This window comes from Pseudomonas sp. GL-B-26 (assembly GCF_019947405.1).
GTDB lineage: Bacteria > Pseudomonadota > Gammaproteobacteria > Pseudomonadales > Pseudomonadaceae > Aquipseudomonas.
The window spans coordinates 1-57671 of the sequence record NZ_JAGYGJ010000036.1 but is presented as its reverse complement, the minus strand read 5'-3'; the positions used below and the strand labels follow the sequence as shown (position 1 = coordinate 57671).

Annotated in this window: 28 protein-coding genes and 1 pseudogene (1 of these 29 running past the window's edge); 13 read left to right on the top strand and 16 right to left on the bottom strand. The window is 61.4% G+C overall.

All coding sequences use genetic code 11. The features are described 5' to 3' along the window. Positions 1-843, top strand: the 3' portion of a protein-coding gene (locus KGB23_RS21540) for a DHA2 family efflux MFS transporter permease subunit (RefSeq protein WP_223432504.1). The gene continues 750 nt to the left of window position 1, outside the view; 843 of the gene's 1593 nt are visible here — the last part of the coding sequence; the start codon falls outside the window, past its left edge; the stop codon is at positions 841-843. On the opposite strand, the gene KGB23_RS21535 is transcribed toward KGB23_RS21540, so the two are convergent. Continuing rightward, on the bottom strand, positions 844-1284 hold the full coding sequence (locus tag KGB23_RS21535; RefSeq protein WP_223432503.1) for a carboxymuconolactone decarboxylase family protein: 441 nt from the start codon (positions 1282-1284) through the stop codon (positions 844-846). 207 nt (positions 1285-1491) lie between these two features. Between KGB23_RS21535 and KGB23_RS21530 the strand changes: the two genes are divergently transcribed. Beyond that, entirely contained in the window at positions 1492-1917 is a 426-nt protein-coding gene (locus KGB23_RS21530) for a hypothetical protein (protein WP_223432502.1), read from the top strand. On the opposite strand, the gene KGB23_RS21525 is transcribed toward KGB23_RS21530, so the two are convergent. The 4 genes from KGB23_RS21525 to KGB23_RS21510 form a co-directional block, all read right to left on the bottom strand. Then, a complete protein-coding gene (locus KGB23_RS21525; RefSeq protein ID WP_223432501.1) occupies positions 1865-3307 on the bottom strand; it encodes a mechanosensitive ion channel family protein in 1443 nt (480 codons plus the stop codon). The genes KGB23_RS21530 and KGB23_RS21525 overlap by 53 nt on opposite strands. Before the next feature lie 155 nt (positions 3308-3462). Further along, positions 3463-4089 (bottom strand): isochorismate family cysteine hydrolase YcaC, encoded by a 627-nt coding sequence (gene ycaC, locus KGB23_RS21520; protein WP_033061120.1) that lies wholly within the window; start codon positions 4087-4089, stop codon positions 3463-3465. A 56-nt stretch (positions 4090-4145) separates the two neighbouring features. Then, a complete protein-coding gene (locus tag KGB23_RS21515) occupies positions 4146-4829 on the bottom strand; it encodes an isochorismatase family protein (protein ID WP_046048436.1) in 684 nt (227 codons plus the stop codon). Positions 4830-4922: 93 nt separating this feature from the next. Next, entirely contained in the window at positions 4923-5789 is an 867-nt protein-coding gene (locus KGB23_RS21510) for a pirin family protein (RefSeq protein ID WP_223432500.1), read from the bottom strand. A 107-nt stretch (positions 5790-5896) separates the two neighbouring features. Here KGB23_RS21510 and KGB23_RS21505 point away from each other — a divergent pair, with 107 nt between their 5' ends. Both KGB23_RS21505 and dkgB read left to right on the top strand, forming a co-directional pair. Continuing rightward, on the top strand, positions 5897-6802 hold the full coding sequence (locus KGB23_RS21505; protein WP_223432499.1) for a LysR substrate-binding domain-containing protein: 906 nt from the start codon (positions 5897-5899) through the stop codon (positions 6800-6802). Positions 6803-7070: 268 nt separating this feature from the next. Beyond that, a complete protein-coding gene (dkgB, locus tag KGB23_RS21500) occupies positions 7071-7874 on the top strand; it encodes a 2,5-didehydrogluconate reductase DkgB (RefSeq protein ID WP_223432498.1) in 804 nt (267 codons plus the stop codon). A gap of 3 nt (positions 7875-7877) precedes the next feature. Here dkgB and KGB23_RS21495 read toward each other — a convergent pair whose 3' ends face one another. The 6 genes from KGB23_RS21495 to KGB23_RS21470 form a co-directional block, all read right to left on the bottom strand. Further along, positions 7878-11096, bottom strand: coding sequence for a transporter substrate-binding domain-containing protein (locus KGB23_RS21495; protein ID WP_223432497.1), 3219 nt, complete (start codon positions 11094-11096; stop codon positions 7878-7880). 12 nt (positions 11097-11108) lie between these two features. Further along, on the bottom strand, positions 11109-11735 hold the full coding sequence (locus KGB23_RS21490; protein ID WP_223432496.1) for a response regulator transcription factor: 627 nt from the start codon (positions 11733-11735) through the stop codon (positions 11109-11111). A gap of 110 nt (positions 11736-11845) precedes the next feature. Next, positions 11846-12259 carry a response regulator gene (locus KGB23_RS21485; RefSeq protein ID WP_223432495.1) on the bottom strand — a complete coding sequence of 138 codons (414 nt, stop codon included), beginning with the start codon at positions 12257-12259 and terminating at the stop codon, positions 11846-11848. A gap of 94 nt (positions 12260-12353) precedes the next feature. After that, a complete protein-coding gene (gene mgtA / locus KGB23_RS21480) occupies positions 12354-15056 on the bottom strand; it encodes a magnesium-translocating P-type ATPase (RefSeq protein WP_223432494.1) in 2703 nt (900 codons plus the stop codon). Between the two features lie 525 nt (positions 15057-15581). After that, positions 15582-16919, bottom strand: a complete 1338-nt coding sequence (locus KGB23_RS21475; RefSeq protein ID WP_223432493.1) for a lysine N(6)-hydroxylase/L-ornithine N(5)-oxygenase family protein — start codon at positions 16917-16919, stop codon at positions 15582-15584. A 122-nt stretch (positions 16920-17041) separates the two neighbouring features. Further along, entirely contained in the window at positions 17042-17524 is a 483-nt protein-coding gene (locus tag KGB23_RS21470; RefSeq protein WP_283181052.1) for a sigma-70 family RNA polymerase sigma factor, read from the bottom strand. A gap of 320 nt (positions 17525-17844) precedes the next feature. On the opposite strand from KGB23_RS21470, the gene KGB23_RS21465 reads away from it, so the two are divergent. Genes KGB23_RS21465 through KGB23_RS21455 form a run of 3 tightly spaced genes read left to right on the top strand, consistent with a single transcriptional unit; the run spans position 17845 to position 22393 of the window. Continuing rightward, on the top strand, positions 17845-19017 hold the full coding sequence (locus tag KGB23_RS21465; RefSeq protein WP_223432491.1) for an efflux RND transporter periplasmic adaptor subunit: 1173 nt from the start codon (positions 17845-17847) through the stop codon (positions 19015-19017). Beyond that, a complete protein-coding gene (locus KGB23_RS21460; RefSeq protein WP_223432490.1) occupies positions 19018-20991 on the top strand; it encodes a MacB family efflux pump subunit in 1974 nt (657 codons plus the stop codon). It abuts the gene before it with no gap. A 7-nt stretch (positions 20992-20998) separates the two neighbouring features. Continuing rightward, positions 20999-22393, top strand: a complete 1395-nt coding sequence (locus KGB23_RS21455) for an efflux transporter outer membrane subunit (RefSeq protein ID WP_223432489.1) — start codon at positions 20999-21001, stop codon at positions 22391-22393. Between the two features lie 153 nt (positions 22394-22546). Here KGB23_RS21455 and KGB23_RS21450 read toward each other — a convergent pair whose 3' ends face one another. Further along, positions 22547-24166 (bottom strand): PvdJ/PvdD/PvdP-like protein, encoded by a 1620-nt coding sequence (locus tag KGB23_RS21450; RefSeq protein WP_223432488.1) that lies wholly within the window; start codon positions 24164-24166, stop codon positions 22547-22549. A 248-nt stretch (positions 24167-24414) separates the two neighbouring features. Here KGB23_RS21450 and pvdM point away from each other — a divergent pair, with 248 nt between their 5' ends. From pvdM to KGB23_RS21425, 5 genes are all read left to right on the top strand, one after another. Further along, a complete protein-coding gene (gene pvdM, locus KGB23_RS21445; RefSeq protein WP_223432487.1) occupies positions 24415-25764 on the top strand; it encodes a pyoverdine-tailoring dipeptidase-like protein PvdM in 1350 nt (449 codons plus the stop codon). A 30-nt stretch (positions 25765-25794) separates the two neighbouring features. Then, positions 25795-27075, top strand: coding sequence for an aminotransferase class V-fold PLP-dependent enzyme (locus tag KGB23_RS21440; RefSeq protein WP_223432486.1), 1281 nt, complete (start codon positions 25795-25797; stop codon positions 27073-27075). A gap of 137 nt (positions 27076-27212) precedes the next feature. Continuing rightward, positions 27213-28091 (top strand): formylglycine-generating enzyme family protein, encoded by an 879-nt coding sequence (locus KGB23_RS21435; protein ID WP_223432485.1) that lies wholly within the window; start codon positions 27213-27215, stop codon positions 28089-28091. Between the two features lie 143 nt (positions 28092-28234). Beyond that, a complete protein-coding gene (locus tag KGB23_RS21430; protein ID WP_223432484.1) occupies positions 28235-29884 on the top strand; it encodes a cyclic peptide export ABC transporter in 1650 nt (549 codons plus the stop codon). Between the two features lie 284 nt (positions 29885-30168). Beyond that, entirely contained in the window at positions 30169-32646 is a 2478-nt protein-coding gene (locus KGB23_RS21425; RefSeq protein ID WP_223432483.1) for a TonB-dependent siderophore receptor, read from the top strand. Between the two features lie 66 nt (positions 32647-32712). On the opposite strand, the gene KGB23_RS21420 is transcribed toward KGB23_RS21425, so the two are convergent. Then, positions 32713-33669, bottom strand: coding sequence for an alpha/beta hydrolase (locus tag KGB23_RS21420; RefSeq protein WP_223432482.1), 957 nt, complete (start codon positions 33667-33669; stop codon positions 32713-32715). Positions 33670-33735: 66 nt separating this feature from the next. Here KGB23_RS21420 and KGB23_RS30485 point away from each other — a divergent pair. Next, positions 33736-33828 (top strand): annotated as a pseudogene (locus KGB23_RS30485) (N-acetyltransferase); the annotation flags it as partial. Between the two features lie 8 nt (positions 33829-33836). Here KGB23_RS30485 and KGB23_RS21415 read toward each other — a convergent pair. The 3 genes from KGB23_RS21415 to KGB23_RS21405 all read right to left on the bottom strand — a co-directional run bounded on the left by KGB23_RS21415 (position 33837) and on the right by KGB23_RS21405 (position 57561). Then, the gene (locus tag KGB23_RS21415) at positions 33837-45599 is read right to left on the bottom strand and encodes a non-ribosomal peptide synthase/polyketide synthase (RefSeq protein ID WP_223432481.1); all 11763 of its coding nucleotides are present in this window, start codon (positions 45597-45599) and stop codon (positions 33837-33839) included. Then, positions 45599-56572 carry a non-ribosomal peptide synthase/polyketide synthase gene (locus KGB23_RS21410; protein ID WP_223432480.1) on the bottom strand — a complete coding sequence of 3658 codons (10974 nt, stop codon included), beginning with the start codon at positions 56570-56572 and terminating at the stop codon, positions 45599-45601. The genes KGB23_RS21415 and KGB23_RS21410 overlap by 1 nt, the downstream gene beginning before the upstream one ends. 254 nt (positions 56573-56826) lie before the next feature. Beyond that, positions 56827-57561, bottom strand: a complete 735-nt coding sequence (locus KGB23_RS21405) for a thioesterase II family protein (RefSeq protein WP_223432479.1) — start codon at positions 57559-57561, stop codon at positions 56827-56829. Positions 57562-57671: the final 110 nt, after the last annotated feature.

Genomic DNA, 57671 nt, shown 5'->3' with positions numbered 1-57671 from the left:
ATCAGCGGCCTCGCCGGCCTGGCGTTCATCGGCAGAACCCTGCACGTCGCCAACCCGATCGTCGATTTACGCGCCTTGAAAGACCGCAACTTTGCCCTTGGCTGCTTCTTTTCGTTCGTCACCGGGATTGGCCTGTTCGCCACCATTTACCTGACGCCGCTGTTTCTCGGCCGGGTGCGTGGCTACGGTGCGCTGGACATTGGTCTGGCGGTTTTCTCCACCGGGGTGTTCCAGATCATGGCGATTCCGCTGTACGCCTTTCTGGCCAACCGCATTGATTTGCGCTGGATCATGATGATCGGCCTCGGGTTGTTCGCGTTGTCGATGTGGGATTTCAGCCCGATCACCCATGACTGGGGGGCTAAGGAATTGATGTTGCCGCAAGCGCTGCGCGGGATTGCCCAGCAACTGGCGGTGCCGCCAGCGGTGACGTTGACCTTGGGTGGTCTGGCACCGGCGCGGCTCAAACATGCTTCGGGGTTATTCAACCTGATGCGAAACCTGGGTGGCGCCATCGGTATCGCCGCGTGCGCGACCATTCTGAATGACCGCACCAACCTGCACTTCACCCGGTTGGCGGAAAACCTCAACAGCACCAATGAAGCACTGAATCAGTGGCTGTCCCAGGTCGGCAACAACTTCGCCACCCTCGGCCAAAGCGGTGACGCGGGCGTCACCGCCAGCCTGCATCAGCTGTGGCTGCTGACCTACCGCGAAGCGCAGACACAAACCTACGGCGACGCGTTCCTGATGATCATGGTCTGCTTCATCATCGCCACGGCGATGGTGCCCTTGATGCGTAAGGTGCAACCACCGGCCGCTCCCTCAGCAGACGCTCATTGATCAGGCTTGAGGCATTTTGCGAAAGCCAACCGCCAGACGGTTCCACGCGTTGATGGTGGTAATCGCCACGGTCAGGTCGACCAGTTCCTTCGGGCTGAACTCGGACGCCGCCAGTTCGTAGTCTTCATCCGGTGCGTGAGTCTGGCTCAGCAGCGTCAGCGACTCGGTCCACGCCAGCGCCGCACGTTCACGCGGAGTGAAGAACGGCGTTTCACGCCAGGCCGACAGTGTGTACAGACGGCGCTCGTCTTCACCGCCCTTGCGGGCATCGGCGCTGTGCATATCCAGGCAGAAGGCGCAGCCGTTGATTTGCGAGGTACGCAGCTTGACCAGTTCGATCAAGGTCTTTTCCAGCGGCAACTTAGAAACAGCGGTTTCCAGCGCGATCATGGCTTTGAGTGCATCTGGGGAAGCGGTGTAGAAATCAATACGCGGTTGCATGGTGGGCTCCAGTCACAAAGGGTGTGGAGCTAAGTTAATCCCGCACTGACCTGCAGCAAATAGCCAATTACCGGGAAGATGAGGATGCCAATGGGCGGGGTTGAAAATAATCTATATGGGTAATTGCCATCACCGCACCGACACCACTAGAATGCGATTCATTCTTGATAACGCGGCCGGGATGCCGGAAACGAGTACCTCCTGCCCATGTCGTCCTCATCCGAAATGCCTTTGCCACCGGCTATCTCGCCGAATTCCGAATCGCGTTGTTACCTGGAATCCTTGTTGTGGCAAATGCCGGAACAGGCGCGCGAAGCCTTTCTGCTCGCCCAGATTCATGGACATGGCCGCGCCCGGATCGCAGCGCGGCAGTCGGCGCACAAAAAACCGCTGACCCGTCGACAAACCCTGGCTTATCTAGCCTTGCTGTTGATCGCCGGCCCCGTCGGCATGATTTGGCAACATGTGCCGTTCGAGTACTGGAACAGTCATGACCGTACCCTGGTCGGCGCACAGCTTGTTGGCCAGGCGCCTGCTGCCGACTCACTCGACTGCACCCGCGCCCATGACCTTCGAGCCCCTACGCTCGGTTGCGCAGCCACTGCAAAAATCCCTTCTTCTGCACAACCCTAGGCGCTTCCTGGGTCAACGTCTGAGCCTTGTTCAAGCGGAAATCCAGCAACGCCTTCATCGCTTCGCCGATGTCATGCCGCGCATCCAGGCACGGTTTGAGGTATTCCTTCTCTATCCGGTACAAGCTGCAGAACGTCTTGGCGCTGAAGTCCGCCGGTAGCGCCGTATCGGACAAAATCCCACCCTCGCCGATTACCTCACCCGGGCCCATGCGCCCGGATTCGAACTTGACCCCGCCGCGGCTCAGTTCCACCGACACGACGCCGGATTCGATGATGAACAAATGATCGCTGACCTCCCCCGCCGGCAGGATCATTTCACCGGCGCGGAAGTTTTGAAGTTTCATGTTCTGGCTGAAGGTTTCTTTCTCTTCCTGACGCAGGGTCGAGAAGATATTCGACGCATCCAGCAATGCCCGTGGCCGCGACAGGTTGGCAGGTGCATTGGGTTCGACGTTCGACAACAGGCTGACGCCGCTGGCCTGCAAGTGCCGGAACGCCAGGTCGAACAGCAGATTACGGACCATGCGTTTCTGATCCATGGAGACCACAAAACCACTGATTTCGTATTCCACTCCAGTGGCGCTGGAACCTTTCAACGCTACACACGGTGCCGGTTTGATCAACAAATAACGGCATCCTTGCATCGCCCGTTCCAGCGCGTCGATCACCGTTTGCGGACGCGCGTGCGGGCTCAGTTGCAAGCTGATAGAGACGCCGAAAATGTCACTGGGCCGACTGAAGTTGATGATTTTGGCCTTGGCCGCCAGGGAGTTAGGGATCACCGCCATGCTGCCCTGGGCCGTTTGCAGGCGCGTCGCGCGCCAGTCGATGTCGATGACCCGGCCTTCGGTGCCGTCGATGGAGATCCAGTCATCCAGCTGATAGGGCTTGGTGGTGTTGAGGACGATCCCGGAGAACACGTCGCTGAGGGTGCTTTGCAAGGCCAGGCCGACGATGATCGCCAACGCGCCGGAGGTCGCCAGCACACCCTTGACCGGCAGATCGAGTACGTACGCCAACGCCGCGATGATCGCGATCAGGAAAATCACCGCGCCGAGCAAATCCTGGAGCAAGCGCCCGGTGTGCCCGACCCGTTGCATCATCACCGCGCCGATCAGCACCGTCAGCGTGCGCGCGCCGAACAACCACCAGCCGATCTGCAATCCGGTGGCCGCCAGGTGCAGCGGGACGTTGTCGGCCCAGGGCGCCGTTTCCATGGGGTTCAGGCCTTCGTTGAACAGCAGGACACTGAACAACGAAAAAATCACCAGCCGCACGACCATTTTCCATTGGCTGCCATTGGCACTGAGCAGGCGCCATAGCCCAAGATCGATAAGGACCAAAGCCATCGCGCAGATCAATGGGTGATCGGTAAGCAGTGACAGCATCAAGCAACTCCAGCAAGAACCAGTGGCGCGAAGATCTCACAGATTGTAGGAGCTGGCGAAGCCTGCGATCTTTTGGCGATCTAGAAAGATCAAAAGATCGTCCGAACGCGGCCCGAACCTTCGGCAGCTCCTACAAGGGGCGATGTGCGTCGGGGTTACTTGCTGTTGGTCAGCGCGTTGTAGCTGGTAAACAGGTTGCGGTAGTCCGGGATGTGGTTGGAGAACAAGGTGCCCAAGCCTTCCACGTCGTTGCGCCAGTCGCGATGCAGCTCACAGGCCAGGCCGAACCAGGTCATCAACTGCGCGCCGGAGGCCGACATGCGGTCCCAGGCCGATTGACGGGTCAGTTCGTTGAAGGTGCCGGAAGCGTCAGTCACCACGAACACCTCGAAGCCTTCAGCCAGCGCCGACAGCGCCGGGAACGCCACGCACACTTCGGTTACCACGCCGGCGATGATCAGTTGTTTCTTGCCGGTGGCCTTGATCGCCTTGACGAAGTCTTCGTTGTCCCAGGCATTGATCTGGCCAGGACGGGCAATGTACGGCGCGTCCGGGAACAGCGCCTTGAGCTCGGGAACCAGCGGGCCGTTGGGGCCGGTTTCGAAACTGGTGGTGAGGATGGTCGGCAACTTGAAGTACTTGGCCAGGTCAGCCAGGGCCAGCACGTTGTTCTTGAAACGGTCCGGCTCGATGTCGCGCACCAGAGAAAGCAGACCCGCCTGGTGATCAACCAACAGAACGGCGGCGTTATCCTTGTCGAGACGTTTGTAAGAGGTAGTCATGGGAGTAATCCTCGCTTTTTATCGATGCCGAGTGGAAGTCGGCGTGGGGTACCCGGTTAGCGCTGGGAGTCCAGCACTTCGTGTTCGTTCGCCACTTGCTGAGCCTTGAGATAGCTCTCGATCAGCAATTGATAATGCGGCATGGCCTGGGCGTAGACGGCCGCCCACTGCTCGGCGTCCGGACGGTTCCACGAGCCTTGCAGCTCAGAGAGCGTAGCCATGATGTCGATAGGCACCACCCCGGCTTGCGTCAATCGGGCAATTGTCAGATCAGTGGCCAGTTTCGAGTGGTTGCCGGAAGCGTCGACCACCGCAAACACTTTGTAGCCTTCATGCACCGCAGCGATGGACGGGAACGCCAGGCAAACGCTGGTCAGGGTGCCGGCGATCACCAGGGTTTTCTTGCCGGTCGCTTTGACTGCCGCGTGAAACTCAGCATTGTCCCAGGCGTTGATTTCACCTTTGCGTGCCACGTATTGAGCGTGCGGTGCTGCCTCGTGAATCTCCGGAATCAACGGCCCGTTCGGCCCTTGCGGTACGGAGGCGGTGGTGATCACCGGCATCTTCAGCAGGGTCGCGGCTTTGGCCAGGGCAATGGCGTTGGCGCGCAGTTGCGGCACGTCCATGTCCTTGACGATCTGGAACAATCCACTCTGGTGGTCGATCAACAGCATCGCGCTGTCGTTGGGATCGATGGTCGGTTTCTGGCCATTGAAGTTGGCCGCGTTGACGGTACTCATGTGCGTCTCCTCTTTTTTTCAGGCAACAGCCATCCCTGGCCCGGGAACCGGCCTACGCATCCTGTGTAGAGCGGGTTGTTGAACCTGTACGGGTTAACCGTGCATCTGGCCGAACCGACCGGACTGGAAGTCGGCGAAGGCCTGGTGAATCTCTTGCTCGGTGTTCATCACGAACGGACCGTGACCGACGATCGGCTCGTCGATCGGCTCGCCACTGAGCAGCAACACGACGGCATCGTTATTGGCTTCCAGGCTGAGCTGCTGGCCATTGCGTTCGAACAACGCCAACTGCCCTTCGCGCACCAGTTCCACACCGTTGACCTGAACCGTGCCACGCAACACTACAAGTGCCGTGTTACGACCTTCGTGCAGGTCCAGGGTCAGCAACTTGCCGCCGTTGAGGCGCAGGTCCCAGACGTCAATCGGGGTAAACGTGTGTGCCGGGCCGGTGTGGCCGTCGAACTCACCGGCGATCAAGCGCAGGCTGCCGGCCTGGTCCTTGAGCGCGATGCTCGGGATGTCGCCATCGAGAATCGTCTGGTAACCGGCGTCGGCCATCTTGTCCTTGGCCGGCAGGTTGACCCACAACTGAACCATTTCCAGGGTGCCGCCGGTTTTGGCGAAACCTTCTGAGTGGAACTCTTCGTGGAGAATCCCGGAGGCTGCGGTCATCCATTGCACGTCGCCTGGGCCGATCTTGCCGCCGCTGCCGGTGGAGTCGCGGTGTTCCAGTTCGCCCTTATAAACGATAGTCACGGTTTCGAAACCGCGGTGTGGATGCTGACCAACGCCACGACGCTCGGTGGTCGGGGTGAATTCAGCGGGACCGGCGTGATCGAGCAGCAAAAACGGGCTGATATGTTTGCCCAGGTTGTCGTAGGAAAACAGCGTGCGAACCGGAAAACCGTCGCCGACCCAATGGGCCCGTGGGCTGGTGTAGATACCGATGATGTTTTTCATTCTGCCTCCGAATCTGGTGTGTGACGCGATGAACAAAGCTTAAAACTGAACCCTTTGATGCACTAGACTGCAAAAATCAGCCTTAGCGTTCTATCTGGAGAACGATAGTGGAAGACCTCAACACCCTCTACTACTTCACCCAAGTGGTGGAGCATCACGGTTTCGCCCCGGCCGGCCGGGCGCTGGACATGCCCAAGTCGAAGTTGAGCCGGCGCATCGCCGAACTCGAAGAGCGCCTCGGTGTGCGCCTGCTGCACCGCACCAGCCGGCATTGTTCACTGACGGAAATCGGCCAGGCCTATTACCAGCGTTGCCTGGCGATGCGCGTGGAAGCCGAAAGCGCTGCCGAACTGATCGAACGCAACCGCTCCGAACCCCAGGGCCTGGTGCGCATCAGTTGCCCGACCGCACTGCTCAACTCCTGGGTCGGGCCGATGTTGACGCGCTACATGCTCAAGTACCCGCTGGTGGAGTTGTTCATCGAGAGCACCAACCGCCGGGTCGACCTGATCCACGAGGGTTTCGACATCGCCTTGCGCGTGCGCTTTCCGCCGCTGGAAAACACCGACATGGTGATGAAGGTGCTGGGCAACAGCACCCAGTGCCTGGTGGGCAGTCCGGCCTTCATGCCGCGTCTGTCATCACCGGCCTCCCCGGCCGACCTCAGCGGGTTGCCGAGTCTGCACTGGGGCGCGGCGCAGCGTGAATATCAGTGGGAATTGTTTGGGGCGCACGGCGCCAGCGCGGTGATTCGGCATGCGCCACGAATGGTCACCGATGACCTGTTGGCGTTGCGTCACGCCGTGGTGGCCGGGATCGGCATCGCTCACCTGCCCAGCGTGGTGGTGCGCGATGACATTGCCGCGGGCCGACTGGTGGAACTGGTGCCGGGCTGGGCACCCAAATGCGGGATCGTGCATGCCATCTTCCCTTCACGCCGTGGGCTGCTGCCGTCGGTACGCGCATTGATCGACTTTCTGGGCGAGGAATTCAGCCACAGCGATATTGCTTAGAAGCCCGTACACACCCCATGTAGCAGCTGGCGAAGCCTGCGTTCGGCTGCGCAGCAGTCGTAAAACCAGACAACGCGGTGTCTCAGGAAAACTTAAGATCACAAGATCGCAGCCTCGTTTCACTCGACAGCTCCTACAGGGGATTGCGAGGCTGCGATCTTTCGATTCATGACTTGCGGTAAACATTGCTTTGCCGATCCAGCGGTTTTTCTCATGGCTGCAGCCGGGGATACTCGTGCCCATTCCCACTGCAACCCTGGAGTCATTGATGTCTATTCCCGCATTCGGCCTTGGTACTTTTCGCTTGCAAGGCCAGGTGGTCATCGATTCGGTGAGCACCGGCCTGGAACTGGGCTATCGAGTCATCGATACCGCGCAAATCTACGAGAACGAAGCCGAGGTCGGCGAGGCGATTGCCGCCAGTGGCATCGCCCGTGACGAGTTGTTCATCACCAGCAAGATCTGGGTTGCCAACTTCGCCGGGGATCGCCTGATCGACAGCCTCAAGGAAAGCCTGTTAAAGCTGCAAACCGACTACCTGGACCTGACCCTCATCCATTGGCCATCTCCGGAAGATCAGGTGCCGGTCGAGGAATTCATGGGCGCCCTGCTCGAAGCCAAACAACTGGGCCTGACCCGGCAGATCGGTGTGTCCAACTTCACCGTCGACCTGATGAAACAGGCGATCGCCGCGGTCGGTGCCGAACACATCGCGACCAACCAGATCGAATTGCATCCCTACCTGCAAAACCGCAAGGTCGTCGAATTCGCGCAGAGCCAGGGCATCCAGATCACCTCGTACATGACCCTCGCTTACGGCGAAGTGCTGAAAGACCCGGTGATCCAGCAGATCGCCGATCGCCTGCAGGCGACGCCGGCAGATGTCACGTTGGCTTGGGCCATGCAACTGGGTTACGCCGTGATTCCCTCGTCGACCAAACGCACCAACCTGCAAAGTAACCTGCACGCCCGCACACTGGCCTTGAGCGACGCCGACATGGCGCTGATCGCGGGTCTTGATCGTGACCATCGACTGACCAGCCCCAAAGGTCTCGCGCCCCACTGGGATTAAGCGTCAGTCTCGCTTGAGGCTCTGATCAAGGCGTGCCATGGCGTGCTGCAATTGATCGACGGCCTCGTTGATCAACGCCGCGCGCCCCTCGGCGCAGGCACGTTCCAGATGTTCGCAGCACTCGATCAATCGTTTTGCACGAACCATCCGCGCACCACCTTTGATGCGGTGCGCCAGGTCTTGCAGCCGGTGACGATTGCCACTGACGTGCGCTGCCAGCAGATCATCGCGATCGTAGCGATTGGTCTCGGCCAGTTCGCGCAACAACTGATTGATCAGCGTCCGGTCTTCACCGACGTAGAGCTCCAGGCCGGTCAAGTCGATCTCGGACGTTGCTTGCTCTTCAACCGGCGCTGGCAGCTCATTCACAAATCGGGACGCCAGCCAGGCACTCAAATCGGCCAGCCGGATCGGTTTGAACAGACAGTCGTCCATGCCCGCTTCAAGGCAACGGATCTTTTCCTCCGGCTGCGCATTGGCGCTAAACCCAAGAATCAGCGTGGGTGGCAAGCCATTTGCGCGCTCTTCATCGCGTATCGCACCCGCCAATTCATAACCATTGACCACCGGCATGTTGCAATCGGTGATGACCAAATCGAGCTCATGCTCGCGCCACTGCGCAAGACCACGCTCGCCATCCTCAACCTCCAGCACCTGATGCCCCAGGTAGCTCAGCTGCCGTGAGAGCAACAATCGATTGGCCGGGTAATCGTCGACCACCAGAATCCTCAGCAGCCGAGTGGGCACCTGCAGTCCGCTATCGGTCCGCTCGCTGCAGGCCAACGGTTGCAACGCAATCAGATCAAGGCTGATGTCGACCTGCGTACCCAGTCCGAGGACGCTGTCGAGCTGCAATCGGCCGCCCATCATTTCGCACAGAGTGCGGCTGATCACCAGTCCCAGACCGGAACCATTGTGGCCTGACTGCTGGCTGTTACCGGCCTGCACGAACGGGCTGAACAGTCGTTGCTGATCGACCACACTGACACCGATGCCGCTGTCCTCGATACGCACACTGACTGCCAGATGCCCCGACACACCGGGCTCTACTCGCAGTGTCAGACTCACCTCACCTTCACGGGTGAACTTGATCGCGTTGCTCAGCAGATTGGACAGCACCTGCTTGAAGCGCGTGGGGTCGACTAACACGTCACGATCGCTGTGCTCGGGCAATTCGACCCGCCACTGCAAGTTCTTCTGCCGTGCCAGGCCTTCGAAAACCCGGCACACCGACGCCACCAGCGTGCGTAGATTGGCCCGCTCTGGGGTCAGCGACAAATGCCCGGACTCGATGCGGGCGATGTCCAGGATATCGCCGATCAACGCCAGCAATTGCTGCGCGGCATTGGATGCCACTTCGATGGCGGAGCGATCAGTGAAGCCCTCTTCCGCTCGCTTCAGCGCCAGTTCGAGCATGCCGATCAGGGCATTCATCGGTGTGCGGATTTCATGACTCATGGTCGCCAGGAAGGTGGTTTTGGCACGGTTGGCATCGTCGGCGGCGTTCTTGGCATCCTGCAATTGCCCGAGCAGTTGCTGGCGTTGAGTTATCTGCCGACGCTGCCAGGCTATCCAGGCCAGTGCGAGCAACAGCAAAGCGCCTGCAGCGGCAAACGCCTGGAGAATGCCTTGGCGATGACGCAGCCAGTAGCTGTCATCGACCACCACATCATTGCTCCAGCGGACTAACAGTTCATCCATCTCCTGGGGCGAAATGCTCAGCAGTGCCTTGTTCAGAATCGAGTGCAACTCCAGCGCACCTCGGTTGGTGGCCAGAGCGATACGCGCCGGTTCATCACCCACGGTGCTGCTGATCCGCAGACGCTCGCGGTATTGCCGGGTAATCAGATACCGAGCCACGATCAATGAGCTGACTGCCCCGTCGGCCTGGCCCTTGATCACCCATTCCAGACCCTGCGCCGGACTCTGCACTTCGACCAGACGCACATTGGGCGCCCGAGCGCGAATGAACTCGAGCAACGGATGACCGCGATAAATCGCCAGGCGTTTACCGGCCATGTCATCCACGGTCCTGGGGCTTCCCGGGGTGGTCGCACTGACCAGTACAAACGGATTGTTCAAGTAGGCCCGAGTGAAACGCAGTTCGACTTCGCGCTCGATACTGGGCGTGACCACAGGTAATACGTCGATCTTGCCGTCCTTGAGTTGCTGAATCTGCTGATCGAGGGAGTTACCCCGCTGCACCTTGAAGGTCAAGCCGCTGCGCTGGCTGATCAGCGTCAGCAATTGCGCGGTCAACCCACTGAGTTGTCCCTGTGCATCGTAAAAAGTCAGGGGGGCAAAGCTCTCGACGGCACCCACTTCCACCGTCGGATGTTGATCCAGCCAACGTTGCTCACTGGCGCTCAAACGTACTCGCTCTTGACCCGCCATGTTGGCTCTTCCGGCACTCCAGCGCTGCTCGATGGCCGTGCGTTGATCCATGGAAATCGCCGCCAGAGTCTTATCGACAATGCTCTTCAGACGAGGGTTGCCCCGGCTGAGGGCAAAGCCGAACGGATTGGCGTCCAGGCCGGAAGGCCCCACCAGGCGTACGTTACTGAGGTAGTTGTTATTGATGAGGTAATTGGCGCTGATGAAATCCCCGAGGTACACATCATCCTGCCCGAACGCCACCGCCCCGATCGCGTCGAGTGCCGAGGGGTAGCGTTGCAAACTCGCATCGGGATAGAAGGCTTCGACAGTCTGCGCCTGCAGATAGTCATCGACCATGGCGATGCGTTTGCCAGCGAGGTCGACGGGCATCCAGTCGTCCAGGCGGGTAACCAGCATCGGCTGATCTTCGGCATAGGCACTGGATCGGGTCAAATCGGGGTCAGCCGCCTCGAAGTTGTTGGACGTGCCGAGCAGGTCCAGATCATCGCGTTTGAGCGCATCCATGGCCGCCTCGCGCGTGCGATAACGAAGCACGTCGATTTTTACGTGCAGCAGTTGCCCCAACAGTGCGGCATAGTCTGCGGTGATGCCTTCCAGCTCATCAACGTTTCGCGTGATCTCGAACGGCGGGTAGTCCGGCCCCGACACCCCGAGGCGCAAGACTCGTTTGCCGCGCAACCACTGCCAGTCTTTTTCATCCAGCTGGACCTGATAACCCTCCACCGCGGAACGCCCCAGCACATGTAAAAGCTTTGGCTCATCGGCCGCCGTCACCGGTGCTCCCAGTCCACAGAACAGCAACAGAGCCCACAAACAATCGCGCATGATCGGGCTCACTCAGATCAGATGATTACGCTTGGCAAAATCCCTCAGGTACACCGCTGATTCCACGTTGAGTTTTCCAACCACACGGGTCTTGTAGGTGCTGACGGTCTTGTGACTCAAGTGCATGATTTCAGCGATCGCCTTGTTACTGATGCCCCGGGCCAGATGCTGAAAAATCGTCAGTTCCCGGTCAGAGAGTTTATCGATCATCTGCTGTTCACTGCGTTGCATCGAAGTCAGCGACACCGACGCCGAGGGCAGCTGGGCGAAATAGGTGTAACCGGCCATCACGGCCTGCACGGCTTTGTGCAAATGCTGCAAGTCATTGGACTTGGCGACGTAGGCCGCAGCACCGGCGTGCATGCAACGATCTTGATAAAACATGGGCTCCTGGGAGGTAAAGACCAGTACTCGGCATGGCACCTCACTGGCTTTGATCCGCGCCAGCACATCCAGCCCGTCGAGCGAGGGCATCACCAGATCCAGTACCACCAGATCAGGCTTGTGTTCGCGGATCTTCGGCAAGACCTCATTACCACACGCCGCCTCGTATATCTGCTTGAAACCCTCCTGCACCAGTACGATTTTGACTGCGGCGCGAACCACCGGATGATCGTCCACAATCAGCACTGACTTCATGGCAACTCCCTGTGCAACAAAAACGACGATTGAGCAATCAATGCCCATAAGCCCGGCCCGGTTGAACGTACTGGCTGCGCAAAGACTTTTGCATGGAAAACCGGGCGCAACTACCTGACAGAAATGACAGTGCCGACGAACGGTAGCCGAGGGTCGATGATCGCCATCAGCCGCGCAATGGACGCCAGATCAGGCAGCGTTGCGTGACTCACCTCAACCGTCTGTTGAACGCAGGCAGGAATGGGCGGCAGTTGCGCCAGCTGACCGTCATAGATCAAGGCGTGATGAACCTGTTGGTTATCAAGGAAAAAATCGAACAGGTTCAACGCCCCGCCCGCCAGCGAGGCATTGATGACCACCAGATCAAATGGCTCGCAACTGTATTCGACCAGGGTCAACAGCTCTTCAAGGCTGTGCACCGGTGCTATCCGGTAGTAGTCGAGTTGATTGAACAGTCGCTCGACCTTCATGCGGTGAAAATGCAACTCGTCGGCGATCAGGATACGTAAGGCTTTGTTCGACAACGTGGGCCCCCAGGAGAGTGTCAGATTCGTGAGGGCGCAAGGCTACGGAAGACCCGCCGAGCTTTCTGTAGGACTTTTCCTAAATGTGCACGCTTTATTGCCAGCCAAACCGGCGGATATAGAACCCTTTCACCGCCTGAGTCAGCGCCATGTACGCCAGCAGAATCACCGGCAGGAACACGAAGTACAGCGACGGCAGCGCCTGCAATTTGAAGTAGTGCGCCAGCGGTCCCATCGGCAGGAAGATGCCGACGGCCATGATGATTCCAGTCATTACCATCAGTGGCATCGCCGCCCGGCTTTGCAGGAACGGGATTTTCGGGGTGCGGATCATGTGCACGATCAGCGTCTGGGTCAGCAGCCCGACCACGAACCAGCCGGACTGGAACAGGGTTTGATGGTCCGGGGTATTGGCGTCGAAGACGTACCACATCAAGGCAAACGTGGTGATGTCGAAGATCGAGCTGATCGGTCCGAAAAACAGCATGAAGCGCCCGACGTCCGCCGGCTGCCAGCGCTGTGGTGTTTTCAGCATTTCTTCATCGACGTTATCGAACGGGATGGCGATCTGCGAAATGTCATAGAGCAGGTTCTGCACCAGCAGGTGCATCGGCAGCATCGGCAGGAACGGGATGAACGCACTGGCCACCAGCACCGAGAACACGTTGCCGAAGTTCGAGCTGGCGGTCATTTTGATGTACTTGAGCATGTTGGCGAAGGTCCGTCGCCCTTCCAGTACGCCCTCCTCCAGCACCATCAGGCTTTTCTCCAGCAGGATGATGTCCGCCGCTTCCTTGGCGATGTCGACGGCGCTGTCCACCGAAATGCCGATGTCGGCGGTACGCAGGGCTGGCGCGTCGTTGATGCCGTCACCCATGAAACCGACCACATGACCGTTGCCCTTGAGCAAACGCACGATGCGTTCCTTGTGCGACGGGGTGAGTTTGGCGAAAACGTTGGTGGTCTCCACCGCCACCGCCAGTTCGGCGTCGCTCATGCGCTCGATGTCGTTACCCATCAACAGCCCCTGCTGCTCCAGGCCGACTTCGCGGCAAATCTTCGCGGTCACCAGTTCGTTGTCGCCGGTCAGCACTTTCACGGCCACGCCGTGAGCGGCAAGGGCTTTGAGGGCCGGTGCGGTGCTTTCCTTCGGTGGATCGAGAAACGCCACGTAACCGATCAGCGTCAGCGCCTGTTCATCCGCCAGGCTGTAGGTATCGCGCCCTTCAATCATCGGCCGCGCTGCAACCGCCACCACGCGCAAGCCTTCGGCGTTGAACGATGCGGTGACCTGACGAATCCGCGCCAGCAGTTCATCGCTCAGTGCTTCATCGACCTCGCCGTGACGCACCCGCGTGCACACCGCCAGCACTTCTTCCACCGCGCCCTTGCAGATCAGCAGGTGCGAATGATCACGCTCGGCGACCACCACCGACATGCGTCGGCGAGTGAAGTCGAACGGGATTTCGTCGACCTTGCGAAACGCGGTACCGACTTTCAGTTCACGGTGGACTTCCACGTGTTCGAGCACCGCCACGTCCAGCAGATTTTTCAGCCCGGTCTGGTAGTAGCTGTTGAGGTAGGCCATTTCCAATACGTCATCGGAATCGTTGCCCCAGACATCGACGTTACGCGCCAGGAAGATTTTGTCCTGAGTCAGGGTGCCGGTCTTGTCGGTGCACAGCACGTCCATGGCGCCGAAGTTCTGGATCGCGTCGAGGCGTTTGACGATGACTTTTTTGCGCGACAGGAACACCGCGCCTTTGGCCAGGGTCGAGGTGACGATCATCGGCAGCATTTCCGGGGTCAGCCCCACGGCAATCGACAGCGCGAACAGCAACGCTTCGGTCCAGTCGCCCTTGGTGAAACCGTTGATGAACAGCACCAGCGGCGCCATGACGAACATGAAACGGATCAACAGCCAGCTGACTTTGTTGACCCCGGTCTGGAATGAGGTGGGTGCGCGATCCGTAGCGCCGACCCGCTGCGCCAAGGCGCCGAAATAGGTGTTGTTGCCGGTGGTGAGAATCACCGCCATGGCCGTGCCGGACACCACGTTGGTGCCCATGAACAGGATGTTGTCGAGGTCCAGCGGGTTGCGGGTGTCACTGTCCTGCTGACGGGGGAATTTTTCCACCGGCATCGATTCGCCGGTCATCGCGGCCTGGCTGACGAACAAATCCTTGGCGCCGAGCACCCGGCAATCGGCGGGAATCATGTCGCCGGCCGAGAGCACGATCAGGTCGCCTGGCACCAGTTGCTTGATCGGCAGCTCGGTACGTTGCGCATCCCGACGCAACACCGTGGCGGTGTTGCTCACCATTGCCTTGAGCGCGTCGGCGGCCTGGTTGGATTTGGTTTCCTGCCAGAAGCGCAGCAAGGTCGAGAGCACCACCATGGAGAAAATCACGATGGCGGCTTTCATGTCTTCGGTCAGCCAGGAGATGACCGCGAGCAAGGTCAGCAGCAGGTTGAACGGGTTTTTGTAGCAGTGCCACAGGTGCGTCCACCAGGGCAGAGGCTGTTCGTGCTCGACTTCGTTGAGGCCGAATTGCACGCGCAATGCATCGGCTTCCAGTTCGCTCAGGCCATCGGTGTGGCTGCCGAGGTTGTCCAGCAATTGGCCGGTGTCGCTGTTGGCGGCGCTCACCAGGGTTTGCGCCAGGGTGGGCGGCACCTCGCGGCTGACCGTGGTGTCGGTGAAGCTCTCCAGCAGCGCCAGTCGACGGAAGTGTCGGGCGATGTGGCGGGTGCGCAGGAATCCAGCGAAGAATTCTTTGAGCAGGGTCAGGTTCATGGCAGTTCCCCCAGGGTCAGCCGGGAAACCGTCGAGCAGGCGTGTCGATGCGCCGCGATGACGACACACAGTCGAACATCACGCACGGTTCAGCGTCGATGAGAGGGACGTCGGGACACGGACCAGGACTGGCCGCGATCGGGATGCCGCTGCTCGCTTGTCGGCGAGAAAACGGCACAAAAAAATTGCGCGTTATCTTGCCGGGAAGGTGCCGGTTATCGAAACCGGCCGACTACTGTCACTCGAACAAGTACCCACTGTGGGTCTCCGCTATTGATTGAAAACGCGCGAAGCTTACGCCCCGATTTCTGGAGAGTAAACGAAGCAAAGGCGTCTGGAGGGGGAATCGCGGGGTTCTTCAGGAAGGGTTCAGCTTTAGCAAAAACCTGTGGCGAGGGGGCTTGCCCCCGTTCGACTGCGAAGCAGTCGTGAAACCGGAAAATGCGGTCTGACTGACAAACCCGATTCACCGGTTTTGGGGGCGCTTCGCACCCCAACGGGGGCAAGCCCCCTCGCCACAAAATCTTAGCTGGCAGTCGCCAACAGTAAATCCATCACCGAACGGCCATGCCCACGGTTCTTGCCATGGTCATACAACGAACCGGCAATCTCATCGGCGCGAATCGGCAGGATCGACAGCAAGGTGTCGCTCAAGCCGTGGCTGGCCTGGCAGAAGCCCTGCATATAGATGCCGGCCTTGCAGCGCTCGTCAGTGATCAGTTTGTAATTACGGTCTACCTCGAAGTCACCCAGGTACTGCTCCAGCGGCGCCAGCAGTTTGCGGTGCATCTGGCGCTCGTAACCGGTGGCCAACACCACGGCGTCGTAATGACGGACCGTGACTTCACCGGTGGCGTTGTTGCGCACGGCCAACTCGATGCCGCGCTCGGTGGCGGTGGCTTTTTCGATAGTGGTCAGGGTACGGAACGCATGGCGCGCAATGCCCGAGACTTTCTGGCGATAGAAGATGCCGTAGATGCGTTCGATCAGGTCGATGTCCACCACCGAATAGTTGGTGTTGTGGTACTCGTTGACCAGACGCTCGCGCTCGCTGCTCGCCTGCTGGAACACCAGATCAGTGAACTCCGGCGAGAACACTTCGTTGACGAAGGGGCTGTCGTCCGCCGGTTTCAGGGCCGAGCCACGCAGGATCATGTCCACCTGCACCGACGGGAAGCTGTCGTTCAAATCGATGAACGCTTCCGCCGCGCTCTGCCCGCCACCGATGATCGCGATGCTCATCGGCTGGTTGTTCACACACGGCTGCCTGGCCATCTGCGCCAGGTACTGGGAGTGGTGGAACACCCGGCTGTCACCCTTGAGCGCCTTGAAGGCTTCGGGAATGCGTGGTGTCCCGCCGGCACTGACCACCACCGAACGGGCGGTGCGAACGTGCTGCTGACCCTGGGTATCACGCGAGATCACCCGCAGCGCTTCGACCTGCTGGTTGTGCAACACCGGCTCGATGGTCAGCACTTCTTCGCCGTAGCGGCTCTGCTCGGCAAATTGCCCGGCGACCCAGCGCAGGTAATCGTTGTACTCCATGCGGCACGGATAAAAGGTGCCCAGGTTGATGAAGTCCACCAGACGACCGTGGTGCTTGAGGTAGTTGACGAAGGAGTACGGGCTGGTCGGGTTGCGCAATGTCACCAGGTCCTTGAGGAAGGAGATCTGCAACTCGCTCTGGGTCACCAGGGTGTTGCCGTGCCAGCGGTAGTCGGCCTGCTTGTCGAGAAACAGAACATCCAGCTCGCCCTGACTCGGCCCGCGCTCTTGCAGAGCGATGGCCAGCGCCAGGTTCGAAGGGCCGAAACCGACGCCGATCAGGTCGTGAACGATGGGCGATGCAATTGCCTGTGTCATTTCCAGTGTCCTCTGGATGAACCCCTCAACAAGGGGAATAAGCCTAAGTGACCTGATGCAGGACAGCAGGTCGTCTGTTGAGTAGGAACGAGGACAATGAAAAAAAATTTAGAGAGAAGAGATCAGTGGGCGTCCCACTGCCGCATCCGCACGCGGCAATGCTTCATGGCATTGACGATGTGCTTCTCCACCAGCGCGCGCGAAATACCAAGGTGCTCAGCAATTTCCGGATGCGACAGACCTTCGATCTTGCGCAGCAGGAAACTCTCGCGGCACAACCGGGGTAATTCAGCCAACGCACGCTGGAGCATCTCCAGGCGTTGGCCATGATCGAGGCTGTGATGAGGGGATGGGGTGAAGTAGCGCTCTTCGTTGTCGAGCACTTCCAGCGACTCGACCTGACGCAGGGCATTGCGCCGATGGTCGTCGATCACCAGATTGAGCGCGGTGCGATACAGGAACGCCCGAGGCTGCTCGATCGGCGTGTCGCTGGAGCGCTCCAATACCCGCAGATAAGCGTCATGCACCACATCTTCGGCCACCTGACGGTTGCCCAGCTTGGCGTTCAAAAAACACACCAGCTCGCGATAGTAGTTTTCCAACATGACTCCCGGCCGCAGGGGTGCGGTTTCTGTCCTTGAGCCAGATCGGCGACCGCCGAAATAGGCAGTGGCACGATAGTGGCAGTTTGAGGTGCGTAATTTATAGTAATTCTCATATAGATTTAAAGTATTGCTTCACCTTGCCTGACAAATAGTCTTGGGCTACACGTGTAACGCTATGTGTCCGCGCCTAAATTCCCCGGTACGTTCATCGTTTACAGGACAGCTCCCCGTCTCTGTCGGTCCCCCGACAGCGCTCTGCTGTTGCCCGATTTTGTGCGCAGGCTGAGCGACGGGCCGATATTCATTGGCCGGAACCCTGCATGAAACGTCCCCGACAGACCCGACGCGCCCTGCTTGTAGCACTTTGTCTGATTCCCGTTATCGCCGTGGCCGCCTGGCAGATCGTCCCGCCCGGCCGCGACCAGTTCGCCACCGTGCAGGTCACCCGCGCCGACATCGAAAGCAGCGTCACGGCCCTGGGCACCCTGCAACCTCGACGTTATGTCGACGTCGGTGCCCAGGCGTCCGGGCAGATCCACAAGCTCCACGTGGAAGTCGGCGATGTGGTCAAGGAAGGCCAGTTGCTGGTGGAGATTGATCCGTCCACTCAACAGGCCAAACTCGACGCTGGGCGTTTCTCCATCGAAAACCTCAAGGCACAGCTGCAGGAACAACGGGCGCAGCACGACCTCGCCCGGCAGAAATTCCAGCGTCAGCAAAACCTCAAGGCCGGTGGCGCCACCCGCGAAGAAGACGTGCAGACCGCCGAGGCCGAACTGCGCGCCACCCAGGCCCGTATCGACATGTTCCAGGCACAGATCCGCCAGGCCCAGGCCAGCCTGCGCAGCGATCAGGCGGAACTCGGTTACACCCGAATTTATGCGCCCATGAGCGGCACCGTCGTTGCACTCGACGCCCGGGTCGGCCAGACCCTCAACGCCCAGCAACAAACGCCACTGATTCTGCGCATCGCCAAGTTGTCGCCGATGACCGTCTGGGCCGAGGTGTCGGAAGCCGACATCGGTCACGTCAAACCCGGGATGACGGCCTGGTTCACCACCCTCAGCGGCGGCAACCGTCGCTGGAACAGCACCGTGCGGCAAATTTTGCCGGTGCCGCCCAAGCCATTGGACCAGACCAGCCAGGGCGGCGGCAGCCCCGCCAGTTCGAGCAAAAGCGGCAGTGCTCGCGTGGTGCTGTACACCGTGTTGCTCGACGTCGACAACGCCGACAATGCGCTGATGGCGGAAATGACCACCCAGGTCTTCTTCGTTTCGGATCAGGCGAAAAACACCCTGACTGCGCCTATCGCGGCGTTGCAGGCGGGCACTGAAGCGAATATGCAAATTGCCCAGGTCGTCGCCAAAAACGGCAGCATCGAGCAGCGCGACGTCCGCACCGGCATCAGCGATCGCCTGCGGGTGCAGATCCTCGACGGTTTGCAGGAAGGCGATCACCTGTTGATCGGCCCGGCCGACGGGAGTGGCGGCTGAATGCTGACGCCCCTGATCGACCTGTACGACATCCGCAAAGCTTACGGCGGCGGCGATTCACCGGAAGTTCACGTACTGCGCGGCATCGACCTGTCGATCCACGCCGGGGAATTCGTGGCGATCGTCGGTGCTTCCGGCTCCGGCAAGTCGACGCTGATGAACATCCTCGGCTGCCTCGACCGTCCGACCTCAGGCGAATACCGTTTCGCCGGGGAAAACGTTGCCGCACTCGACAGCGACGAACTGGCTTGGCTGCGCCGCGAAGCCTTCGGCTTTGTGTTCCAGGGTTATCACCTGATCCCGTCCGGTTCGGCCCAGGAAAACGTCGAGATGCCGGCCATCTATGCCGGCACTCCGGCCGCCGAACGCCACGCCCGCGCTGCCGCCCTGCTCGACCGCCTCGGGCTGGCCTCGCGTACCGGCAATCGTCCGCACCAGCTCTCCGGCGGCCAGCAACAACGGGTGTCCATCGCCCGCGCCTTGATGAACGGCGGCCACATCATCCTCGCCGATGAACCCACTGGCGCCCTCGACAGCCACAGCGGTGCCGAGGTCATGACCTTGCTCGACGAACTGGCGAGCCAGGGCCACGTGGTGATCCTCATCACCCACGACCGCGAAGTCGCGGCCCGGGCCAAACGCATCATCGAAATTCGCGACGGGCTGATCATCAGCGACAGCGCCCGGGACAACCCCGAAGCGCAGACCTCGGCCAACCCTGGCGCGCTGCAAGCGGTGGACTTACGCAAGCGCCTGAGCGAAGGCGCGGAAGCCACCGGGGCCTGGAAAGGCGAACTGGTCGATGCGGTGCAAGCCGCGTGGCGGGTGATGTGGATCAACCGTTTTCGCACCGCGCTGACGCTGCTCGGGATCATCATCGGCGTCGCGTCGGTGGTGGTCATGCTGGCGGTCGGAGAAGGCAGCAAGCGTCAGGTGATGGCGCAAATGGGCGCGTTCGGTTCCAACATCATTTACCTCAGCGGCTCGTCCCCAAACCCGCGAACGCCGCAGGGCGTCGTCACCCTGGATGACGTCGCGGCGGTGGGAAGCCTGCCGCAGGTGACTCGGATCATGCCGGTCAACGGTCAAGAGGCCGGGGTGCGTTTCGGCAACCTCGACCACTTGAGTTACGTCGGCGGCAACGACACCCATTTCCCGGCGATTTTCAACTGGCCGGTGGTAGAAGGCAGCTACTTCACCCAGGAAGATGAACGCAACGCAGCAGCCGTCGCAGTCATCGGCCACAAGGTGCGGACCAAGTTGCTCAAGGACGTCACTAACCCGATCGGCCAATACATCCTGATTGAGAACGTGCCGTTCCAGGTGGTTGGCGTGCTCGCAGAAAAAGGCGCCAGCTCCGGCGACTCCGACAGCGACGACCGCATCGCCATCCCCTATTCCGCTGCCAGCGTGCGGCTGTTCGGCACCCACAACCCCGAATACGTGGCCATCGCCGCTGCCGATGCGCGCAAGGTCAAAGAGACGGAAAAAGCCATCGAGCAGTTGATGCTGCGCCTGCACAACGGCAAAAAGGATTTCGAACTGACCAACAACGCGGCAATGATTCAGGCCGAGGCACGCACGCAAAATACCCTATCGCTGATGCTCGGCTCGATTGCCGCGATTTCGTTGCTGGTGGGCGGGATCGGTGTGATGAACATCATGCTCATGACCGTGCGCGAACGGACTCGGGAGATCGGTATCCGCATGGCCACCGGTGCCCGACAACGGGACATCCTGCGCCAGTTCCTCACCGAAGCGGTGATGCTTTCGGTGGTCGGCGGGCTTGCCGGGATTGCCCTGGCGCTGATCGTCGGCGGCGTGCTGATCCTCAGCGAAGTCGCCGTGGCGTTCTCCTTGATAGCGGTGCTCGGCGCCTTCGGCTGCGCCCTGATCACCGGTGTTGTCTTCGGCTTTATGCCGGCCCGCAAAGCTGCCCGACTCGACCCGGTCACGGCCCTTACCAGTGAATGATCTCTCCATGAAGCCGCAACTCAGCCTGCTGACCCTATGCCTGTTGCTCGGCGCCTGCGGCAGTCCCGCCCAGCGCCCGGACAGTGGCCTCCAGCCGCCCGCCGCCTGGCAATCGCCACACACTGAAAGCGCTACCCGCAGCCACCTGCAATGGTGGACGCAGTTCGGCAGCCCGCAGCTGGATCGCCTGATCGAACAGGCGCGGGTCGGCAGTTACGATCTGGCCGCTGCTATCGCTCGGGTGCGTCAAGCGCAAGCCGACACCGTGATTGCCGGTGGCTCGCTGCTGCCGGAGGTCAAGGCCGGCCTGAACGCCAATCGGCAGAAACTATTGCGCGGCAACGGCTACAGCCAGCTCGATGCCGACGGCGATAACAAGGCCGTCGATTACTTTAACGCCAACCTCAGCGCCACTTACGAAATCGACTTCTGGGGCGGCCAACGCGCCTCCCGCGACAGTGCGCAATTCGGCTTGCAGGCCAGCGAATTCGATCAGGCGACGGTGGAGTTGACGCTGCTCAGCGGTGTCGCCAACAGCTACGCGCAAAGCTTGTCGTTACATGAGCAAAGTCGCATCGCCGAGTTGAACCTGGCGAACGCGCAGAATGTCTTGAAACTGGTGCAGACGCGTTTTGACTCAGGCTCGGCAACCGCGCTGGAACTGGCGCAACAGAAGAGCCTGGTCGCCGCGCAACAACGACAATTGCCGCTGGTGCAGCAACAGGCCCAGGACGCACAAATCAGCCTTGCCGCCCTGCTCGGCCGGCCGGTGCAGGCATTGTCTTTGGGCCAGGAACGCTTTGATCAATTGTCATGGCCGACCATTGGCGCTGGCCTGCCCAGCGAGCTGATCAGCCGTCGCCCGGACATCGCCCGCGCCGAAGCTCAATTGGCTGCCGCACAAGCCAACGTCACCGTCGCCCGCGCCGCCATGTTGCCGGCTGTGACCCTGAGTGCAGAAATCGGCTCCGGTGCCGACCGCGCCGCCGACGTCCTGCGTAACCCCTTCTACAACCTCACCGCCGGACTGCTCGCGCCGGTCTTCAACAATGGTCGCCTGAGTGCCCAGCGCGACAAGGCCACGGCCCGTCAGGAAGAACTCCTGGAGACATACCGCGGGGCGATCATCAATGGCTTCGCCGATGTGGAAAAAGCGTTGAACAGCATTCGCGGCCTGGACGAGCAGCGGCAGTGGCAAAGTGAAGAACTGAACCAGGCGCAGACCGCGTTCAACATCGCGCAAAGCCGTTATCAGGCCGGTGCCGAGGATTTGCTGACGGTGCTGGAGACACAGCGCACGCTGTATGCGGCGCAGGATTTGAATGTGCAACTGCGGTTGTCGCGGTTGCAGGCGAGTATTGCGTTGTACAAGGCGTTGGGCGGAGGGTGGCAGGTTCTGTGATTTGAGTCGCCAGTGAGTCCGCCATCGTCGGAACGCCGCCCGGAGCAAGCTCGCCCCCACATTTGATCAGCGCCGAATGCAGATTCTGTGTCCGCTGGAGATCAGTGTGGGAGCGAGCCTGCTCGCGATTGAACGATAACCCGGTATGCCTGATTAACTGGTAATCGGCTTAGCCTTCAAATGCCGCGCATACCAAGGCCGCTGCGGCACCTTGCGGAAAAGATCCGCCAGTTTCTTCTCGTCATCGCCAAAGGTAATCCGCAACGCCAGCTTCATGGTTTCCGGGTCCATCTCCACTGACTTTCCGCTCTGCAATCCCGGCGTAGTACTGCAACCATGGGTACTCGGGCCGAGCCACGGATCATCGATCTCGACCCAACGCCCAGGCGCAAACCACGCCACGCCATTGACCTCAAGCCGACTGACCTCCCCCGGATGAAAGCGCTCGTGCGCACGGAACCAGTCTTCCAGACGATCGTCGATCCAGCCGTGAAAATGCCAGAACACCGGGTTTACATGAGACGAAAACGGGTCACCCAGAAAGTCGTTTTCCGGCGCATACCAGCGCGCGGAAAAGTCCGCCGGATCCCGGGCAAACGGCACGGGCTGACCGTTGGACGGATCACGTGGCACCGAGGCCCAACGCATGTGCAGCCAGTCGTGCAGCCCTAATTCAACCTCTGAACCAAACTGACCCAAGGTCAATTTCGACAGGTAACGCGGATCGCGATACTGCGATTCCCAGACCTGGAAATTGCTGTGGTAGGTCTCGGTGGTCTTGATGTCGCTGACCCATTGCGAATACTCGGCATCGTCGTCGGCCAGCCAGGTCGGCGGCAGCGCGGTGCCGTCGTGGTTGTCGAAATAACGGGCGAACCCGACCCGATCCCGCGCCAGTTCCGGCTGTGGCAAGGGGAAGTGCGACCAGGACGGCAAGTCTTGCAGGGAGCGCGCCTTGCCGAGCATGTGCCGGTGCATGAAGAAGAAATCCACGCCCGAGCCGTTACGATCCTTGCGCTCGCCACGGGCATCACGCTCCTTGTCTCGCGGGCCAGGCTGCCAGCCAATGCCGCGCAGGGCGCCGCGCTTGTCTTCGGACAACGTGTGCCATTTGTCCCGGGAGGCATGCCAGAGCTGGTGAAACAGCCGATGCTCCGGGGACACCAGCCAGGCCAGCAGTGGCGGATTGAGACCGGTGCGCTCGCGGGCTTCGGGGAACACGCGTTTGACGGCAATGAAGCGATTGTCCTGGGCCGTCAACATCAACGGACGATCCAGATTCAACACCCGACCACTGAGGGTGCCGCTGCCAGCATTGCCGAAACCGGCCCAGACTTCGTCCAGCGCCATGCTGAATTCGTAATCCGCTGCGCCGCTGGCGCTGAGCAGTCGCCAGCTCAATTGCGCCGGTTTGGCGCCGGCCAGATCGCCGAGCACCCGGTAACGCGGCAGCTCGCTCGAGCGCAAACGCTCGGCGGTGTCGAGGAACCCGCTCAAGCCGCGACCTTTGTGACCGATGTCGAGAAACACCTCCAGCCCGTCCCGTGGCAGGCCTTCGATGCCGGCGTCAGCCCCCTCGAAACGAATCCGCCAGACACCGCGCAAGGTGTTCGCCAAATGCTGGCCAGCGACATCCGCAACATCGAATGACGCTTCGCCGGGGGTGATCGTCGGATCCGGTTTCGTCCATTCACGATGCCCATAAAAAACCGCAGGCACGGCGGCGCCGGTCAGCGCCAGGCCTGCCATGAACCATCGTCGAGAAATCGTCATTGCCCTACCTGTGTCAGCCATGAAGCAGGCTTTATCCAAGCTAGAACGTTCACCCCCTTCAAAAATTTAACAGCATCGCCAGCAGGCTGGCTCCCACAGTGGATCTTTGGTGTTCGCAAAATCCCTGTGGGAGCGAGCCTGCTCGCGATGAGGCCATCAGCTCCACCCTAAATTTCCAACGGGATCACTCGTCCATCCCAGATAGCAAAGCCCCCCACACCGGGGCAACGAACCTGACTGAGATGAACATGACAAAACCACGTTCGAAAAAGGCTCTTTACATCGGCCTGCCGCTGGCCCTGGCGATCAGCGCCGGTGCAGGCTTTGCGGCCTGGGATCACTGGTTCAAGGACAATCCCGGTTACCCGGTCAAGGTGATGAAACAGGCCGATGAGCTGCACGAGCGAATCCTCTCCTTCGACAGCCACGTCACCGTCCCGCTGGACTTCGGCACCGCCGGCAATGAAGCCGACAAGGACGGCACCGGGCAGTTCGACCTGGCCAAGACCGGGCGTGGACGCTTGTCCGGTGCAGCCCTGACGATTTTCGGCTGGCCGGAAATCTGGAACGGCGCCAACGCCCCGCACCGCCCCACCGCCGGTTTCGTCGACGAAGCACGGTTCGAGCAGGAAACCCGCTACAAAATCATCAGCACCATGGTTCGCGACTTCCCCAATCAAGTCGCCATCGCCTACACCCCCGACGACTTCCGCCGCCTGCATGGCGAAGGCAAGTTCGCGATTTTCATGAGCATGCTCAACGCCTATCCGCTGGGCAATGACCTGAACGCCCTGGACAAGTGGGCGGCACGCGGCATGCGCATGTTCGGCTTCAGCTACGTGGGCAACAACGCCTGGGCTGACTCATCCCGGCCGTTGCCGTTTTTCAACGATTCCCGCGACGCCCTCGGCGGCCTCTCGGAGATCGGCAAGCAGGCCGTGCACCGCCTCAACGACCTCGGCGTGATCATCGACGTCTCGCAGATGTCGACCAAGGCGCTGGAGCAAGTTGCCCAGCTGAGCAGTGCGCCAATGGTCGCGTCCCACTCGGCACCACGCGGGTTGGTGGACATCCCGCGCAACCTCAGCGACCAGGAAATGCAACTGATCAAAAACAGCGGCGGCGTGGTGCAGATTGTCGGTTTCCCGACTTACATCCGCCCGCTCAGCCAGGCCACCCAGGACAAACTCAACGCCCTGCGCGCACGCTTCGACCTGCAACCGCTGCAAGGCCTGGAGATGGCGCTGATGCCGGGCGATCCGGTGATCACCGTCTGGTCCGAGCAACGTTTCGGCGAGTACGCCAGCCAGCTCTACGCGATTGTCGATGAAGAACCCAAGGCCACGCTCAAGGACTACGGCGACGCGATCGACTACGCGGTGAAGAAAATCGGCATCGACCATGTCGGCATCAGCTCCGACTTCAACGACGGCGGCGGCCTGGACGGCTGGAAAGACGTCAGCGAGGCACGCAACGTAACGGCCGAACTGATCAGTCGCGGCTACGGCGAAGCCGATATCGCCAAGCTCTGGGGCGGCAACTTCCTGCGGGTCTGGGACCAGGTGCAGAAGTCCTCCAAGCCTGTGGCGAAAAACTGATCCCCTTTTTTGCAAAAGCGAACCGAACTCATGACCAACCGTCGTTCATTCCTCAAGCAGGCCGGCATTCTCGCGGCCGGCCTGCCCTTGGGTGCTGCCGTGAACCTGCCGGCGCTGGCCGCCAATCCTGCGCCGCTGCCTAAGGATAAATGGGCGCAACTACGCCAGATGTTCAATCAGGATCCGGATTACCTGCACTTCGCCAACTTTCTGGTGACCTCGCACCCCAAACCGGTGCGTGACGCCATCGACATGCACCGCGCCAACCTCGACCGCAACCCCGGCCGGACCATGGACTGGGACCTGGGGGAAACCGAAAAACGCGAGCAGGACGTGCGCGTCTGGGCCGGTCGCTATCTCAAGGCCAAGCCTGAGCAGATCGCCCTCACCGGTAGCACCACCGAAGGCCTGTCGCTGATCTACGGTGGCATTCATGTGCGCCCCGACCAGGAAATCCTCACCAGCGAACACGAACACTACGCCACCAACTATGCCTTGGCTTACCGCCAGCAAAAGGACGGGGTCAAGGTTCGCAAGCTCAAGCTGTTCGAGAACAGCCACAGTATTTCCGTGGATGAAGTGCTGGGCTCGATTGCCAAAGGCATTCGCCCGGAAACCCGAGTGCTCGGCATGACCTGGGTGCAATCGGGCAGCGGCGTGAAACTGCCAATCGGCGAGATCGGCAAACTGGTGGACGAACAGAATCGCAACCGCGAGGAAAAGGACCGCATCCTGTATGTGGTCGACGGCGTCCATGGCTTCGGCGTCGAGGACCTCGACTTCCCCGACATGCACTGCGATTTCTTCATTGCCGGCACGCACAAATGGATGTTCGGCCCGCGCGGTACCGGGATCATCTGCGCCCGTTCGACCGAGCTCAAGGACGTGACGCCGACCATTCCGACGTTCTCCGAAGCCACCACCTTCTCGACCATCATGACCCCCGGTGGCTATCACAGCTTTGAGCATCGCTGGGCCCTGAATGAAGCTTTCAAGCTGCACCTGGACCTCGGCAAGGCCGAGGTGCAGGCGCGCATCCACGCGCTCAATACCTATGCGAAAAACCGCTTGCTGGAGCACCCGCAGATCGAACTGGTGACGCCAAAGAGCCCGGACCTGTCGGCCGGTTTTACCTTCTTCCGGATCAAGGATCGCGACTGCGAACAAGTCGCCGTCCAACTGATGGAAAACCGCGTGGTCTGCGACTCGGTGGACCGCGACGTCGGCCCGGTAATCCGCATCGCCCCCGGCCTGCTCAACACCGAAAACGATATCGACCGTTTCATGGCCCTGCTGAATAAGACCGCCTAATGCAGAACCCTGTGGCGAGGGAGCTTGCTCCCGCTGGGCAGCGAAGCGGCCCCAAAGAAAGGGACTGCTACGCAGTCCAGCGGGAGCAAGCTCCCTCGCCACAGGGACACCCGTTTTCTTTTAAGTTGAGATAACACATGAACCGAGATCTGCTGAACCTGCCGCTCAAGGCACTGGCCCTGACCGCACTCGTGGCAGGCCTGCTGCCTGGCGCCGCTCAGGCTGCCGCCGCGGCGCAACCGGGCAAGGTGTTCAAAGACTGCCGGGACTGCCCGGAAATGGTCGTGCTGCCCGCCGGCACCTTCACCATGGGCACCCCCGATGACGAAGTCGGGCGCGAGCCTGATGAAAGTCCGATGCACGAAGTGACCTTCGCCAAACCGTTCGCCATGAGCCGCTTCCAGGTCACCGCTGGTGAATGGGACAGCTACGTGCGCGAGAGTGGCGTGACCATCGCCAACGGCGACACCCGGCCGGGTCGCGAGTGCGTCGCCAGCAAGCCGCGCTATCCGCAGAGCCCGCGTCAGCCGGCGGTGTGCATGAACTTCGACGACGTGAAAAACTACGTCGCCTGGCTGTCGAAAAAAACCGGGCAGACGTACCGCATGGTCAGCGAGGCCCAACGCGAATATGCCGCGCGTGGCGGCAGCAAAGGGCCGTTCCCCTTCCCGTTCGATGAAGGCAAGGCATACAGCATCAGCAAACACGCCAACACCTATGGCCCGGCGGATGGTTACAGCTTCAGCTCGCCAGTGGGCAGCTACCCGCCGAACGCCTTTGGCATGTACGACATGCACGGCAACGTTTACGAATGGGTCGAGGACTGCGAACACCCGGACTACGTTGGTGCCCCCACCGATGGCAGCGCCTGGGTCGAGCCCAAATGCGAAGCCGTGCGGATTCGCGGCAACGACTGGGGCGAAGCACCGGTGTTCTCCCGCTCCGGCAACCGCAACAGCCAGTACCCGCAAGAGCGTGGCGACTGGATGGGGTTCCGCATCGTGCGCGACCTCTAAGCCAGAGTTTTCTGGATGACTGTGCTCTCTGTAGTAGGGTTTTGTGTGGCACGTCCCGCCGCCAATCGGCGCCCTTCTAAATTAAGCCTTCCACCAGACGTTCTACTGGGTATCTGCCTTCACGACCCAAGGAACTGTCTTCCATGACCCAGCCTACCCGTGGCGCCATCGGCGAATTGTTCGCCCTGTTGAAACCCTTTCGGCTCATCGTCGCCGCGTCCATTTTCCTGGGCATGGTCGGCGGCCTGAGCGTCACGGTATTGCTGGCGACCATCAACAACGCCCTGCATTCGGACACCGGCCTGACCCAGGGCGTCGTCGCCCTGTTCGCCGGCCTGTGCCTGCTGGCACTGGCCAGTTCGATCTGCTCGGACATTGGCACCAACTATGTCGGCCAGCACATCATCGCCAAGCTGCGTAAACAGCTGGGTGAAAAAGTCCTGTCGGCACCGATCGAACAGATCGAGCGCTATCGCAGCCACCGCCTGATCCCGGTGCTGACCCACGACGTCGACACCATCAGCGACTTCGCCTTCGCCTTCGCGCCGCTGGCCATTTCCGTCACCGTGACCTTGGGTTGCATGGGCTACCTGGCCATTCTGTCGTGGCCGATGTTCCTGATCATGGTCGCCGCCATCCTGATCGGCACCGCCATTCAGGCCTACGCCCAGAGCAAAGGGGTGCAGGGTTTCATGGCCGCCCGTGAGGCCGAAGATGAACTGCAAAAGCACTACAACGCGATTGCCGAAGGCGCCAAGGAACTGCGCATTCATCGCCCACGCCGCCAGCGCATGTTCGTCTCGGGCATCAAGGCCACCGCCGAGTTCATCTGCAACACCCAGGTGCGCTCCATCAACACTTTCGTGATTGCCAAGACCTTCGGCTCGATGCTGTTCTTCGTGGTCATCGGCCTGGCCCTCGCGCTGCAAACCTTTTGGCCGAGTGCCGACAAAACTGTGATGAGCGGCTTCGTGCTGGTGCTGCTTTATATGAAAGGCCCGCTGGAGCATTTGATCAGCACCTTGCCGATCGTCAGTCGCGCGCAGATCGCCTTTCGCCGCATCGCCGAACTGTCGGAGCAGTTTTCCACCCCGGAACCTCATCTGCTGCTGAGCGATAAAGGCAACGTCAAGCAAGCAGTACACGAACTGAAGCTCGCCGATGTGCGTTTCGGCTTCCCGGCTGTCGAAGGTGCCGCACCGTTCCAGCTCGGGCCGGTGAACCTGACGATCAAGCAAGGCGACATCACCTTTATTGTCGGCGAGAACGGTTGCGGCAAGACCACGCTGATCAAACTGTTGCTGGGACTGTACACGCCGCAGCAGGGTGAAATCCGCGTCAACGGCGAGGCGATCGACGCGCAAAACCGCGATGACTATCGCCAGTTGTTCACCACGATTTTTGCCGACTATTACCTGTTCGATGACGTGGTCCAGGGCGATACGCACATCCCCGAAGACGCCAACAAATACCTGCAACGGCTGGAGATCGCGCACAAGGTCAGCGTCAAGGACGGCAACTTCACCACCACCGACCTCTCCACCGGCCAGCGCAAACGCCTGGCCCTGGTCAATGCCTGGCTGGAGGAACGTCCGGTGCTGGTGTTCGATGAATGGGCGGCCGACCAGGACCCGACCTTCCGGCGGATTTTCTACACCGAGCTGCTGCCGGACCTTAAACGCCTGGGCAAGACCATCATCGTGATCTCCCACGATGACCGTTATTTCGACGTGGCGGACCAACTGGTGCGCATGGAAAGCGGACGGGTCGTCACCGAGCTCGCCCCCGCCTGAAACAGAAAACCGCGGTCTGTGTAGCAGCTGGCGAAGCCTGCGTTCGGCTGCGCAGCAGTCGTCAACCCGGCTCGCGAGGTCTGCCTGATGCACCGCGGATTCTGGTTTTGCGACTGCTGCGCAGCCGAACGCAGGCTTCGCCAGCTGCTACACGGATCGCGTTTCGCCTCTTTATGAAATTTATTTGACGGGTTTCTTTCCGGTTTTACGTTCGTGCTGCGTCTAATAATCATTCCTATTAACAAAAACTCTGCACAACACTTTTTCAGGAGCTCAGGTAAGTAATGCGACCTCAAACACGCCGCACACCTCTCGCGCTAGCCGTACAGCGCTCGACTTTGCATCGCACCCTGTTCACTAGCGTACTGCTGACCGCCACCTTGCTGGGGAGCTCGATGGCCAATGCTGCACCTGTAAAAGTGAACATTGCAGGTCAATCGCTTTCCAACGCGCTGACCGAACTGGGCATGCAGACCAATCTGCAAATCCTCTACAGCCCGGATCAGGTTGCAGGGATCAAGTCTCGCGCGGTGTCCGGTTCGCTGGAACCGTCCGACGCCCTGAAGGCCCTGCTGCAAGGCACCGGCATCTCGTTCCAGATCAACGGCAACAGCGTCACCCTGGTGTCCGGCGGCGGCTCGAGCCTGCAACTGGGCGCGACCACCATTTCCGGCCAGGCCCTGGGCCTGACCACTGAAGACACCGGTTCCTACACCACCGGCGCCACCACCACCGCGACCAAACTGCCGCTGACCCTGCGCGAAACACCGCAATCGGTGACCGTGGTGACGCGTCAACAAATGGACGATCGCGGCGCCAAGAGCGTCGGCGACGTATTGCGCAACACCCCCGGCGTCACAGCGCAGAAGTACGACAGTGACCGTACCGAGTTTTCCGCCCGTGGCTTCGCCATCACCAACTACCAGTACGATGGCATCAACCTCCCGTACGACGGCGTTTACGGTGAGAACCCCAACAACAGCGACGACGCAGCCAGCCTCGATCGCGTCGAAGTGATCAAAGGCGCCACCGGCCTGATGACCGGCTCGGGCGACCCGTCCGCCACCGTCAACCTGGTGCGCAAGAAGCCGACCAAGGAATTCAAGGCTTCGGTCAGTGCCACCGCCGGTTACTGGGACAACTACCGCACCGAAGGCGACATCTCCGGTTCGCTGAACGATTCCGGCAGCGTGCGCGGCCGCTTCGTCGGGGCCCTTCAGGATAAAGACTCGTACATCGACCATTACAGCCAGAAGAAAGACCTGTTCTACGGCGTCCTGGAAGCCGACCTGACCGACGACACCCTGCTGACCCTGGGCGTCGACAAGTCCAGTGCCACCCCGCGCGGCAGCTCCTGGACCGGTAACGCGCCGTACTTCACCGACGGCGGCCGTACCGACTTCTCTCGCAGTTTCAACCCCGGTGCCGACTGGAGCCGTCGTGATTTCGACAGCGTCACCTACTTCTCGTCGCTGGAACAGGCACTGGCCAATGACTGGAAATTCAAGGCCAGCTTCGACCAGAAAACCACCGATCACGATACCCAACTGGCCTCGGCCAGCGGCGGTTCTGCGGACCGCACCACGGGCGAAGGCAATTTCCTTTACTGGGGTCGCTGGGAAGGTCATCGCGTGCAGAACACGGCTGACGTGAACGTCTCCGGACCGTTCACCCTGGGCGGTCGCGAGCATGAGCTGGTGGCCGGCTTCATGGCGTCCCACTCACGCCAGACCGGCGCAACGTACGACACCAGCGCCTTCGAACTGGTGCCGGGCAGCATCTATGACTGGAACGGTAGCCTGCCGAAACAGGAGTTCCCGAAAAACGGCAAGTACGAACGCACCCAGAGCCAGAACGGCCTTTACCTGGCCACGCGCCTGCGTCCGACCGACGACCTGTCATTCATCCTCGGCAGCCGTCTGAGCACCTTCAAGTACAACGAGGATTACTCGTACTATCCGGGCGGCACCCTCACCGACACTCACGCCAGCTACAAGGAACATGGCGTTGTCACGCCTTACGCCGGTGTGGTCTATGACCTGAACGATACCTACTCGGTCTACGCCAGCTACACCAAGATCTACCAGCCTCAGATCAACAAGGACATCAACGGTTCGACCCTGGCACCGGTCGAAGGCGACAGCTACGAAACCGGCCTGAAAGCCGCCTACTTCGAAGGAAAACTGAACGCCAGCCTGGCCTTCTTCCGCATTGAGCAGGACAACGTCGCTCAATCGATCGGCACCGATTTGAATACCGGCGACGGCATTTTCAAAGCCACCGACGGCGCCACCACCAATGGTGTGGAACTGGAACTGGCCGGCGCACTGGCTCAGGACTGGAACGTGTCTGCCGGCTACACCTACGCCCGCACCCGTGACAAGGACGAACAGCGCATCTTCGGTTTCCCGCTGGCCACCAGCAAACCGGAACACGTGATTCGTACGTTCACCACCTACCGCCTGCCCGGCGCGCTGGACCAATTCACCGTCGGTGGCGGCATCAGCTGGCAGAGCGCTTTTTACGGCCAGAGCTACAGTCCGAACGTGGGCGGTGGCGAGGGCGGCAGTACCATGCTCAAGCAAGGTGGCTACACCCTCGTGGACCTGATGACCCGTTATCAGTACGACGAACACCTGAGCTTCACCGCCAATGCCTACAACATCTTCGACAAGAAGTACCAGACGGGCCTGGGCAACTTCGGCACCACGTTCTACGGCGAGCCGCGCAACATGCAGATCACCGCGAAATATGATTTCTGAGTGGCTGAGCTGAAATGAAAAATGCCCGTATCGCGAGATACGGGCATTTTTTATGGGAACGATCATTCAAAGCCGCGAACGAACCCACCCCGCCACTTCCGCATGAATCCCCTCAACCTCCCCCAACAACCCCGCCATACGCAAAAAGTCATGAGTCATACCCGGCTGTTCCAGCAACGTCACCTCATTCCCCGCCACACGCAATCGATCGGCATACGCCAGCCCTTCGTCATGCAACGGATCATGCCCGGCCAAATACACCAGCGCCGGCGCCACGCCCGAAAGATCCTCCGCCAGCAACGGCGAACACCGCCAATCCGCCAGGTCTTCCGGCGTACGCCCGTAATGCGCATAGAACCAATCCAGCGTCGGCGTCTCCAGCAAATAACCCTCGGCGAAATCCCGATGCGACGCGCGCTTGGTCGTGGCATCCGTCACCGGGTACACCAACAATTGCGCCTTGGGTTTCAACGCCAGTTCCTCCGGTTCACGCACCGCCATGATCGACAACACCGTGGCCAGCGTCGCGCCCACGCTGTCACCGGCCACGGCCACCCGCGTTGCGTCCAGACCACGCGCCGCACCCTCACGCACCAGCCAGTTCCCCGCATCGCAGGCATCTTGCACCGGCGTCGGGAACCGCCATTCCGGCGCCAGACGATAATCCACCGTCAACAAGGCAAAACCGCCTTGGGAGGCCAGCCGCCGGCACAGCGCATCATGGGAGTCGAGACTGCCGACCACGTAGCCACCGCCATGGAAATACAACACCACCGGTTGCAGCCCATCGACCGTTTGCCCATCGCGATACACCCTGGCCGACAAACTGTGGCCATCTCGCGCGGCGATGGTGAAGTCCTCGCAGGCAACGCTGTCCAGCGGCACATCGAGAAACCCCGACGACGCTTCGAAATCGATCCGCGCCTGTTGCGGCGACTGTTCATGCATCGCGCGACTTTTGCCGGTCATCCGGCCGAACTCGGCGAGTTCTAGAAAAGCTTCAAGTTCTGGCAACACAGCCATGGGAAAATCCTTCACACAAATAGGTAAGTAACCGGGCAATACACAATCTTGAAACCAGCGAGAACCCTGTGGCGAGGGAGCTTGCTCCCGCTGGGTCGCGAAGCGGCCCCTAAAAGAGGGACTGCTGCGCAGTCCAGCGGGAGCAAGCTCCCTCGCCACAATTGTTTTCAAGCGATGGCCAAACGGTGTTCCAACAGGTCTTCAAGCTCGTCGAGCAACTCATCACCGCGCAGCAACTCGTAATGCCCGCCCGCCAACAAGCGATCAACGCCGTGGCTACCGACCTGAGCCTCAAACACCCGACGTTCATCGTCGCGTTCGGCCACCCACCAGCGATGAGCCGTGACCTGAATCGCCGGCAGTTGCCGATGCGCCAGCGCCAATTGCTTGAGGCGTGAGCCAGTGGCGAAGATCTGCGTGAGTTCGCCCGCGCCCAACGCAGCTTGCTCATTGGAGCCGTGCATGGCCGCCTCGATCACCGCCGTGGAACCCTCACGCTCATTCAAATCAGCAGCTTTCAGCGCAATCAATGCCTGAGCCTCATCGGCCGGCAGACCGGGCACAAACTTCAGGAAGTCGCCCAAGTCCTCGCGCCAGTCCCCCGCGTCTGCGGTGCCCGCTACGTAACTGTCGACCAGCCCGGCAAACGCGACCGTTTCACCCAGGGTTTCCAGTTCGTGAGCGACCAGTTGCGTCAACGCCCCGCCCAATGACCAACCCAGCAAGTAATACGGGCCCTTGGCCTGCTGACTGCGAATCCGTTGCGCATAGGCTTGCGCCATGGCCAGCAGCGACTCGTCCTGCCACAGCGGGTCAAGCAGCATCCGACATTGCAGGCCATACACCGTGCGCCGGCCTTCCAGTCGACGGGCCAGCGGTTCGTAGTCGAACACCGTGCCGAAACCGGCGTGCAGGCAGAACAGCGCCGCCACGTTCGGGATCCGCGCATTCAGCGCCAGCAACGGGTCCGGCGCAGACGCCGGCTCGGCAGCCTGATAGCCGCTGAGTTCGGCGATGCACGGCTTCTGCATCAAGTCGCGCAACTTCAATTCAAAGCCCAATTGCGGCTGACTGCGCACCCGCGAAATGACTTTGAGTACCTGCAACGAGTCGCCGCCGAGTTCGAAGAAATTATCGTCGATGCCCACTTGCGGCACGCCGAGTACCTCTTGCCAGATCGCGGTCAGCGCCGTTTCCAGCGCGTTGCGTGGTGCGCGATAACCGCCGAGCGCCCATTCCGGCGTAGGCAGTGCGCGACGGTCGAGCTTGCCGTTGGCCGACAGCGGGAAACGCTCCAGCACCATGATTCGCGCCGGCACCATGTAGTCCGGCAGTTGTGCTTGCAGTTCAGCCTTGAGTCGACGATCCAGCCCAACAGCACCGACCGCCACCACATAACCGACCAATTGCTTGCCGGTCGGCGTGTCATGCACCACCACGGCGGCATCCTGCACCCCGGCGCAATCACGCAGACGCGCTTCGATTTCGCCCAGTTCGATACGGAAACCACGAATCTTCACTTGCTGGTCGAGACGCCCCAGGTAGTCGATCAACCCGCACTCGCGCTGGCGCACCAGGTCGCCGGTGCGGTACATGCGGCCACCGGCCTCGAACGGATCGGGGATGAAACGCTCGGCGCTCATACCGGGACGCTGGTGATAACCGCGCGCCAGGCATTCGCCGCCCAGGTACAACTCGCCGCTGACACCGACCGGCAACGGATTGAGGTCGGCATCCAGCACATACAAGCCACGCCCGGCCACACCACGACCAATCGGCGCATACGCCGCATCGCAGGTTTCGCTGACCTCGGCACGCCACAACAGCGGCGTGACCACGGTTTCGGTCGGGCCGTAACCGTTGACCAGACGCTGCGGACGCAGAGCCCGTTTGACCTGCTCGAAACTGGCCTCCGGCACCGCATCACCGCCAAAGCAATACACCTCGACCGCCGGCGGATTGCCCAGGCGTTCGGCGACTTCGGCCATCTGTTGCAGGTACGCCGGCGGGAAGCAGGCAACCGTGACGCCATGACGATGCAACACTTCCAGGGTTTGCTCCGGCGTCCACAAACTGTCATCACGAATCACCAGACTGCCGCCGGCCAACAGCACACTCAGCCAACGCTCTTGAGCACCGTCGAAAGCGAACGACATGAAGTGCAGTTCGCGGCTGCGTGGTGCCAGTTCGTAGAGCTCGATAATGCCGCGGCAATGCCGGGCAATCGGACCACGCGCCACGGCCACGCCTTTCGGTTGGCCGGTGGAACCGGAGGTGTAAATCAGGTACGCGAGGTGCCCCGGAAGCGGATTGGCAACCGGGCACTCGGTACTGCCAGCAACGACCAGCTGATCGAGCAACAGACGTGGCGGGCTGTCGGCCAGCGTCAGTCGTTCGCCCAGATCACTGTCGCAGAGCAACAGGCTGGCGGCCGAATCGCTCAACATATAAGCCAGTCGCTCGGCGGGGTACGCCAGGTCCAAAGGCAAATAAGCCGCCCCTGCTTTCAACACCGCAAGGAATGCGACGATGGTGCGTTCGGAACGCGGCAGCGCCACCGCCACCAGACTTTCCGGTCCGATGCCACGACCAATCAGTTGCTGCGCCAGACCATTGGCCTGAGCCTCAAGCTGTGCATAACTGACTTCCCGATCCTCGCAGATCAAGGCGACTTTCTGCGGTTGCGTGCATACATGCTGATTGAATGCTTGCAGCAAATCGGCGTTGTCGTCGGACACCTGCGGCAGACTCAAACGCGCCTCAGGCAAGCCAATGTTACCGAGCAGGCACGTGGCATCTTCCGGCAACGCACGCAGCAAACCTTCAAGCTGCGCACGAATCCGCTCTACTTCCACTTCACTGAAGCGATCACGCAGGAACAGGTATTCGACCTCCAGACCTTCTTCGTTGGCGCTGACCATCAAGTCCATCGGGAAGTTGGTGACCCCGCCGCTGCCGACCTCGGCAAAGCGCAGTTCACCTTCCTCGCCCCCTTTCAAGGCGCGGTCCACCGGATGGTTTTCGAACACGATGATGCTGTCGAACAAGCCTTGGCCACCCTGCCCGGCCCAGCGCTGAATGTCGGACAACGGCGTGTGCTCGTAGTCGCGCACCATCAGGTTGTAATCCTGCAAGTCGCGCAACCACTCGCCCAGCGGCTGTTGCGGATCGAGGGTCTGGATCACCGGCAAGGTATTGATGAACAGGCCGAGCATGTCCTGCGCGCCGGCCAGTCCGGTCGGACGCCCCGCCACCGTGGCGCCGAACGCGACACTGCGTTGGCCGCTGTGACGTTGCAACAGCAGCAGCCATGCGCCTTGCACCAGCGTGTTCAACGTCACGCGCTGACGCTTGGCGAAGCTGTGCAGTTTGCGCGTCGCTTCGGCATCGAGGTTGCTGTACATCACGCCGTGGCCGGAACCTGTGGCACCCGAAGCCTTGGCCAGAATGGTCGGCGCTTCGAGCAACGCCAGCCGTTCGCGCCAGAACCCTTCCGCCTGCGCACCGTCCTGGCGTTGCAGCCAGGCGATGTAGTCGGCGTAACGACCGGTCAGGGTCGGCAGGCTGTCGTTGTGGTACAGGCGCAGCATGTCGCCCAGCAGACGCGAAGCACTCCAGCCGTCCAGCAACAGGTGATGGTAGATCCAGATCATCTGGTAACGGTCATCACCCAGGCGAACCAGGATGAAACGCATCAACGGCGGGCAGCTCAGGTCGAAGCCCTTGGCCTGTTCCGCAGCCGCCAGTTCGCCCAGCGCCTGCTCAGTGTCGGTGCGGTCACGCCAGTCGAGTTCTTCCATCGGCAGCTCAACGTCGGCGAACACCGCTTGCAGCGGATCGGCCAGACCATCGCGCCAACGGAACGCCGCGCGCAGCACTTCATGACGTTCGACGAGGGTTTGCCAAGCGGCGCGAAAACGCGGCACCTGCAAGCCGTCCACCGCCACGCTCAACTGATTGACATAGGGGTTCAGCTCCGGCGAATCGAGGCAGTGGAACAGCATGCCTTGCTGCATCGGCGACAGCGGATACAGGTCTTGCAGACCTTCGCGGGCGGCGATGTCGATGTGCGGCACCAGCGCAAAAGCCGGGACTTTCGGCGCTTCAACCAACGCCGCTTCACGGCTGGTCGCCACCGCAGCAAGTGCCCGAATGGTTTGCTGCTCGAACAGTTGCTTCGGACTGAACACCAGCCCGCGCTGCCCGGCACGACTCACTGCTTGCAGGGAAATGATCGAGTCACCGCCCAGCTCGAAGAAGTTCTCGGTGACGCCCACCGACTCCAGCCCCAGCAGTTCCTGCCAGATCTCCACCAGCAATGTTTCGGCCGGCGACGCAGCGGCGACTTGATCGTGGTTCTGCCGGGTTGCTTCCGGCGCTGGCAGGCCCTGGCGATCAAGCTTGCCGTTCGGCGTCAGCGGCAACGCGGCCAGGCACATCAAATGCGCCGGCAGCATGTGCGCCGGCAGACGGCTGCGCAGGTGCAGGGTCAGCGCTTCACGCAAATCGTGCTCGTCGGTGAGTGGATCGCGCGGCACCACGTAGCCAACCAACTGGCGGCTCACCGGGCCTTCGCGATCGATCACGAACGCTTCACGCACGCCTTCGTGTTCGAGCAGGCAGGCTTCGATTTCGCCGAGCTCGATACGGAACCCGCGAATCTTCACTTGCTGGTCAATGCGGCCGAGGTACTCGACGACACCGTCAGCGCGGAACCGCGCGAGGTCGCCACTGCGATACAAACGCGCGCCCGGCACGAACGGATCCGGCACAAAGCGTTCAGCCGTCAAGTCCGGACGTTGATGGTAACCACGCGCGACGCCCTCGCCGCCCAGGTACAACTCGCCCGCCACGCCAACCGGCAACGGCTGCAAGCCGCCGTCCAGAATATAGGCGCTGCGGTTGCCGACCGGCCGGCCAATCGGCATGAATGCCGAGTCGAATTCGGTATCCGGATACGCCAGCCAGATCAACGGCGTGATCACCGTTTCGGTCGGGCCGTAGCCGTTGATCAGGCGCTTGGGTTGCAGCACCTGCTGGACCTCATCAAAGGCGTGTTTGGCCATGCCTTCACCGCACGGGGTGTAGGAGCGGATCGGCAAATCGCGCCCCGCTTCGCCCATGAATTCGGCGATCTGCCCCAGATAGGTCGGGGTGAAGCAGGCGATGGTAATGCCGTGCTTTTCGATCTCGGCGCAGGTGCGCTCCACACTCCACAACTCGTCGTCGCGGGGCATTACGGCCGAACCGAACACCAGCGGCGTCAGCCAGCGCTCGTGAGCGCCGTCGAAGCTGATCGAAGCGAATTGCAGCTCGCGATCGTCCGGCGTCATGCCGTACAACTCGCCGATCGACAGGCAATGCATGGCCAACGGACCGTGGGCCACGCTGACGCCTTTCGGCCGGCCAGTGGAGCCCGAGGTGTAAATCAGGTACGCGAGGTTTTCGCCGCAGGTGAGGTTGACCGGGTTGCTTTCCGACATGTGCTCCAGCGGCTCGCAGTCGACCTCCAAGACCGACAGGCCTTCCGGCAACGGCAGTTTTTCCCGCAGCCACGACTGGCTGATCAGCAGCGAAATGCCGCTGTCTTCCATCAGATAACGCAGGCGCTCGGCCGGGTATGCCGGGTCCAGCGGCACGTAAGCACCGCCGGCCTTGAGGATCGCCAGCAGGCCAATGATCATTTCCGGCGAACGCTGCATCGCCAGGCCAACCCGCACTTCCGGGCCGATGCCCAGTGCGCGCAAGCGATGGGCCAATTGGTTGGCGCGGCGGTTGAGTTGGTCGAAGCTCAACTCCTGATCGTTGAAGATCAGCGCCGTGGCGTCCGGGCGAGCAACGGCCTGGGCCTCGATCAACTGATGCACGCAGAGCGGGTTTTCCGTCGCGGTGAACGCGGGGTTCCACTCCACTAACTGTTGCGCACGTTCCGGCGCGGTCAGCAGATCCAGTTCACTCAATGCAGCCTGTGGCGCGGCGACCATCGCTGCCAGCAACGCGGCCAAGTGCTCGCTCATGCGAGCAATCGCCTCGGCGCTGAAGTGGCTGCACTGGTAGCTCCAGTTCAGGCTGAGCTGGCTTTCGGCAGTGGCCGCCAGCGTCAGCGGGAAGTTGGTGCGTTCGTGGTTCTGCGGGATCGAGAAGCTCAAACCGGCTGGCGCACCCTGTTGCAGGGCCTCGGCGACCGGGAAGTTTTCGAACACCAGCAGGCTGTCGAACAGTGGTTCGCCGGCACGTCCGGCCCAGCGCTGAATGTCACCCAACGCGGTGAATTCATGTTCACGCAATTCCAGGTTCTGCGCCTGCAAACGGGTCAGCCACTGGCCGACGCTTTCAACCGCGTCCGGGCTGCTGATCACCGGCAAGGTGTTGATGAACAGGCCGAGTTGGCTTTCAGCACCCGGCAAGTCCACCGGACGCCCCGCCACGGTCGCGCCAAACGCGACGCTGCGTTGACCGCTGTAGCGTTGCAGCAACAGTGCCCAGGCACCTTGAACCAAGGTGTTGAGGGTGACCTTTTGCTGACGGGCAAAGTCGCTGAAGCGTTTGCTGGTGGCGACATCGAAGGTCTGGCGGTGGTCGGCAAATTCCGTCGTCGACGGGTTTTTACTGTCGCCATGGGCCAGGCTCTGCGCCAGCAAGGTGGGGTTGTCCAAGGTCGCCAATTGCTCGCGCCAGAACAGTTCGTCAGCCTGCGCATCCTGACGTTGCAACCAGCCAATGTAGTCGGCAAAACGCCCAATCGGCGCCTGCACTTCTTGCCCGGCATACCGCTGCAGGACTTCGCTCAACAGCAGCGAATTACTCCAGCCATCGAGCAACAAGTGATGGTGGGTGTAGATCAGTTGCTGACGCTCATCGTCCAGCCGCACCAGGGTCAAACGCATCAGCGGCGCGCGAGTCGAATCGAGCTGCAAGCGTTCGCTGTCGATCAGTTGAACCAACGCTTCGGCCTGATCGCGGCGGTTGCGCCAGTCGAGGCAAGTCAGCGGCAATTGCAAATGACGATGAACCAACTGCACCGGCACTTCGAAACCGTCAGGGAAGTGGAAACTGCTGCGCAGGATCGGATGGGTGTCGAGCACCGCTTGCCACGCGCGGCCGAGCCGTTCGGCATCGAGGCCACGGGATTCGACGCTGAGCTGGTTCACATAGGCGCCGGACGCCGACTCGTACAAGCTGTGGAACAACAAACCGGCCTGCATCGGCGACAGCGGATACAGGTCCTCGATTTGCGCCGGCGGCACCGGTAAACCGTCAAGTTGCGCCTGGGTCAGACGCGCCAACGGGAAGTCCGCTGGGGTCACGCCGCCCGCGCCATCGCTCAGGCAATGGGCGATCAGCGCCAGCAACTCACTTCGGAAATCCGCCGCCAGCGCTTCGATCTCGCACAGGTCGAAGCATTCGCGGCTGAAGGTCCAATCCAGCTTCAGTTCGCCGCCATACACCTGGCCATCCACCGACAGCCAGTTAGGCAACGGTGCATCGGTGGATTGCGCGGCACCGCTGGATTCGCGAGCCGGGGTGAACAGCGCGTCCTCGGCAAAGCTCTGGTCGAACTGGCCGAGGTAGTTGAAGGTCACGCGTGCTTGCGGCAACGCGGCCAGTGCCGCTTGGGTCGCGGCATCGCCCATGTAGCGCAACAGGCCGTAGCCCATGCCTTTGCCGGGAATCTCGCGCAGTTGCTGCTTGATCGCCTTGATCGAACCCGAAAGGTCGGCGGTCGGCGTCAAGCGCACCGGGAACAGGCTGGAGAACCAGCCGACGGTGCGGGTCAGGTCGATGTCGTCGAACAGCTCTTCGCGGCCATGGCCTTCGAGCTGAATCAGCGCCGAGGCGTCACCGGTCCAGCGGCTGAGGGTGCGGGCCAGTGCGGTCAGCAGCAGGTCGTTGACTTGAGTGCGGTAGATCGCTGGCGCCTGTTGCAGCAACTGGCGGGTCTGTTCGCGGTCCAGGCCGATACTGACGCCTTGGCGCAGATGCCCGGCCTGACTGGCTTGGGCATTGGTGGCTGGTAGCGAATCATTCGCCACGCTCAGTTGCGCCTGCCACCAGTTCAGTTCGCCGGCAGCGGTTTCGGAACGTGCGTATGCGTCAAGCTTGTCGGCCCAGGCCTGGAAGGCGCTGGTCTTCGGCGGCAGTTCTTGCCCTTGGTAAGCGGCCTGCAAATCTTCCAGCAACACCCGCCAGGACACACCGTCCACCGCCAAGTGGTGGATCACCACCAGCAACCGCTGCGAGCCATCGGCCTGAGCGATCAACGCGACGCGCAGCAGCGGACCGTCTTGCAGGCTGAGGCTGCGTTGAGCTTCATCGCACACCGACTCCAGCGACGCATCGCTGGCCACGCGGGCGGTCCAGAGCATGTCGATCACATCGCAGCTATCGGCCCCGACATACCGCGCCGACCATTGGCCATCGACCTGACTGAAGCGCAAACGCAGCGCGTCATGTTGCTTGAGCAGACGTTGCAGCGCGGCTTGCAGGCGTGGCAATTCGAGGGTTTCGCGCGGCACCAGCAGCACTGCCTGGTTCCAATGCGCGCGTTGCGGAATTGGCTCGTCGAAGAACCAGCGCTGGATCGGCGTGAGTATTTGCACACCGTCCACCGGCCCTTGTTGCGCCAGCGGTGCCGCCTGCTCTTTGACCACGGCGGCCAGCGCTTGCAAGGTTTGCTGCTGGAACAAGTCACGCGGTTGCAGGCTCAGACCCGCACGACGGGCACGGCTGACCACTTGGATCGAAATGATCGAGTCGCCGCCCAGTTCAAAGAAGTTGTCCTGACGCCCGACCTGCTCCACGCCCAACACGTCCTGCCAGATCTGCGCCAGCACCTGTTCATGCTCGCTGCGTGGCGCTTCGAACGCGCGCTGACTGACTTGCGCGGTGGGCGCGGGCAGGCGTTTACGGTCGAGTTTGCCGTTGGGGCTCAGCGGCATTTGCTCGATCAGCACGGTCTGCGCCGGCACCATGTAATCCGGCAGGCTCGCCAGCAAATGGCTTTTCAGGGTTTCGCGCCACGCGCCTTGCTGCTCGGCATCGGCGCTGACCAAGGCTCGATCTTGCGGCACGATGTACGCAACCAGTTGCTTGCCGCTCGGGCCGTCGAGGGCCAGTACCACGGCTTCCTGCACGTCCGCATGTTCTTGCAGACGCGCTTCGATTTCGCCCAGTTCGATGCGCAAACCGCGAATCTTCACTTGGTGGTCGATACGCCCGCAGTAGTCGATGGCGCCATCCGCGCGATAACGCGCCAGGTCACCGGTGCGGTACAGGCGCTCGCCGCTGCCGAACGGGTCGACCACGAAACGTTCCGCAGTCAGCGCGCCACGACGGTGGTAACCGCGCGCCAGACCGACGCCGCCCAGGTACAACTCGCCCACCGCGCCCAGCGGCAACGGTTGCAGTTCGCTGTCGAGGATGCAGGTGCGCAGGTTGGCGATCGGGCGGCCGATCGGCACGCTGTCACGGCCCTCCTCCACGCAGGTCCAGTGGGTCACGTCGATGGCCGCTTCGGTCGGGCCATACAGGTTGTAGAGATTGGCTTGCGGCAGGCTGCGCAGCGTCTGGCGTTGCAGTTCCATCGGCAGCGCTTCACCGCTGCAAATGATCCGTTGCAGCGAGGTGCAGGCCAGCGCCTCGTCGGCACTGATGAATGCAGAGAGCATCGACGGCACGAAGTGCAGCGTGGTGATCGCCTGTTCGACGATCAACGCGGCGAGGCGTTGTGGATCGCGATGCTCGCCCGGTGCGGCGATCACAAGTGTGGCGCCCTTCATCAGCGGCCAGAAAAACTCCCACACCGACACGTCGAAACTGAACGGCGTTTTCTGCAGCACGCGGTCGCTCGGCAACAGGTTGTAGGCTTCCTGCATCCACTCCAGACGGTTGTGCAGCGCCACATGGCGGTTGCCCGCGCCCTTGGGTTTGCCGGTGGAACCGGAGGTGTAAATCACGTAAGCAAGGTTTTCTGCGACAGCGAGGTTTGGTAGATCAGTGCCCGGCAGGTCACTCAGCCAGTCAGCCTCGGCGTGCAGGCACAAGGTGCGCACGTTGTCCGGGGTCGGCAGTTGCGCCAGCAGATGTTCCTGAGTCAGCAACAGCGAAATGCTGCTGTCCTCGATCATGTAGCTCAGGCGATCAATCGGGTATTCCGGGTCCAGCGGCACATACGCGCCACCGGCCTTGAGAATGGCCAACAGGCCGACGACCATTTCAAACGAGCGGTCGCAGGCAATCCCCACCAGCACTTCAGGGCCAACGCCCTGGGCACGCAAGTGATGGGCCAGACGGTTGGCACGCAGGTTCAGTTCGGCGTAACTCAGACTCTGGCCCTGGAATACCAGCGCTGTCGCGTCACCGTTTTCAGCCACACGTTCTTCGAAATGGCGCTGCACGTAGACTTCGCCCGGATAGCTTTGAGCCGTGTCGTTCAGGTCATCGAGGATGCACTGGCGCTCGTCGGCATCCAGCAACGGCAGCTCGGCAAGCGGGCATTGCGGGTTCGCCAGCACGCCGGCCAACAAATTGCGCCAGTGACGCGCTAAATGCTTGATGCGCTCAGCGTCGAACAAATCGGTGGCATACGTCAGGCTGGCGAACAGCTTGTCGCCCTCCTCCTGAGTATCCAGTTGCAGGTCGAATTGCGTGGTGTGCGCCGTGGCGCTCAGCGCTTCGACGCGCAGGCCCGCAAGCAAGCCGCTGACCGCCGCCGGTTTGGCTTGCTGGTGGTTGAACATCACCTGGAACAACGGGCTGTGACTGAGGCTGCGTTCACCTTGCAGCGCCTGCACCAGACGCTCGAACGGCAAGTCCTGATAATCCTGGGCATCCAGCGAAGCGGCGCGAGTCTGGTCGAGCAACTGGCTGAATGGCAGACGTCCGTCCAGTTCAGCACGCATCACCTGGGTGTTGACGAAGAAGCCGATCAGGCCACGGGTTTCCGCGCGATTGCGGTTGGCAATCGGCACGCCAACGCGCAGGTCGGACTGGCCGCTGTAGCGATAGAGCAAGGCCTGGAAGCTCGCCAGCAACAGCATGAACGGCGTGACGCCGCGCTGTTTGGCCAGGCTCATCAGACCGTTGGCCAAGGTCGCATCAAGGGCGAAATCCAGACGCGCACCGCGCTGGCTCGGCTGCGCTGGGCGTGGACGGTCGGTCGGCAATTCCAGCAGCGGTTGTTCGCTGCCCAGTGTTTCGCGCCACCAGTTGAGTTGACGCTCCAATTCACCCGCTTCCATCCAGCGGCGTTGCCACAGGGCGTAGTCGGAATACTGGATCGGCAACGCTTCCAGCGCCGCGTTCTGCCCTTGGCAATGCGCGGCGTAGAGCCGGGAAAACTCCTCCACCAACACACCCATCGACCAGCCATCAGTGACGATGTGGTGCAAGGTCAGCAACAGCACATGGTCTTCGGCGTCGAGCTGCAACAGGCTGACCCGCAACAGCGGACCGTACTGCAGATCAAACGGTCGGGCGATGTCTTGCTCGACCGCTTTCATGGCCAGATCGAGACGCTGTTCCTGAGGTTCATCGCGCAGGTCGATCTGTTCGATCGGCAGCGAAGTGAACCCGGCCAGCGTCTGCACCACCTGACCGTCATCCTCGACGAAACGGCTGCGCAAACTCTGATGCCGCTCCAGCAGCACGTCAAAACTCTGCTGCAACGCCGCGACATTCAGCGCCCCGTGTAGATGCAGCGCGGCGGGAATGTTGTAAGCGGAACTCTGCGGATCAAGCTGCCAGAGGAACCACTGGCGCTGTTGCGCGTACGACAGTTCGAACGTCGTTTGCGGCTCGGCAGCGGGCGGAATCGGCAGTTGGCCAAAACTCACGCCCTGCTCTTGCATGCGTGTCAGAAACTCGCGGCGCTTGTCGGCTGGCAGGCCGGCGAAGCGGGTGGCGATACGCTGGGCAGTGGTGTGTTCCATCAGTTGATCTCCATCTCGTCGAGAAGCGACTCAAGCGCATCAAGACGTGCATCGTTGTCAGCCGGGGCGTGTTGCCCGGCCATGGCGGCATAAGCCTGAAGGTCGGTGGATTCGAACAGCGCGCGCAGCGGCAGCTCGATGCCCAGTTCCAGTTCCACGCGGGCACTGGCCTGGGCGGCGAGCAGCGAGTGCCCGCCCAGTTCAAAGAAGTTGTCACGGCGGCCGATCTGCGCCACGCCCAGCACGCTGGCCCAGATGTCGGCCAGTTGCCGTTCGAGATAGCCTTCGGGGGCTTCGAACGGTCGCTGCCATTCCTGAGCGTCAGGCACCGGCAGGGCCTTGCGGTCGAGCTTGCCGTTGCCGGTCAGCGGCAAGGCGTCCAGCAACAACCAGTGGCTCGGCACCATGTAATCCGGCAGATCGACCTTGAGCGCGGCGCGCAGGTTGTCGCGCCAGGCGATCGGGTCGTGCGGGGTTTGCTCGGCCACCACGTAGGCACACAACTGCGGGCCGCCGTCGCCGGTATGCACGCTCAACACCGCTTGGCGCACGCCCGGTTGGGCCAGCAGCGCGACTTCGATTTCACCCAGTTCGATGCGGAAACCACGGATCTTCACTTGCTGGTCGATCCGGCCGAGGTAATCGATGCTGCCGTCGGCACGCTGACGCGCCAGGTCGCCGCTGCGATAGAGGCGCTGCGACGCGTCGAATGGGCTCGGCACGAAACGCTCGGCGGTGAGGCCGAAACGCCCGTGGTAACCACGCGCCAGACCAGCGCCGGCGATGTACAACTCGCCCGCCACGCCCACCGGCACCGGTTGCAACTGGCTGTCGAGCAGGTACCAGCGCAGGTCGCGGATCGGCAGGCCAATCGGGCTTTGGGCCTTGCCGTCGAGGTCGGCCAGGCGGATCGCACGGTAGGTCACGTGCACCGTGGTTTCGGTGATGCCGTACATGTTGACCAGGGTTGGCTGTTGGTCGCCGAAGCGCTCGAACCATGGACGCAGGCTCGCGACTTCCAACGCTTCGCCGCCGAAAATCACCTGACGCAACGCCAGGTTTCGTTCGCTGGCGCAGGCAATCGACAACAACTGGCGAAACGCAGTCGGGGTCTGGTTCAACACCGTCACGCCTTCATCACAGAGCAAGCGATGGAACTCTTGCGGCTCGCGACTGATGTAATACGGCACGATCACCAGACGCCCGCCGGTGCACAGCGAACCGAACAGCTCCCACACCGAGAAATCGAAGGCGTAGGAATGGAACAGCGTCCAGACATCGTCCGGGCCGAAGTTGAACTCGGCAGCGGTGGCGCTGAGCAGACGCCCGACGTTGCCGTGGCTGAGCAATGCGCCCTTCGGCCGGCCGGTGGAACCGGAGGTGTAGATCACGTAAGCGAGGTTTTCTGGGGAGACCAGCGCTGGCAAGTTATCGGCGCTGAAGACATCCAGTTGCAACGACTCCAGGCTCAGCACCTGCACGCCGTCGCGGGCCGGTAAACCGTCGATCAAGTGTTGTTGAGTCAGCAGCAACGTGATGCCGCTGTCTTCGATCATGTAGCTCAGGCGCTCGGCCGGGTATTGCGGATCGAGCGGCACATAGGCGCCGCCGGCCTTGAGAATCGCCAGCAAGCCAACCACCAGCGACATCGCCCGTTCGGTGGCGATGCCGACGCGCACCTCTGGGCCGACACCCTGCTCGCGCAGTTTGCGCGCCAGTCGGTTGGCCTGAGCGTTGAGCGCGGCGTAGCTCAGTTGCTCGCCTTCGTAGACCAGTGCGATTGCGTTCGGCCGCTCGGCAGCCTGGGCTTCGAACAAATGGTGCAAGGTTGGCGACGGCGGTTGCGCCTGGAACGTCGGGTTCCAGTGCTGGATCAACGCATCGCGTTGCGAGGCTTGCAGCAACGGCAGTTCGGCGACGCGCTGCTGCGGATCGACGACCACCGCTCGCAGCAGGTTCAGCCACTGCTCGGCGAGGCGGTTCATCGACGCCTCGTCGTACAGGTCAGTGGCGTAGGTCAGACTGGCATCGAGTTCTTCGCCCTGCTCTTGAGTGTCGAGCACCAGATCGAATTGCGTGGTGTGTTGCTGCCAGTGCAGACGCTCGACCTGCAAGTCGGCGACGCGACGCTCGACGCTCGCGCCCAACTGCTGTTGATGGTTGTAGAGCACCTGGAACAATGGGCTGTGATTGAGGCTGCGGTCAGGCTGCAAGGCGTCGACCAACTGCTCGAACGGCAAGTCCTGATTAGCCTGCGCGCCCAATGCAACCTGTTTAACCTGTTGCAGCAAAGTGCTGAAGGACTGCTGCCCATCGATCTCGGCACGCAGCACCTGAGTGTTGATGAAGAAGCCGATCAGGCCTTCGGTTTCCAGGCGCGAACGACCCGCACTCGGTACGCCGACGCTGATGCTCGACTGCCCGCTCTGGCGATGCAGCAAGGTCTGGAAGCTGGCCAGCAACAGCATGAACAACGTCACCTGTTGTTCCTGGGCACGGTGACGCAAACCCGCCAGCAACTCGCGGTCAACGTTCAGCACCAGGCTGGCGCCGCGCTCGGTGCGACGGGCCGGACGGGTCAGTTCACTCGGCAATTCAAGCGGTGCCTGGCTGCCATCCAGTTGCTCACGCCACCACGCCAGTTGGCGTGCGCCCTCCCCGGCCTCCAGCCAGTCACGCTGCCAGCGGGCGTAGTCGCTGTAGTTCACCGGCAGGCTCGACAGGTTCGCAGCCTTGCCTTCGACGACCGCCTGATACAGCGCGCTGAATTCATCGACCATGACCTGCATCGACCAGCCATCGGCAGCGATGTGGTGCACGGTGAGTACCAGCACGTGTTCGTCGCTGTTCACTGGCAGCAGCAATACGCGCCACAGCGGACCGTTGCGCAGGTCGAACGGACGGGCGATTTCTTCGGCTACGGCATTGTCAATCGACGACTGATCGAGTGTGCGTTCCTCCAGTTGCAGCGCCAGATTGTCGTGCAGCACCGGACGCGCCTGCTGGCCGTCCTGCTCAAAGGTTGTGCGCAGGGTTTGGTGACGGGTCTGCAGTTGAGTGAAGGCTTCGCGCAGGGCTTCGCGATTCAGCGAGCCCTTCAGGCGTAGCGCGGCTGGAATGTTGTAGGCCGAACTTTGTGGGTCCAGTTGCCAGAGAATCCATTGGCGTTGTTGGGCGTACGACAGAATTTGTGGCTGATCGACCGCTGCACGTTGCAGCACCGGTTGGCCGCTGACGTTCGCCAGTGCTGCACGTTCGGAAAATTCCGCCAGATTCGCGGCGGAGAACAGGCTGCTCACCGACAGTTCAAGCTGCAACTGCTGACGTACGCGAGAGATCACCTGAAGCACCAGCAACGAGTGTCCGCCCAACTCGAAGAAGTTGTCGTCGCGGCCCACGCGTTCGACCTGCAACACTTCCTGCCAGATCAGCGCAAGTTGCGTTTCAAGCCCTTGGGCCGGGGCCACGAAGTCACGTTGTGCATCGCCAGCTTCAGCACGCGGCAAGGCTTTGCGGTCGAGCTTGCCGTTGTTGTTAAGCGGCAGTTTAGCCAGCAGGACCAAGTGGCTTGGCACCATGTATTCCGGCAGCGACTGACGCAAGACGGCTTTGACGCCTTCCAGATATTCCGTCTCTGAAACCACCGCGCCGTTGGCCACGACATACGCCACCAGTTGCGTACCGTCCTGAGCGATAACCGCCGCTTCGTGCACCTCCTCCCGAGCTTGCAGGCAGGCTTCGATCTCGCCCATTTCAATGCGGAAACCGCGAATCTTCACTTGATGGTCGATACGGCCGACGTATTCCAGATTCCCTTCAGCGTTGTAGCGCGCCAGATCGCCGCTACGGTACAGCCGCGCACCCGGTTCACGGGCGAATGGGTCCGGCAGGAAGCGTTCGGCGGTCAGCGCCGGGCGGTCGAAGTAGCTCTGAGCGAGGCTGGCCGGCGCACCGATGCACAGTTCACCGACGCCACCGTTGGGCAACAACTGACCGGCCGCGTCCAGCACATACAACGCCCGACCTGCGATGGCTCGACCGATCGGGATGCCAAACGCGTCGCTGGCATCTTCGAGACGGCATTCATGAACACTGGACACCACGGTCGCCTCGGTCGGGCCGTAGGTATTGAGCAAACGCACATGACTCAAACCTGCTTGATGCCACAAGCGCAGACCTTCAACCGACATCGCTTCGCCGCCGACGTGAACCTGACGCAAATCACCCAGGTTGCGCACCACACCGCTCGCGCATTCCCGGGCCAGCAAGTACCAATAGGCCGCCGGCAAATCCGCCACGGTCACGCCTTGCTGGACGATTTCGGCAGCGAGGCGGCCGGCATCCCACACATCATCGCCACGCATGATCAACGCCGCACCGACGCACAGTGCCGGGAAGCACTGCTCGACGAAGCCATCGAAACTGAAGGTCGCGAACTGCAACACGCGGTCCGACGCCGACAGCACCGAATAGTCGGCGGCGGTATGGCAGAACTCGCGCAGCGCGGCATGGGCGATGGCGACGCCTTTGGGTTGGCCGGTGGAGCCGGAGGTGTAGATGATGTAGGCAAGATCGTCGGAGAGCGCGTGGTTTTGCGGATCGCTGTCAGAGTAGCCGGCGCTGTCGTCAAGGCCGAGACGTCGCACGCCTGGCACATTTTCCAGCAGACCAGACTCGCACAGCAGCACATCGAGGCGGCTGTCGCCGATCATGTACGCCAGGCGTTCGGCCGGGTATTTCGGGTCCAGCGGAACGTACGCCGCGCCGGTTTTGAGCACCGCCAGCAGGCTGACGATCAGCTGCGGACCACGGTTCAGCGCCAGGCCGACGCACTTGTCGGGGCTGGCACCGTTTTCGATCAAGCGATGGGCCAGTCGGTTGGCCTGCGCGTTCAATTGGCCGTAGCTCAAGGTCTGACCATCGACCTGCAATGCCATCGCGTCCGGGGTGGCGGCGGCCTGAGCGGCGATTTGTTCGTGTGCCAAAAGCGTTGTGGATAACTGAACAGCGGCCGGTTGGCTGATTGCGAGCACAACGGCTTTGCCAGCGACATCGAGCAGTTCCAGCGCGCCCAGTGCCGCGTCCGGCTGCGCCACCAATTGCGTCAGCAGATGCTGCAGATTGGCCGACAACTCAGCGACCTGCGCCGCACTGAATCGCGCCGCGTCGTAGCTGAAGTCCAGGCTAAGGCCTTCGCCCAGTTCGATGCCCAGGGTCAGCGGATAGTGCGTGCGCTCATGGTTGTGCAAGTTGCCGAACGACAACCCGGCCGGTGCACCCTGTTTCAGCGCCTCCGCCACCGGAAAGTTTTCGAACACCAGCAGGCTGTCGAACAGCGCCGAACCCTGCTGCCCCGCCCAGCCCTGAATGTCGTAAAGCGGCACATGCTCGAACTCGCGAATGGCCAGGTTCAACCCTTGCAACTCACCCAGCCATTGGCTGACGGTTTGATCCGGCTTCATCGCGCACACCAGCGGCAGCGTGTTGATGAACAGGCCGAGCTGCTCTTCGATGCCCGGCAGCGGAGCAGAACGCCCGGCCACGGTGGCGCCGAACACCACGCAATCCTGGCCGGTGTAGCGTTGCAGCAACAGGCTCCAGGCCGCTTGCAGCACGGTGTTGAGGGTGACCTTCTGCTGACGGGCGAACTCGGCCAGACGCTGGGTCGCGCGGCTGTCGAGGGGGATGCGGTATTCCTCGCTGCCCTCGGCGCCCACCGGCGGCCGCAAGGCTTCGGCCAGTAACGTAGGGGCTTCCAGCGGTGCCAATGCCGCTTTCCAGAACTGCTCGCCAGCGACGGCCGATTGCTGCTGCAACCAGCCCAGATAATCGCGGTACTGCCCGGTCGGTGCCGGTAGCGACTGCCCGGCGGTGTAGTGCTGGATCACTTCGGCCAGCAACTGCGCGTTGCTCCAGCCGTCCATCAAAATATGGTGGCTGGTGTAGATCAGGTGCCAGTCATTGACGCCCGTGCGGACAAGCTTCAAGCGGAAAAGCGGCGCGCTGCCCAGTTCGAAACCCAGGGCACGTTCGGCGTCGGCCAGCGCATCGGTGTCGGTCGCTTCAAGCAGTTCAAGCGGCAACGCGACGTGGCGGACAATCGCCTGATGCGCGGTGTCGAGGCCTTGCCAGAGGAAACTGCTGCGCAGAATGTCATGACGCTCCAGCGCGGTTTGCCAGGCGTCGGCAAAACGCTGAGGGTCGAGGCCCTGAATGTCCAGGCGCAACTGACTGATGTAGGCGCCGACTTCGGGTTCGTAGAGGGTGTGGAACAGCATGCCCTGCTGCATCGGCGACAGTGGATAGAGGTCTTCAAGTGTCGCGACCGCCACTGGCAATCCATCGAGCTGCGCCTGACTGATGCGCGCCAGCGGGAAGTCCGACGGTGTGGCTTGCGGCGCTCCAATGGCACAGCAGTGGTCGATCAACGCGTTGAGTTCCAGCGCGTAATCGTCCGCCAGACGCTGGATGGTCGCGGCGTCGAACATCTCGCGGCTGAAACCCCAGCTCAGCGACAACTCACCGCCGTAGACCTGGCCTTCGACCGTCAGCCAGTTGCCCAGCGGTGCCGATGGATCTTGCGCGATACCGTTGCCTTCAGTGGACGGCACAAACATCGCCGCATCGTCGAACTGACGGTCGAACTGCCCCAGATAGTTGAAGGTGATACGCGGTTGCGGCAATGCCGCCAATTCGGCGCGGATCGCCGATGTGCCGAGGTAGCGCAGCGCGCCATAGCCGAGGCCTTTGTCCGGCACGGCACGCAGTTGTTCTTTGATGGATTTGATCGACGCGCCGAGATCGCTGGACGGCATCAGATTGACCGGGAACAGGCTGGTGAACCAACCGACGGTGCGGGTCAGGTCGATGTCATCGAACAGGTCTTCGCGGCCATGGCCTTCAAGTTGAATCAGCGTGCTGCCCTGCCCGCTCCAGCGGCAAACCGCCCTCGCCAGCGCGGTCAGCAGCAGGTCGTTGACCTGGGTGCGATACGCCGCCGGAGCCTGTTGCAGCAGTTTTCGGGTTTGCTCGGCGTCGAGTTTGAGTTCGAGTTTTTGTTCGAAGCGGTTTTCCAGCGCGCCGGTTGGGCGGTCACGCGGCAGATCGGATGGTGCATCGCGCAGTTGGGTCTGCCAGTGTCCGAGGCTGTTTTCAAAGACTGGCAGATGATCCTGCAAGCGAGCGACCCAGCGTTGATAGCTGCTGGTTTTCGCCAGCGACACATTACCGCCGCTATAGAACTGCTGAAGGTCTTCGAGCAACACGCGCCAGGAAACACCGTCCACCGCCAGGTGATGAATGACCAGCAGCAAACGCTCGGTACCGTCGGCCATCGCAACCAGCAGCGCGCGCATCAGCGGGCCATTTTGCAAATCGAGACTGCGTTGGGCTTCGTCGCACAGAGCGTTGAGTTCTACGAGCGATTGCGCCTGACGCTGCCACAACACTGATTCAGTGGTCGGCGCGGCGTAAGCCTGCTGCCAGCTGTTTTCGGTCTGTTCGTAGCGCAGACGCAAGCTGTCGTGATGCGTCAGCAATTGCTCAAGAGCGCGATCCAGCGCCTCGATGTTCAACGCCTCGCGCGGCACCAGCAGCAGCGACTGGTTCCAGTGCTGACGCTCAGGGATCGCTTGCTCGAAGAACCACTGTTGCACCGGAGCCAACGCCACCGCGCCAACCGCTGGACCTTGTTCGACCAGCGGCTGCTCGCCGCTGCGAGCGGCCTGGGCCAGGCTGCGGATGGTCTGGTGCTGGAACAGGTCTTTGGGGCTCAACACGATCCCGGCTTGACGCGCACGGCTTACCACCTGCATGGAAACGATGGAGTCGCCGCCCAGTTCGAAGAAGTTGTCTTCCAGACCGACGTTTTCGATCGCCAACACGTCCTGCCAAATCGCGGCCAGGGATTTTTCCATCGCCGTGCGCGGCGTGACGTGTTCGCGTTGTTGCTGCGAGCCGTCAATCGCTGGCAAGGCCTTGCGGTCGAGTTTGCCGTTTGGGGTCAGTGGCAGCTGTTCGAGGAACAGCAGGAACGCCGGGACCATGTAGTCCGGCAGATGTTGTCGCAGCGCGGCTTTCAAGGTTTCACGCTGGGTCGCTTGAGCGTCGATGTCGTCCAGTAGCGATGGATCGGTCGGCACGATGTACGCGACCAGTTGCTGGCCGTTGACGCCGTCTTGCGCCAGCACCGCCAATTCACGCACAGTGTCCTGCTGCAACAGTCGCGCTTCGATTTCACCGAGTTCGATACGGAAGCCACGCACCTTGACCTGATGGTCGATGCGACCGACGTATTGCAACGTGCCGTCGGCCTGATAACGGGTCAGATCGCCGGTGCGGTACAGGCGTTCGCCGTTGCTGGAGAACGGATTCGGCACGTATTTTTCGGCGGTCATGCCCGGACGCGCCAGGTAACCACGGGTGATGCCGGCGCCAGCCAGGTACAGCTCGGCGGACACGCCTTGCGGCACCGGTTGCAGTTCGGCGTCCAGCAAGTAGCTGGCGGTGTGCTTGAGTGGCCGGCCAATGTTTGCGCGGCCAGCAGCCTCGCGGCGGGTCCAGGTCGAATAGGTGGTGTCTTCCGACGGACCGTACAAATCGTAGACATGCTCGACGGTCGACTGCTGATACAGCGCCTCCACCAGGCTCTGTTTCAACGGCTCGCCGGCGAGGTTGATGATGCGCACGCTCGGCGGGATCTGCCCGTCGCGCTGCAACGCATTGATCGCCGACGGCACGGTGTTGATCAGGCGCACCTGATCCCGGGCCGGCAGCTGCGGCAATTCCAGGGCATTACGGGCGATGATCAGCGAGCCGCCGTTGGCCAGCGTGACAAACATCTCCCACACCGACAGGTCGAAGCACACCGACGTCGAGGCCAAAACCCCTTGAATGTCTTCGCGGCTGTAGACCGATTTCGACCAGTCGATCAGTGCCAGCACGTTGCGGTGGGCGATGGCCACGCCTTTGGGTTTGCCGGTGGAGCCGGAGGTGTAGATCACGTAGGCGAGGTTGTCTGGTGTGACGCGGGTCATCGGCGCACTACTTGGATAAGCGGCCCACTCCGTATCGTCCATCAGCAACACTTGCGTATCCGCCGGCACGTTCAATGTTGCGGCGACAGCTTGCTCAGTCAGCAGCACCAAAGCGCGGCTGTCTTCGAGCATGTAGGCAACGCGTTCGGCCGGGTAATCCGGGTCCAACGGCACATAAGCGCCGCCCGCCTTGAGTACCGCCAGCAACGCTACCAGCAGGTTGTCGGAACGTTGCATCGCCACGCCGACCCGGACTTCCGGACCCACGCCCAGTTCGATCAGTTTGTGGGCCAAGCGATTGGCCCGATTATCGAGCTCGGAGTAAGTCAGCTGCTTCGTGGCAAAGGTCACCGCCAATGCATTCGGGTTCGCGACGACTTGCTGGCTGATCAGCTCATGAATGCACAGGTCCTGTGGGAAGCTTTCGTCAGCGCGATTCCAGTCATGCACGATGCGTTGATATTCGGCGTTCTCAAGCAGCGGCAAATCACTGATGCGCTGCTGCGAATCACTGACCATGCCCTGCAACAAATGCGTCCAGTGTTGCGCCATGCGCGCGATGGTCGTCGCGTCGAACAGGTCGTTGGCGTAGGTCAGCGCGGCGTGCAGCTTGCCGCCCTTTTCATAGGTGTCGAGGGTCAGATCGAATTGAGTGGTGCGCCCTTCCCACTCAATCACGCCCAGCGCCAGACCGGACGCGGTGCTGACCGTAGAAATGTCCGCAACTTGCGGCTGGTGGTTGTACATCACCTGGAACAGCGGCGTGTGGCTGAGGCTGCGTTCCAGTTTCAGCGCCTCGACCAGGCGCTCGAACGGCAAGTCCTGATGGGCCTGGGCACCGAGAGCGGTTTCCTTGATGGCACGCAGCAAGTCGCCGACACGGGTCTGGCCGTCGAGCTGGGTGCGCAGTACTTGGGTGTTGACGAAGAAGCCGATCAGGCCTTCGATTTCGGCGCGGTTGCGGTTGGCGATCGGCACGCCGACGCGGATGTCGGTCTGCCCGGTGTAGCGATGCAGCAGCGCGTTGAAGGCGCCGAGCAACAGCATGAACAGGGTGATGTTGTGCTTCTGCGCCGTCGCTCGCAGTTGCTCGGCCAACTGAGCGTCGACGGCGAACTCGTAACGGGTGCCGCGATAGCTCGGCATCGCCGGGCGCGGATGATCGGTGGGCAGTTCCAAAACCGGGTGCTCGTCGCCCAGCTGCGCCTGCCAGTAGTCGAGTTGACGCGCTTGTTCGCCCGCCTCCAGCCAGCGGCGTTGCCACAACGAGTAGTCGCTGTACTGGATCGGCAATGGCGTGAGTTGCGGTTGTGCGCCCGCCTCAAAGGCGTCGTAGCAGCGGATGAATTCGTCGATCAGCACGTTCATCGACCAGCCGTCGGAAACGATGTGGTGCAGGGTCAATAGGAGGACGTGTTCCTGCTCGGCGAGTTTGAGCAAGGTGACGCGCAGCAATGGGCCGGTTTCCAGATCAAACGGCAGCACTGATTGCTGCTCGGCCGCTTGGGCGACCGACCTTTCGCGCTCCGTGGCCGGTAGTGCGCTGAAATCCACCTGATCGATCACCTGCGGCGCGCTGGCCGGCACTTGCAGCAAAGTGTCATCGGCCTGGCGCTGGAACACTGTGCGCAGGGTTTCGTGACGTTCAATGAGGCTGGCGAACGCTTGCTCCAGCGCGGACAAGCTCAAACACCCGGTCAGACGCACCGCGCCCGGCAGGTTGTAGGCGCCGCTTTGCGGGTCCAGCTGCCAGAGAAACCACATGCGCTGCTGGGCGTACGACAACGCCTGGCGATCTTCGGCTTCGACGCCGGCAGGAATCGGAAACCGGGCGAAATCAACGCCTTCCTTTTGCAAGGCCGCAAGGAACATCTGGCGCTTTTCCAGGGGCAACCCGATAAACCGGCGAGCAAGTTTCAAGGAGTCTTCAGCATTCATTTCTTAGCATCCGGATCAGTGGCGGGAAGCACAAAGGCACGTCGTCCCTATAAAACGAATGCAGACCGGAAAAATTAGCGAATGAGAACAAGTATCAGAAAGGAGATAGAACGCGGATTGTCAGACTGCTGCAAATCAAAATGTGGGAGCGGCGGTGCGGCGATCCGACTTGCTCGCGAAAGCGGTGGGTCAGTCACATATAGGTTGGATGTGACACCGCCTTCGCGAGCAAGCCCGCTCCCACAGGTATTGCGTCAGGCGCTGACGGCCATGGCATGCCGCCGATGGTGAACTTCCAACTGATCCTTGATCACCCGCAACACCTTGGCTTCGTGCTCGTGGATAAAGAAGTGACCGCCAGCAAGCATGTCCACCGAGAAACTGCCGTGGGTTTCCTTGCTCCAGCCGATCAGTTGCTCGGTGGTGGCGCGATCAGCCTTGCCGCCGAGTACGTGAACCGGGCACTTGAGCAAGGGACGCTGTTGCGGTTCGAAACGTCCGCACAATAGAAAGTCCGCACGCAGGACCGGCAGCGTCAGGCTCATCAGCTCTTCGTTGGCCAGCACCTCTTCACGGGTGCCGTTGAGGGTGCGCAATTGCTCGATCAATTCGGCATCGGTTTTGGGCTCGGCGAAACCCCGATCGTAATCGGCACGCAGGGTCGGAGCGGCGGTGCCCGAAGCGAACAGCGCCACCGGTTCCGGACAGCCCAGCGAGCGAAACGCATGGGCCATCTCACAGGCGAGCAACGCGCCAAGGCTATGGCCAAATAGCGCATACGGCGCCTTGAGCGTGGCTTTTTGTTCCTGCGCGAGTTGCAGCGCCAGGCGTCGCATGTCGGTATGCAAGGGTTCGCCAAACCGGGCGCCACGTCCTGGGAGTTCCACGGGTTGCAGCTTGAGCCACTCCGGTAGCTTGCGCCGCCAGCGGCTGTAGACCATGGCACTCGCGCCCGAATAGGGCAGGCAGAGCAATGTCAGCTGGGTCACCGGGCTTACCTCGAAAAGTTGTCTGTTAAGAGAACGGATGAGGCGCGACTTGAATTAGTCGAAGATCTAAATGTGGGAGCGGGCTTGCTCGCGAATGCGGTGTATCAGTC

Coding starts and splice junctions, on each gene's coding strand:
- KGB23_RS21535 (WP_223432503.1), bottom strand. CDS start 1,284: ATGCAACCGCGTATTGATTTCTACACCGCTTCCCCAGATGCACTCAAA.
- KGB23_RS21530 (WP_223432502.1), top strand. CDS start 1,492: ATGTCGTCCTCATCCGAAATGCCTTTGCCACCGGCTATCTCGCCGAAT.
- KGB23_RS21525 (WP_223432501.1), bottom strand. CDS start 3,307: ATGCTGTCACTGCTTACCGATCACCCATTGATCTGCGCGATGGCTTTG.
- ycaC (WP_033061120.1), bottom strand. CDS start 4,089: ATGACTACCTCTTACAAACGTCTCGACAAGGATAACGCCGCCGTTCTG.
- KGB23_RS21515 (WP_046048436.1), bottom strand. CDS start 4,829: ATGAGTACCGTCAACGCGGCCAACTTCAATGGCCAGAAACCGACCATC.
- KGB23_RS21510 (WP_223432500.1), bottom strand. CDS start 5,789: ATGAAAAACATCATCGGTATCTACACCAGCCCACGGGCCCATTGGGTC.
- dkgB (WP_223432498.1), top strand. CDS start 7,071: ATGTCTATTCCCGCATTCGGCCTTGGTACTTTTCGCTTGCAAGGCCAG.
- KGB23_RS21495 (WP_223432497.1), bottom strand. CDS start 11,096: ATGCGCGATTGTTTGTGGGCTCTGTTGCTGTTCTGTGGACTGGGAGCA.
- KGB23_RS21490 (WP_223432496.1), bottom strand. CDS start 11,735: ATGAAGTCAGTGCTGATTGTGGACGATCATCCGGTGGTTCGCGCCGCA.
- mgtA (WP_223432494.1), bottom strand. CDS start 15,056: ATGAACCTGACCCTGCTCAAAGAATTCTTCGCTGGATTCCTGCGCACC.
- KGB23_RS21475 (WP_223432493.1), bottom strand. CDS start 16,919: ATGACACAGGCAATTGCATCGCCCATCGTTCACGACCTGATCGGCGTC.
- KGB23_RS21470 (WP_283181052.1), bottom strand. CDS start 17,524: ATGTTGGAAAACTACTATCGCGAGCTGGTGTGTTTTTTGAACGCCAAG.
- KGB23_RS21465 (WP_223432491.1), top strand. CDS start 17,845: ATGAAACGTCCCCGACAGACCCGACGCGCCCTGCTTGTAGCACTTTGT.
- KGB23_RS21460 (WP_223432490.1), top strand. CDS start 19,018: ATGCTGACGCCCCTGATCGACCTGTACGACATCCGCAAAGCTTACGGC.
- KGB23_RS21455 (WP_223432489.1), top strand. CDS start 20,999: ATGAAGCCGCAACTCAGCCTGCTGACCCTATGCCTGTTGCTCGGCGCC.
- KGB23_RS21450 (WP_223432488.1), bottom strand. CDS start 24,166: ATGACGATTTCTCGACGATGGTTCATGGCAGGCCTGGCGCTGACCGGC.
- pvdM (WP_223432487.1), top strand. CDS start 24,415: ATGACAAAACCACGTTCGAAAAAGGCTCTTTACATCGGCCTGCCGCTG.
- KGB23_RS21440 (WP_223432486.1), top strand. CDS start 25,795: ATGACCAACCGTCGTTCATTCCTCAAGCAGGCCGGCATTCTCGCGGCC.
- KGB23_RS21435 (WP_223432485.1), top strand. CDS start 27,213: ATGAACCGAGATCTGCTGAACCTGCCGCTCAAGGCACTGGCCCTGACC.
- KGB23_RS21430 (WP_223432484.1), top strand. CDS start 28,235: ATGACCCAGCCTACCCGTGGCGCCATCGGCGAATTGTTCGCCCTGTTG.
- KGB23_RS21425 (WP_223432483.1), top strand. CDS start 30,169: ATGCGACCTCAAACACGCCGCACACCTCTCGCGCTAGCCGTACAGCGC.
- KGB23_RS21420 (WP_223432482.1), bottom strand. CDS start 33,669: ATGGCTGTGTTGCCAGAACTTGAAGCTTTTCTAGAACTCGCCGAGTTC.
- KGB23_RS21415 (WP_223432481.1), bottom strand. CDS start 45,599: ATGGAACACACCACTGCCCAGCGTATCGCCACCCGCTTCGCCGGCCTG.
- KGB23_RS21410 (WP_223432480.1), bottom strand. CDS start 56,572: ATGAATGCTGAAGACTCCTTGAAACTTGCTCGCCGGTTTATCGGGTTG.